Origin of the sequence: Actinospica durhamensis (assembly GCF_018139695.1) — a bacterium.
GTDB lineage: Bacteria > Actinomycetota > Actinomycetes > Streptomycetales > Catenulisporaceae > Actinospica > Actinospica durhamensis.
On record NZ_JAGSOG010000024.1, the window covers coordinates 1 to 56,474 of the forward strand.

The 56,474-nt window shown below is 72.0% G+C and carries 41 protein-coding genes; 22 read left to right on the forward strand and 19 right to left on the reverse strand.

The window, feature by feature from the left end:
- The first annotated feature begins 181 nt into the window (after positions 1 to 181).
- Positions 182 to 1,360: an adenylyltransferase/sulfurtransferase MoeZ gene (gene moeZ / locus KDL01_RS07855; protein WP_212527697.1), complete on the forward strand. Its 1,179-nt coding sequence runs from the start codon at positions 182 to 184 to the stop codon at positions 1,358 to 1,360.
- A 98-nt stretch (positions 1,361 to 1,458) separates the two neighbouring features.
- On the opposite strand, the gene KDL01_RS07860 is transcribed toward moeZ, so the two are convergent.
- Together KDL01_RS07860 and KDL01_RS07865 are read right to left on the reverse strand one after the other, a co-directional pair.
- Positions 1,459 to 2,019, reverse strand: coding sequence for a hypothetical protein (locus tag KDL01_RS07860; protein ID WP_212527698.1), 561 nt, complete (start codon positions 2,017 to 2,019; stop codon positions 1,459 to 1,461).
- 189 nt (positions 2,020 to 2,208) lie between these two features.
- Positions 2,209 to 4,713 (reverse strand): lysylphosphatidylglycerol synthase transmembrane domain-containing protein, encoded by a 2,505-nt coding sequence (locus KDL01_RS07865; protein WP_212527699.1) that lies wholly within the window; start codon positions 4,711 to 4,713, stop codon positions 2,209 to 2,211.
- A gap of 175 nt (positions 4,714 to 4,888) precedes the next feature.
- Here KDL01_RS07865 and KDL01_RS07870 point away from each other — a divergent pair, with 175 nt between their 5' ends.
- The 6 genes from KDL01_RS07870 to nudC all read left to right on the forward strand — a co-directional run bounded on the left by KDL01_RS07870 (position 4,889) and on the right by nudC (position 15,846).
- Positions 4,889 to 5,212, forward strand: a complete 324-nt coding sequence (locus KDL01_RS07870; RefSeq protein ID WP_212527700.1) for an MGMT family protein — start codon at positions 4,889 to 4,891, stop codon at positions 5,210 to 5,212.
- 131 nt (positions 5,213 to 5,343) lie between these two features.
- Positions 5,344 to 8,616, forward strand: a complete 3,273-nt coding sequence (locus KDL01_RS07875; RefSeq protein ID WP_212527701.1) for an ATP-dependent helicase — start codon at positions 5,344 to 5,346, stop codon at positions 8,614 to 8,616.
- Complete coding sequence (locus KDL01_RS07880; RefSeq protein ID WP_246576117.1) at positions 8,613 to 11,864, forward strand: ATP-dependent helicase; 3,252 nt, start codon at positions 8,613 to 8,615, stop codon at positions 11,862 to 11,864. Before KDL01_RS07875 ends, KDL01_RS07880 begins: the two co-directional genes overlap by 4 nt.
- Before the next feature lie 126 nt (positions 11,865 to 11,990).
- Positions 11,991 to 13,202, forward strand: a complete 1,212-nt coding sequence (locus KDL01_RS07885) for a pyridoxal phosphate-dependent aminotransferase (protein ID WP_212527702.1) — start codon at positions 11,991 to 11,993, stop codon at positions 13,200 to 13,202.
- A gap of 86 nt (positions 13,203 to 13,288) precedes the next feature.
- Complete coding sequence (locus tag KDL01_RS07890; protein WP_212527703.1) at positions 13,289 to 14,701, forward strand: dipeptidase; 1,413 nt, start codon at positions 13,289 to 13,291, stop codon at positions 14,699 to 14,701.
- Positions 14,702 to 14,883: 182 nt separating this feature from the next.
- Positions 14,884 to 15,846, forward strand: a complete 963-nt coding sequence (gene nudC, locus KDL01_RS07895; RefSeq protein ID WP_212527704.1) for an NAD(+) diphosphatase — start codon at positions 14,884 to 14,886, stop codon at positions 15,844 to 15,846.
- 97 nt (positions 15,847 to 15,943) lie between these two features.
- On the opposite strand, the gene KDL01_RS07900 is transcribed toward nudC, so the two are convergent.
- The 3 genes from KDL01_RS07900 to KDL01_RS07910 form a co-directional block, all read right to left on the reverse strand.
- Positions 15,944 to 17,041: an ABC transporter ATP-binding protein gene (locus KDL01_RS07900; protein ID WP_212527705.1), complete on the reverse strand. Its 1,098-nt coding sequence runs from the start codon at positions 17,039 to 17,041 to the stop codon at positions 15,944 to 15,946.
- Positions 17,042 to 17,272: 231 nt separating this feature from the next.
- A complete protein-coding gene (locus KDL01_RS07905; protein WP_212527706.1) occupies positions 17,273 to 18,574 on the reverse strand; it encodes an MFS transporter in 1,302 nt (433 codons plus the stop codon).
- A gap of 124 nt (positions 18,575 to 18,698) precedes the next feature.
- On the reverse strand, positions 18,699 to 18,950 hold the full coding sequence (locus KDL01_RS07910) for a mycoredoxin (protein ID WP_212527707.1): 252 nt from the start codon (positions 18,948 to 18,950) through the stop codon (positions 18,699 to 18,701).
- Between the two features lie 112 nt (positions 18,951 to 19,062).
- Here KDL01_RS07910 and KDL01_RS07915 point away from each other — a divergent pair, with 112 nt between their 5' ends.
- The gene (locus KDL01_RS07915; RefSeq protein WP_212527708.1) at positions 19,063 to 21,333 is read left to right on the forward strand and encodes an ATP-dependent DNA helicase UvrD2; all 2,271 of its coding nucleotides are present in this window, start codon (positions 19,063 to 19,065) and stop codon (positions 21,331 to 21,333) included.
- Positions 21,334 to 21,351: 18 nt separating this feature from the next.
- Here KDL01_RS07915 and KDL01_RS07920 read toward each other — a convergent pair whose 3' ends face one another.
- The 4 genes from KDL01_RS07920 to KDL01_RS07935 all read right to left on the reverse strand — a co-directional run bounded on the left by KDL01_RS07920 (position 21,352) and on the right by KDL01_RS07935 (position 25,493).
- The gene (locus KDL01_RS07920) at positions 21,352 to 22,566 is read right to left on the reverse strand and encodes a hypothetical protein (RefSeq protein WP_212527709.1); all 1,215 of its coding nucleotides are present in this window, start codon (positions 22,564 to 22,566) and stop codon (positions 21,352 to 21,354) included.
- A 10-nt stretch (positions 22,567 to 22,576) separates the two neighbouring features.
- Entirely contained in the window at positions 22,577 to 23,602 is a 1,026-nt protein-coding gene (locus tag KDL01_RS07925) for a hypothetical protein (RefSeq protein WP_212527710.1), read from the reverse strand.
- Positions 23,603 to 23,612: 10 nt separating this feature from the next.
- Positions 23,613 to 24,680, reverse strand: a complete 1,068-nt coding sequence (locus tag KDL01_RS07930; RefSeq protein WP_212527711.1) for a hypothetical protein — start codon at positions 24,678 to 24,680, stop codon at positions 23,613 to 23,615.
- A gap of 84 nt (positions 24,681 to 24,764) precedes the next feature.
- Positions 24,765 to 25,493, reverse strand: coding sequence for a hypothetical protein (locus KDL01_RS07935; RefSeq protein ID WP_212527712.1), 729 nt, complete (start codon positions 25,491 to 25,493; stop codon positions 24,765 to 24,767).
- Between the two features lie 411 nt (positions 25,494 to 25,904).
- On the opposite strand from KDL01_RS07935, the gene KDL01_RS07940 reads away from it, so the two are divergent.
- The 3 genes from KDL01_RS07940 (at position 25,905) to KDL01_RS07950 (ending at position 27,048) form a co-directional block, all read left to right on the forward strand.
- Positions 25,905 to 26,273, forward strand: a complete 369-nt coding sequence (locus KDL01_RS07940) for a hypothetical protein (protein WP_212527713.1) — start codon at positions 25,905 to 25,907, stop codon at positions 26,271 to 26,273.
- 134 nt (positions 26,274 to 26,407) lie between these two features.
- Entirely contained in the window at positions 26,408 to 26,767 is a 360-nt protein-coding gene (locus KDL01_RS07945) for a WhiB family transcriptional regulator (protein ID WP_438801951.1), read from the forward strand.
- Between the two features lie 59 nt (positions 26,768 to 26,826).
- Complete coding sequence (locus tag KDL01_RS07950) at positions 26,827 to 27,048, forward strand: hypothetical protein (protein ID WP_212527714.1); 222 nt, start codon at positions 26,827 to 26,829, stop codon at positions 27,046 to 27,048.
- 132 nt (positions 27,049 to 27,180) lie between these two features.
- Here the strand turns inward: KDL01_RS07950 and KDL01_RS07955 are convergent, their stop codons facing one another.
- The 3 genes from KDL01_RS07955 to KDL01_RS07965 all read right to left on the reverse strand — a co-directional run bounded on the left by KDL01_RS07955 (position 27,181) and on the right by KDL01_RS07965 (position 29,884).
- The gene (locus KDL01_RS07955; protein ID WP_212527715.1) at positions 27,181 to 28,536 is read right to left on the reverse strand and encodes an ABC1 kinase family protein; all 1,356 of its coding nucleotides are present in this window, start codon (positions 28,534 to 28,536) and stop codon (positions 27,181 to 27,183) included.
- A gap of 5 nt (positions 28,537 to 28,541) precedes the next feature.
- Positions 28,542 to 29,618: a TOMM precursor leader peptide-binding protein gene (locus tag KDL01_RS07960; protein ID WP_212527716.1), complete on the reverse strand. Its 1,077-nt coding sequence runs from the start codon at positions 29,616 to 29,618 to the stop codon at positions 28,542 to 28,544.
- Between the two features lie 107 nt (positions 29,619 to 29,725).
- A complete protein-coding gene (locus KDL01_RS07965; protein ID WP_169739932.1) occupies positions 29,726 to 29,884 on the reverse strand; it encodes a DUF5679 domain-containing protein in 159 nt (52 codons plus the stop codon).
- Between the two features lie 730 nt (positions 29,885 to 30,614).
- On the opposite strand from KDL01_RS07965, the gene KDL01_RS07970 reads away from it, so the two are divergent.
- Positions 30,615 to 31,316, forward strand: coding sequence for a M48 metallopeptidase family protein (locus KDL01_RS07970; protein ID WP_212527717.1), 702 nt, complete (start codon positions 30,615 to 30,617; stop codon positions 31,314 to 31,316).
- 289 nt (positions 31,317 to 31,605) lie between these two features.
- Here the strand turns inward: KDL01_RS07970 and KDL01_RS07975 are convergent, their stop codons facing one another.
- The 4 genes from KDL01_RS07975 to KDL01_RS07990 form a co-directional block, all read right to left on the reverse strand.
- Positions 31,606 to 34,251: a CHAT domain-containing protein gene (locus KDL01_RS07975; RefSeq protein WP_212527718.1), complete on the reverse strand. Its 2,646-nt coding sequence runs from the start codon at positions 34,249 to 34,251 to the stop codon at positions 31,606 to 31,608.
- Between the two features lie 12 nt (positions 34,252 to 34,263).
- Positions 34,264 to 34,737 (reverse strand): hypothetical protein, encoded by a 474-nt coding sequence (locus KDL01_RS07980; RefSeq protein ID WP_212527719.1) that lies wholly within the window; start codon positions 34,735 to 34,737, stop codon positions 34,264 to 34,266.
- A 39-nt stretch (positions 34,738 to 34,776) separates the two neighbouring features.
- Complete coding sequence (locus KDL01_RS07985; protein WP_212527720.1) at positions 34,777 to 35,349, reverse strand: RNA polymerase sigma factor; 573 nt, start codon at positions 35,347 to 35,349, stop codon at positions 34,777 to 34,779.
- 82 nt (positions 35,350 to 35,431) lie between these two features.
- Complete coding sequence (locus KDL01_RS07990; RefSeq protein ID WP_212527721.1) at positions 35,432 to 36,553, reverse strand: S8 family peptidase; 1,122 nt, start codon at positions 36,551 to 36,553, stop codon at positions 35,432 to 35,434.
- Between the two features lie 525 nt (positions 36,554 to 37,078).
- Between KDL01_RS07990 and efeU the strand changes: the two genes are divergently transcribed.
- Positions 37,079 to 39,187 (forward strand): iron uptake transporter permease EfeU, encoded by a 2,109-nt coding sequence (gene efeU / locus KDL01_RS07995; protein WP_212527722.1) that lies wholly within the window; start codon positions 37,079 to 37,081, stop codon positions 39,185 to 39,187.
- 206 nt (positions 39,188 to 39,393) lie between these two features.
- Positions 39,394 to 40,656: an iron uptake transporter deferrochelatase/peroxidase subunit gene (gene efeB, locus KDL01_RS08000; RefSeq protein WP_438801952.1), complete on the forward strand. Its 1,263-nt coding sequence runs from the start codon at positions 39,394 to 39,396 to the stop codon at positions 40,654 to 40,656.
- Between the two features lie 86 nt (positions 40,657 to 40,742).
- Here efeB and KDL01_RS08005 read toward each other — a convergent pair whose 3' ends face one another.
- Together KDL01_RS08005 and sepH are read right to left on the reverse strand one after the other, a co-directional pair.
- On the reverse strand, positions 40,743 to 42,380 hold the full coding sequence (locus tag KDL01_RS08005) for a phospholipase C (protein ID WP_307846168.1): 1,638 nt from the start codon (positions 42,378 to 42,380) through the stop codon (positions 40,743 to 40,745).
- Between the two features lie 322 nt (positions 42,381 to 42,702).
- Positions 42,703 to 43,731, reverse strand: a complete 1,029-nt coding sequence (sepH, locus tag KDL01_RS08010; RefSeq protein ID WP_212527724.1) for a septation protein SepH — start codon at positions 43,729 to 43,731, stop codon at positions 42,703 to 42,705.
- Between the two features lie 383 nt (positions 43,732 to 44,114).
- Between sepH and KDL01_RS08015 the strand changes: the two genes are divergently transcribed.
- Positions 44,115 to 44,783 carry a trimeric intracellular cation channel family protein gene (locus KDL01_RS08015; protein ID WP_212527725.1) on the forward strand — a complete coding sequence of 223 codons (669 nt, stop codon included), beginning with the start codon at positions 44,115 to 44,117 and terminating at the stop codon, positions 44,781 to 44,783.
- A gap of 182 nt (positions 44,784 to 44,965) precedes the next feature.
- On the opposite strand, the gene KDL01_RS08020 is transcribed toward KDL01_RS08015, so the two are convergent.
- Positions 44,966 to 45,703, reverse strand: a complete 738-nt coding sequence (locus KDL01_RS08020) for an LCIB family protein (protein ID WP_212527726.1) — start codon at positions 45,701 to 45,703, stop codon at positions 44,966 to 44,968.
- A 226-nt stretch (positions 45,704 to 45,929) separates the two neighbouring features.
- Between KDL01_RS08020 and acnA the strand changes: the two genes are divergently transcribed.
- The 7 genes from acnA to KDL01_RS08055 all read left to right on the forward strand — a co-directional run.
- Positions 45,930 to 48,644, forward strand: a complete 2,715-nt coding sequence (acnA, locus tag KDL01_RS08025) for an aconitate hydratase AcnA (protein WP_212527727.1) — start codon at positions 45,930 to 45,932, stop codon at positions 48,642 to 48,644.
- A gap of 281 nt (positions 48,645 to 48,925) precedes the next feature.
- Positions 48,926 to 50,245, forward strand: a complete 1,320-nt coding sequence (locus KDL01_RS08030) for a DUF1800 domain-containing protein (RefSeq protein ID WP_212527728.1) — start codon at positions 48,926 to 48,928, stop codon at positions 50,243 to 50,245.
- A 34-nt stretch (positions 50,246 to 50,279) separates the two neighbouring features.
- On the forward strand, positions 50,280 to 51,482 hold the full coding sequence (locus KDL01_RS08035; protein ID WP_212527729.1) for a DUF1501 domain-containing protein: 1,203 nt from the start codon (positions 50,280 to 50,282) through the stop codon (positions 51,480 to 51,482).
- 429 nt (positions 51,483 to 51,911) lie between these two features.
- Positions 51,912 to 53,030, forward strand: a complete 1,119-nt coding sequence (locus tag KDL01_RS08040; RefSeq protein ID WP_246576118.1) for a sugar ABC transporter substrate-binding protein — start codon at positions 51,912 to 51,914, stop codon at positions 53,028 to 53,030.
- 141 nt (positions 53,031 to 53,171) lie between these two features.
- The gene (locus KDL01_RS08045) at positions 53,172 to 53,984 is read left to right on the forward strand and encodes an ATP-binding cassette domain-containing protein (RefSeq protein ID WP_368861532.1); all 813 of its coding nucleotides are present in this window, start codon (positions 53,172 to 53,174) and stop codon (positions 53,982 to 53,984) included.
- On the forward strand, positions 53,981 to 55,288 hold the full coding sequence (locus tag KDL01_RS08050; RefSeq protein ID WP_212527731.1) for a sugar ABC transporter permease: 1,308 nt from the start codon (positions 53,981 to 53,983) through the stop codon (positions 55,286 to 55,288). The genes KDL01_RS08045 and KDL01_RS08050 overlap by 4 nt, the downstream gene beginning before the upstream one ends.
- Positions 55,289 to 55,353: 65 nt before the next feature.
- Positions 55,354 to 56,474: ROK family protein (locus KDL01_RS08055; RefSeq protein ID WP_212527732.1), on the forward strand; the 1,121-nt coding region annotated here is incomplete at its 3' end.

Here is a 56,474-nt window from a genome sequence, read left to right on the forward strand (position 1 = left end):
CCCCCGGCCCGAGCCCGGCGCGCGCGGAGCCCGCCGGCCCCCCGCGGGCAGGACGGGCCCGCCTTCCAGCACCTGGAATCGGGCGCGGGAATAGCACCCGCCGTGGCATGGTTGCCGCAATACACCGAATACCTGTCCGAAGTACCGAGTGAGGGGACGTCCGGCTGTGTCCGCACCGCCCGTGAAGCTACCGCCGCTGGTTGAACCGGCCGATGGGCTCTCCGTCGAAGAAGTCCGCCGCTATTCGCGCCACCTGATCATCCCCGACGTCGCGATGGACGGGCAGAAGCGCCTGAAGAACGCGAAGGTGCTGTGCGTGGGCGCCGGCGGTCTCGGCTCCCCGGCGCTGATGTACCTGGCCGCGGCCGGGGTCGGCACGCTCGGCATCGTCGAGTTCGACACCGTCGACGAGTCCAACCTGCAGCGTCAGATCATCCACGGCCAGTCGGACGTGGGCCGGTCCAAGGCCGAGTCCGCCCGCGACTCCGTGCGCGAGATCAACCCGCTGGTGAACGTCGTGCTGCACGAGGAGCGGCTCGACTCCTCCAACGTGATGGAGCTGTTCGCGCAGTACGACCTGATCGTGGACGGCACCGACAACTTCGCCACCCGCTACCTGGTCAACGACGCCTGCGTGCTGCTGAACAAGCCGTACGTGTGGGGTTCGATCTACCGCTTCGACGGCCAGGCCTCGGTGTTCTGGTCCGAGTACGGGCCCTGCTACCGCTGCCTCTACCCGGAGCCTCCGCCCCCCGGCATGGTCCCGTCCTGCGCCGAGGGCGGCGTCCTCGGCGTGCTGTGCGCCTCCATCGGCTCGATCCAGGTCACCGAGGCGATCAAGGTGCTCACCGGGGTCGGCGAGTCGCTGGTCGGCCGGCTGATGATCTACGACGCCCTGGAGATGAGCTACCGCACGGTCAAGGTCCGCAAGGACCCGGAGTGCGCGGTGTGCGGCAAGAACCCGACGGTCACCGAGCTGATCGACTACGAGGCGTTCTGCGGCGCGGTCTCCGAGGAGGCGCAGGAGGCGGTCAAGGACTCGACCATCACCCCGCGCACGCTCAAGGCGTGGATCGACGAGGGCCAGACCCTCGAGATCATCGACGTGCGCGAGCCGGCCGAGTACGAGATCGTCAACATCGAGCAGGCCACGCTCATCCCGAAGAACGAGTTCCTGATGGGCGACGCGCTCACCAAGCTGCCGCAGGACAAGAAGATCGTGCTGCACTGCAAGTCGGGCGTGCGCTCGGCCGAGGTGCTCGCGCTGGTCAAGGCGGCCGGGTTCACCGACGCCGTGCACCTCGGCGGCGGCATCGTCTCCTGGGTCAACCAGATCGAGCCGAGCAAGCCGATCTACTGATCCCGCGCGTACCCCGCGGTGCGTCAAGGCCCGCGGCACGACCCTCCCGTCGTGCCGCGGGCCTTTCCGCATGCGCGGAGCCGTTGCCCGCGGACCCGTTACGTGTGGATCAGCAGACAGGCGGTCTGCCCGGCGTAGTCGGAGTGCGCGCACATGCTGTCGTCGTTGGGGAAGTTGCGCCCGCCGGAGCCGAACTTGTAGTCCACGAAGTCGATCGCGGCGGGGATCAGGCCATTGAGGGTGTCGTCGGTGTCGTACACGATGACCCAGCCGGCGTCGAGGGTGTCGGCCCAGCCCTGCACCTCGGTGACGTTCAGGCCGCTGCCGAACACCTCGATGCAGACGTCGAACAGGCCCAGGTCCCAGCTGTGGCAGCCGGTGCCGGTGTCCGGGTGGATCACCGCCGCGCCGGTGGCGGCGTCGGTGCCGACGGTGTAGGTGCGCGACCAGGACCCGGAGGCCTTGGTCAGGTCGAGCACGGTCGTGGTGGTGGTCGCGGCCGTGCCCTCGGCGGGGTGCGCGTGGACGGGCGCGGAGACGGCGTGCGCCGCCGAGGCGGCGGTGGCCGCGGGGGCGGTGGCGGCGGACGCGGCCGAGGCCGCGCCCATGGACAGGGCCGCCGCGGCGACAGCCGCGCAGCACACACGGAGGATACGCATGATTCCGGTTCTCCCCTAGGTCGGATTCGTGGGTCGAATTCGCCTTGCCCCAGTCACGCTAGGCAACCGCCGGAACGGGTCAAGCCAATGGCGTAAAGCCGTCTGTCCCACCGTCCGAATGAGCCGGGTTTCGAGCCGGGCGCACGCCCCGGCGCCCACCGTCCACCCAGCTCAGAGCGCTGAGGACGGCTAAAGTAGACCCTTGCGTTGCAGGTGGGTGAAAGTAAGGTAGCCGGGGATGCAGGGCAGATAGGTGCGCAGCATCCGGTAGACCAGCACCGAGGTCACCGCGGTCTCGTTGTCCACGCCCACCAGCCGCAGCGCGCCGGTCATCGCGATCTCCACCGTGCCCACGCCCGAGGGCACCGGGATGAAGGAGCCCGCGGTCTGCGCGGTCAGGAACACCACCGCCGCGGTGGCGTAGCTGATCTCGTGCGGGGACTTGGACGCGGGCGTCATCGCGTGCACCGAGGCCCACAGGCACAGCGCGTTGAACAGCGAGAGCGCCACCGTGCCGCCGAGCGCGATGGTCAGCTTGCGCGGGTTCTGTGCCACGTCGAGCAGCCGCGGGAGCGAGCCCTCGAAGAACGGGGCGAGCCGGCGCCTGGCGAAGTGGCGCAGCGCCGGGACCGCCATCGTCACCATGATCAGGATCGCGATGGCCAGCAGGATCGCGATGACCAGCGTGGAGGAGTCGGACTTGCCCACGTTCTGGCCCGCGATGAAGCTGAAGATCGCGATCAGCGCGATGTGGATGACGAAGGCCACGGCCTGGGACGCGCCGACCGCGCTGACCGCCGCGCCGGTCGGGATGCCGCGCTTCTGCATGTAGCGGGTGTTGAGCGCCACCCCGCCCACCGCGGCCGGGGCGACCAGGGAGACGAAGCCGGCGGCCACCTGCACCAGCAGGTTGTGCACCACCGGCAGCTTCTCCGGGATGAAGCCGGTCAGCACCATCGCGGCGGCCACGTACGTCAGCGCCGAGGCGAGCACCGCCACCAGCAGCCACCAGGGTGAGGCCTCGCTGAACAGCTGCCACAGGTTCTTGCCGCTCTGCGAGCTGGCCGAGGAGAGCTGGAAGAGCAGCACGTAGACGGCGAAGCAGCCGGCCGCCACCGTGAACAGCGTCCGCGGGCTCAGCCGCTCGAGCTTGACCGGCTCCAGGTTCTCCGCGTGCGGGCGCCGCTCCAGGATCTGTTCGCGCAGCCGCTGGAGCAGGTGCTTGGACTTGCGCATGGCGTTGCGGGTGGAGCGGGTGAGCACGACCGGCTGGAGCATTGGCAGCGCCGAGCCGATCCGCTCGTCCCCGAGCACCTGCGCCCCGGTCGCGACCGTGCGCTCCGGGCCCGCCTTGAGCGCGAGCGCGGTCATGGTGTCGGTGATGTCGAGCAGCTGCTGCAGGTCCGCCGCGGCGATCTCGCCGTTGCGCAGCTCGGTCAGCCAGATCTGGCCGTGCTGGTCCACCTGGATCGAGTCCAGGGCCAGGCGGCGGTGCGCCATCTGGGCCCGGCCGAGCGCGGCCACCGTCTCCCAGACCCGGACCAGCAGCGCGTCGGTCACCTTCTCCTTGGGCAGCTGGTCCAGCGGGCAGGCCTGCACCCGCTCGTACGCCAGCAGCGCCGCGTCCGCGTTCAGTTCGCGCACCGCCACCAGCCGCGGGGTGTTGATGCCCGCGTCGCGCAGCGCGTAGGAGATCAGCGCCTCCTGGTCCACGGTGCGCCGCAGCGAGTACAGATTGCGCCGCTGTGCCGGGCCGCGCAGCCGGATGCGCCGGTAGATCCGGTAGAGCAGGCCCACCGCCTGCCGGTCCCGGTCCAGCACGGTCACGTCCAGGAAGGTGCCGTCCTTGCAGCGCACCTCGTAGCGCCGTACGTCGTCGTGCTCGCCCTGCCAGCGGCAGGCCACCGGCACCGCCCCGGTCTCGCGCAGCGCCCGCACCACGACCTGGCCGGTGGGCCGCTCGTTGACCACGCCCCAGGCGTAGCGCCAGGCGAAGGCCACGGCCCGGCCGAGCAGGAAGGTCACGATCAGCCCGACCAGCGCGCTGTCCCCGCTCATCAGGGTGGCGACGGCGTAGATCCAGATGCACACCCAGGTGAAGGTGCGCAGGGTCGGGCGGTCGTTGAAGCCCAGGACGGTCAGGAACGCGATCAGGGTGGCGAGATAGATGTGCAGCGGCGAGGTGGTGCCGGAGTTCACGTGCCGGGTGAGCTCGGTCAGCAGCCAGTTCGGCGCGTACGAGGAGCGGATCCACACGTTGAGCAGGAAGGTCACGCCGTAGGCGAGCGCGGCCGCGATCACCGCGTCGGCCACCCGCCGGCTGTCGCGCCGGGCGAGCCGCTCGACCGCGAGGCCGACCGGGATCACCGCGGTGGTGATGTTGGTGATGACCGTGATGCCGCCGAGCAGGAACGGCGGCGCGAGCTGCACCCCGTTGTGGATGTCGGACTCGAGGCCGGAGGTGGTCTGCACCCCGACCTTGCCCAGGAACAGCATCACGACCATGAGCAGGCCCTCGAACAGCAGCCGCATCAGGTCGGGCTGCCGCCGTATCCGGCGCGGCTCCGGTGGTTCGTCCACCGTCACCGCGTCGCCGCCCGTCTTGTGCGACCCTCCCCCCGGCCGTGGGCCTGGGGCGGAGTCCGTGACGGCCGAGGCCGCAGCCGAAGCCGCGTCCCGCTCCTCGGTGTCCATGACGTCCACTGTGTCCTTTTCGGGTTTTACCATGACGGCGGCCGCGCGCCGTCGCTCCATAGTCGCCTACACGCTCGCTACTGTGCAGCCCGGGGTACACCCGGGGATTACCGCGCTCCGGGCTCCATCGTGCCCGCCCCTGTCCGCCCCTTCATCCACCCAGAGGTTGAAAACCATGACCGGTTCCACCTCCCGGCCGCACGTCGCGCCGTACGTCGAGCGCGTGCTCGCCCTGGTCCGGCGCATCCCGCCCGCCAAGGTCATGACGTACGGCGACATCGCCGAGTTCCTCGAACAGGGCACCGCGCGCCAGGTGGGCGCGGCCATGTCCGGGTACGGCTCGACGGTGCCGTGGTGGCGCGTGGTCAACGCCTCAGGACGCTTGCCCGAGAACCTCCGGGGCGAGGCCGCAGCGCACTACCTCGCCGAGGGTACCCCCTTCGACCTTGTCGGGGAGCGGGTTCGACTCCCCCGGTGCCGCTGGGACGGGTCGGCATAAGCTCAGATATCGGACATTCGATCTCTCAAACCAAGGTAACGGTGCAAGTCGCGGAAAATTGCGCGCCTGTCGGTGGCGTGTGCTGTCATGGTGACCTGACCCGTCGCCCGTGACCGCCCCGAGGACCCCCGTTGCCGCAGACCGCCGCCTACACCCTGGTCGCGCCGCCGAGCGCGTCCGGGCGGGCGCCGCTGCTCGACCCGGCGCAGCGGCGGGTGGTCGAGCACCGGGGCGGGCCGCTGCTGGTGCTGGCCGGCCCGGGCACCGGCAAGACCACCACGCTGGTGGAGGCGGTGCTCGCGCGGCTGTCCGGGCCGCGGGCGGTGCGCCCCGAGCAGATCCTGGTGCTCACCTTCAGCCGGGCCGCGGCCGCCGAGCTGCGCGACCGGATAGCGGGCCGGCTCGGCGAGACCACGGGCGTGCCCGGCGCGACCACGTTCCACTCCTTCTGCTTCGCCCTGCTCGGCCGGTACCGCGATCCGGCGCTGCAGGCCGAGCCGCTGCGGCTGTTGTCCGGTCCCGAGCAGGACGTGGTGATCCGCGAGCTGGTGCGCGGCACCGTGGACGCGGCGGTGGGCTGGGACGGCCCGCGCGCCGCGGCCGACTCCGCCCGCTGGCCGGCCTCGCTGCGCGCGGCGCTGGGCACCCGCGGCTTCGCCGAGGAGTTGCGCGCGGTGCTGCTGCGGGCCCGTGAACAGGGCGTGGGCCCGGACCGGCTGCGCGCGTTCGCCGAGCACGCGGACCGGGACGACTGGCGGGCCGCGGCCCGCTTCTACCGCGAGTATCTGGACGTGGCCGACGCCCGCGGCGTGCTGGACTACGCCGAACTGGTGCATCGCGCGGTACTGCTGGCCGAGAGCGAGCCGGTGCGCGAAGAGCTGCGTTCGGCCTACCGCGTGGTCTTCGTGGACGAATACCAGGACACCGATCCGGCGCAGGTCAGGCTGCTGCGGGCGCTCGCCGGCGGGGGCGGCGAGCTGGTCGTGGTGGGGGATCCGGACCAGTCCGTCTACGGATTCCGCGGTGCGGACCTCGGCGGCATCCTGGAGTTCCCCGACACCTTCCGCACCCGTGCGGGCCGGCCGGCCGGCATCGTCGTGCTCGACACCAGCCGCCGGGCCGGGCCGACGCTGCTGGCCGCGTCCCGCCGGCTCACCCGCCGGATGACGATCGGCCGGCTGCCCGCCGAGTCCGTGCGCGCGCACCGGGAGCTGCGCGCGGCGCCCGAGGCACCCGAGCGCGGCGAGGTGCGCGCGATCACGTATCCGGCCGCGTCGCTCGAGCAGTCCGCCGTCGCCGACCTGCTCCGCCGCGCCCACCTCGAGGACGGCGTGGCCTGGGAGGAGATGGCCGTGCTCGCCCGCACCGGCGCCCAGCTGATCGGGCTGCGCCGGGCGCTGGCGATCGGGAACGTGCCGGTGCAGACGCACGCCGGGGACGTCCCGCTGGCCCGGGAGCCCGCGGTGGCGACGCTGCTGCTCGCGCTGCGCTGCGCCGCCGAGCCGGCCGCGCTCACCCCCGAGCACGCCCGCGCCCTGCTGACCGGACCGCTGGCCGGGCTCGACAGCGGCGACCTGCGCCGGCTCGGCCGGGTGCTGCGGGCCGAGGAGGCCGCGGCCGCGGTGCGCGAGGACGGGACCGCGGCCGCCCTGCCGCGCCCGGCCGAGCAGCTGATCCGCGAGGCCGTCGCCGATCCGGCCGTGCTGGCCGCGCTCGACCCGGCGGTGGGCGGCGCGGCGCGCGACCTGGCCCTGCTGCTGCGGGCCGCCGCGGACGTGCTGGCCCGCGGCGGGGTGGTCGAGGACGCGCTGTGGATCCTGTGGCACGGCACCGAGGCGGCGCCCTCGCGCTGGCCCGGCCGGCTGCGCCGGGCGGTGGACCGCGGCGGCGCGGGCGGACGGCTGGCCGACCGGGACCTCGACGCGGTGATGGCGCTGTTCGCGCAGGCGGCCCGGGCCCAGGAGCGCACCGGGCACGCCGGCATCACCGACTTCATCAGCGGTCTGCAGGCGCAGGACATAGCGGCCGACACGCTGGCCGAGCGGGCCGAGCGCGGCGGCGCGGTGCATCTGATGACGGCTCACGCGGCCAAGGGCCTGCAGTGGCGGCTGGTCGTGGTGGCCGGCGTGCAGGAGGGCCTGTGGCCGGACCTGCGCCGCCGCGGCTCGCTGCTCGACGCCGACCGGATCGGCCCGGACGGGCTGACCGAGCCGCTGACCACCGCGGCGTTGCTGGCCGAGGAGCGCCGGCTGTTCTACGTCGCGGTCACCCGCGCCAGGGAACGGCTCGTGGTCACCGCGGTGCAGGGCGAGGGCGAGGAGGGCGAGACCCCGTCCCGGTTCCTGCGCGAGCTCGTCGGCCCCGAGGCGGTGGAGGCCGGCGGCGTGGTGCGCCACCGGCCGCTGAACCTCTCCGCGCTGCTGGCCGAACTGCGCCGGGCCGCCACCGCGCCGCCCGGCACGATCAGCGAGGAGCTGCGCCAGGCCGCCGTGCTGCGGCTGGCCAGGCTGGCCGCGGCCGAGAACGCGGACGGCGCCCCGCTCGCGCCCGCCGCCGACCCCGGCCGCTGGTGGGGGCTCTACGCGCGCACCGACAACCCCACCCCGGTGGTGCGCCCCGACCTGCCGGTCCCGCTCTCGGCCAGCGCGGTCGAGGCGCTCGAGGCCTGCCCGCTGCGCTGGTTCCTGGAGCGGCAGGCCTCCGCGCAGGAGGCCTCCACCCAGGCGCAGGGCTTCGGCCTGGTCTTCCACGCGCTGGCCGAGGAGGTCGCCACCGGCACCGCCCCGGCGGACGTGGACGTGTTGATGGACCGGCTGGACCGGGTCTGGGACCGGCTGCCTTTCGAGGCCCGCTGGCAGTCCGAGCAGGAGCGCCGGGCCGCGCGCCGCGCCATCGAGCGCTTCCTGGTCTGGCACGAGGGCCGCCAGGACGGGCGCAAGCCGGTCTCGGCCGAGCAGGGCTTCGACACCACGATCCGGGTCGGCGGCGCGGACGTGCGGCTGCACGGGTTCATCGACCGGATCGAGGCGGACGCCGACGGGCGGGTGCACCTGGTCGACTTCAAGACCGGCCGCAGCGCCAAGACCCCGGGCGAGGCCGAGCACAGCGCTCAGCTGGCGGTGTATCAGATGGCCGCAGAGGCGGCCGGGATGGGCGAGGTCGCCGGGGCCGAGCTGGTCTATCCGCGCGAGGAGAGCGCCGGGGACGCCCCGGTCGTGCGCCGTCAGCAGGCGCTGGCCGAGCAGCAGGACCCGGGCTGGGCGCCGAAGCTGCTGGCCGAGGTGGCCGGGACGGTGCTGACCGAGCGCTTCCACGCGGGCGGCGACCAGCAGAAGTCCTGCCTGCACTGCTCCCTGCGCCGCGCCTGCCCGCGCCAGCCCGAGGGCCGGGAGTTGCCGCTTTGAGCCCGGCGCTGCACCGGCCGGACGACCTGCGCGACCTGCTCGGCATCCCGTACACCGAGGAACAGATCGAGGCGATCACCGCGCCGCTCGACCCCGGGGTGATCGTGGCCGGCGCGGGTTCCGGCAAGACCGCCGTGATGGCCGCGCGGGTGGTCTGGCTGGTGGGCACCGGCGCGGTCGGCCCGGCCGAGGTGCTTGGCCTGACCTTCACCAACAAGGCGGCCGGGGAGCTGCGCGAGCGCGTGGCCGCGGGCCTGGCCCGGCTCAGTGGAGACGCGGGGCCGTTCGATCCCGAGGCGTACCCGTCCGACGACGCCGAGGACGAGGGCGAGCCGGTGATCGCCACGTACCACGCGTACGCCGACGCCCTGATCAAGGAGCACGGCCTGCGCCTCGGCCTGGAACCCTCGGCCCGGCTGCTCGCCGACGCCAACCGCTACACCCTGGCCGCGCGCGCGGTGCGCCATGCCGAGGGTCCGTTCGACTTCCTGCGCGGCTCGGTGGCCAATCTGGCCCGGAAGGTGATCGACCTCGACGCGGAGCTGGCCGAGCACGTGGTCGAGCCGGACCGGCTGCGCGGATGGACCGCCGCGTTCACGGCCCGGGCCGAGTCCGAGGGCCTGCGCGAGGGCGGCCGGGCGCCGCGCGGGTACGCCGACTACTGGCGCATCGCCCGGGTCGCGCTGGAGCGGGCCGAGCTGCTCGGCCTGGTGGAGGACTACCGCGCGCTCAAACGGCACGGGGACTTCGTCGACTTCGGCGACCAGATGGCGCTGGGCACCCGGCTGGCCGAGCAGGTGCCGCAGGTCGGGCAGATCGAGCGGGAGAAGTACCGGGTGGTGCTGCTCGACGAGTATCAGGACACGTCGGTGGCACAGCGGCGGATGCTGGCCGGGCTGTTCGGCGGCGGCCACGCGGTCACCGCGGTGGGCGACCCGTGCCAGTCCATCTACGGCTGGCGCGGTGCCTCTCCCTCCAACATCGACCTGTTCCCCGAGCACTTCCCGCGCCGCAGCGGGGCCCCGGCCGCGCAGTACGCGCTGTCCGAGAACCGGCGCAGCGGCAGCCGCCTGCTCGCCTTCGCCAACGAGCGCTCCGGCGGCCTGCGCGAACTGCACTCCGCCGTACGGGAGCTGCGGGCCAGCGCGGACAAACAGGGCCGCGGCCGCGCGGAGGCGGCGTTCCTGGAGACCCAGCCGGAGGAGCTGGCCTGGCTCGGCGAGCGGATCCAGGGCCTGTACGACCAGGTGCGCGGGGACTGGTCCGCGATCGCGGTGCTGGTGCGGGCCGGGAACCAGATCCCGGACATCTACGCCGAGCTGCACGGGCGCGGCGTACCGGTCGAGGTGGTGGGGCTCTCCGGACTGCTGCACCTGCCGGAGATCGCCGACCTGGTCGCCGTGCTCGACGTGCTCGACGACCCGACCGCCAACGCGTCGCTGGTGCGGCTGCTGACCGGCCCGCGCTGGCGCATCGGCCCGCGCGACCTGGCCCTGCTCGGCCGCCGGGCCCGCGACCTGGTGCGCGATCCCGGCGAGGAGCGCCGGGCCGGGCTGGACGAGGCGGTGCTCGGCGCCGATCCGACCGACGTGGTCTCGCTCGCCGACGCGCTGGCCGACCCGGGCGGGCAGCTGCCGTTCAGCCAGGCCGCGCTGGCCAGGTTCGAACGCTGCGCCGTCGAGATCAGGAGGCTGCGACGCTCGCTGGCCGAGCCGGTGGTCGACGTGCTGCACCGGATCCTGCAGGAGACCGGGCTCGAGGTGGAGATCGCGGCCAGCTCGGCGGCTTACCGCCAGCGCTGCGCCGAGACCGTGGGCGCGTTCCTGGCCGTGGCCGGCGGATTCACCGACCTGGAGGGCGAGTCCTCGGTCACCGCCTTCCGCGCGTTCCTCAAGGCGGCCGCGGCGCACGAGCGCGGCCTGGACGTGGACCTGCCCCCGGCCGAGCAGAAGACCGTCAAGATCCTGACGATGCACAAGGCCAAGGGCCTGGAGTGGGAGGTGGTCGCGCTCCCGCACCAGAACGCCGCCCCGGTGCGCACCGACAAGTACACGGCCAACGCCGGCAAGCTCCCGCACGAGCTGCGCGGCGACGGCGACTGGCTGCCGGAGCTCGGCCCCGAGCCGAACACCGCCGCGGCCAAGCGCTTCGACCTGCTCATGCGCGAGCACGCCGGCTACGAGGACCAGCGGGTCGAGTACGTCGCGCTCACCCGGGCCAAGTCGCTGCTGCTGGTCTCCGGCCACGGCTGGGGCAAGACCCAGCGCAAGCCGCGCGAGGCCAACGAGACCCTCGCCGAGCTGCGCGAACGCCTGCTGGCCGACATCGAGTTCGGCCGGGTCGAGACCTGGGCCGCGCCACCCGAGGAGGGCGCGGCCAATCCGCTGCGCGAGGCCCAGGCCGAGGCCGAGTGGCCGGCCCCGCCCGATTCGGCCGCCCGCGCCGCCCGGCTCGGCGCCGCGGCCGCCGTCAGGGGCCTGATGCGGCTGCCGGAGCAGGCCCGGCCCGCGGACGAGCCGATCGAGGACCCGCGCCAGCGGCGCGTCGTCGAGGGCTGGGACACCGACCTCGACGCACTGCTCGAGGAACTGCGCCGGGCCCAGGAGGTGCGCCGGGAGGTGCGGATGCCCGCGTCCCTTTCCGCCACCCGGCTGCTCGAGTACGTCAGGGACCGCGACGCGTTCGCCGAGCGGCTGTTTCGCCCCATGCCCCGCCCGCCGGTGCCCCAGGCCCGCCGCGGCACCGAGTTCCACGCCTGGGTGGAGGACCGCTTCGGCCAGCTCTCCCTGTTCGACGAGGCCGAGCTCGACCTGTTCGGCGACGAGGACGTGCGACCGGACCCGGCGTTCGGCGAGGACCTCGACGAGCTCAAGGCGTCGTTCCTGCGCACCGAGTACGCCGAGCGCCCGCCGCTTCGGGTCGAGGCCCCGTTCCAGCTCGTGCTCGGCGGCCGGATCGTGCGCGGCCGGATCGACGCCGTCTACCGGCTCGACCCCGAGCGCCCCTTCGGCCGCCGCCGCACCAAGCACCCGCTCGACTACGAGGTGGTCGACTGGAAGACCGGCCACGGCCACGGCGCCGACCCGCTCCAGCTCGCGATCTACCGCCTGGCCTGGGCCGAGCTGGCCGGCGTCCCGATCGAGCGGGTCAGCGCCGCGTTCCTCTACGTGCGCACCGGCGAGGTGGCCCGCCCCCGCTCGCTGCCCGGCCGCGCGGCGCTGGAGAAGATCCTGCGCGCTGCGCCGTGACCGCCTGAGCACGCACGGGTGCCCGCCCGTCCCCAACGGTGGAATCCCGCTGCGGGAAAAGCCGGATACCTGGTAGAAACGACGCACAAGCCGGACGAGATCACCGTCACGAGCGAAGGGTGCCCGATGGAGTTCAAGCAGTCGCGAAAGCTGTCCGAGGTCCAGTACGACCTGCGCGGCCCGGTGCTTGTGCGAGCTAAGGAGCTCGAGGCCCAGGGGCACTCGATCCTCAAGCTGAACATCGGCAACCCGGCCCCGTTCGGCTTCGAGTCGCCGGACGAGCTGATCCGCGACATCATCCGGAACCTGCCGGGATCGCACGGGTACGGCGACTCCAAGGGGCTGCCCTCGGCGCGGCGGGCGGTGGCGCAGTCCTACCAGACCCGCGGCCTGCCGATCGTGGACATCGAGGACGTCTATATCGGCAACGGCGTCTCCGAGCTGATCGCGATGGTGCTCAACGGGCTGCTCGACCAAGGCGACGAGGTGCTGGTGCCCGCGCCGGACTACCCGCTGTGGACCGGGGCGACCGCGCTGGCCGGGGGCCGGCCGGTGCACTACCGCTGTGACGAGCAGGCCGGCTGGGCGCCGGACCTGGCCGACATAGAGGCCAAGGTGAGCGACCGCACCAAGGCGATCGTCATCATCAACCCGAACAACCCGACCGGCGCGGTCTACTCGCCCGAGGTCGTCGACGCGCTGGTGGAGATCGCCCGGCGCAACCAGCTGATGGTCCTGTCGGACGAGATCTACGACCGGATCCTGTACGACGCCGCGACCCACCGGCCCACCGCCCTGTCCTGCCCGGACCTGGTCTGCATCACCTTCAACGGCCTGTCCAAGATCTACCGCTCGGCCGGCTACCGGATGGGCTGGATGGTCATCAGCGGCCCCAAGGAGCACGCCCGCGACTTCCTCGAGGGCCTCGAGGTGCTGGCCAACCTGCGCCTGGGCCCGAACGTGCCGGTGCAGCACGCGATCCAGGCCGCGCTCGGCGGCTTCCAGTCGATCGACCAGCTGGTCGAGCCCGGCGGCCGCCTCTACGAGCAGCGCGAGCTGACCTGGCGCATGCTCAACGAGATCCCCGGCGTCTCGTGCACCCGGCCGATGGGCGCGATCTACGCCTTCCCGCGTCTGGACCCCAAGGTCTACCGGATCGAGAACGACGAGCGCTTCGTGATGGACCTGCTCAACGCGGAGAAGACGCTGGTCATGCACGGCACCGCGTTCAACTGGCCGGAGCCGGACCACTTCCGCATCGTCACCCTGCCGCGGGTGGACGACCTCGAGGCGGCCATAGAGGGCCTGGCCAGGTTCCTGTCCACCTACCGGCAGTAGCCGCACGTCAACGCGCGCCTGCCGCGGCCCCGTCCGCCGTGCCCGGTAGCACGGTGGCCGGGGCCGCACCCGTTACGCTGTGGCCCATGGCTCAGATCCGGGAATATGTAACGGACAACGCGGGCGAGTTCTTCGAGGACCTGAAGGATTGGCTGCGCATCCCGTCCATCTCCAGCGACCCCGACCGGGTCGCGGACGTACGCGCCAGCGCCGAGTGGCTGGCCGCGAAGCTTCGCGCCGACGGCTTCCCCGTCGTCGAGGTCTGGGAGACCGGCGGCGGCGCCGGGCTGCCCAGCGTCTTCGCCGAGTGGCCCTCCGGCGACCCGGACGCGCCCACCGTGGCCGTCTACGGACACCACGACGTACAGCCGGTCACCCCGCTCGAACTGTGGCAGACCGGCCCGTTCGAGCCGACCGAGCGCGACGGGCGGATCTACGCGCGCGGCGCCGCGGACGACAAGGGCCAGATCTTCTTCCACACCCTTGGCCTGAAGGCGCACCTGGCCGCCACCGGCCGCACCGCCCCCGCGGTCAACCTCAAGCTGATCGTGGAGGGCGAGGAGGAGAGCGGCTCGCCGCACTTCGCCGCCCTGCTGCGCGAGCACGCCGACCGGCTGGCCTGCGACGTGGTCGTGGTCTCGGACACCGGCATGTGGGCCAAGGACACCCCGACCTCGTGCACCGGCATGCGGGGCCTGATCGCGGCCGAGGTGGACTTCACCGGCCCGCACGGGGACGTGCACTCCGGCTCGTTCGGCGGCGCGATCCCGAACCCGATCACCGAGCTGGTGCGGGTGCTCGCGCAGCTGCACGACGCCGAGCGCAAGGTGACCCTCGCGGGCTTCTACGACGGCATCGTGGAGCTGTCGGAGACCGACCGCGAGCTGATCGCCAAGCTGCCGTTCGACGAGCAGGAGTGGCTCGGCAACGCCAAGTCCACCGCGGCCGTGGGCGAGGCCGGCTACTCCACCCTGGAGCGGGTCTGGGCCCGGCCGACCGCCGAGATCAACGGGATCTACGGCGGCCACACCGGCCCCGGCGGGAAGACGATCGTGCCCTCCGAGGCGCACGCGAAGCTCTCGTTCCGGCTGGTGGCCGGGCAGGAGCCGACCGAGGTGGCCAAGGCCTTCGAGATGTGGATCGCCGAGCGGGTGCCGGCCGGGATCACCGCGGCGGTGCGCTTCGAGGGCGAGGGCGTGCGCCCCTGCCTGACCCCGCTTGACCACCCGGCGCTGCAGTCGGTCAGCCGGGCGCTGGGCCGCGCGTTCGCCGAGGACCCGGCCACGCCGCGGGAGATCCTCTACACCCGCGAGGGCGGTTCGGGCCCCGAGGCCGACCTGCAGGACGTGCTCGGCGCGCCGGTGGTGTTCCTCGGCATCTCGCTGCCGGACGACGGCTGGCACGGGCCGAACGAGAAGGTCGACATGGACCTGCTGCTCAAGGGCGCGGAGGCGGCCGCCCACCTGTGGGCCGACCTGGCCGAGCACGGCCTGGGCTGAGTCCGCACCCGGGCCGGGCGGTCCGCGCATCCGAACCGCCCGGCCCGGGCACAATCCGGCGTGTCGGGAACAAACCGGCGTCGCCGGTAGTTGTCTCGTCGGGCCCAAGATCGTGATGGGTGCGGGCCCGGGATGGGCGAGACGTGAACAATGGACGCATGACAAGACCAGGGGGAGGCGGCATGGCGGATCCGCGCGATGTGCTGACCGGGCCGTTGGGCCGGCTGGCGTTGGCCCGGTCCAGTGTGGACCGGCAGGCAGAGCTGCGGCTCGACGAACCGGCCCTGGCCGCGGCCTGGTCGAACCCGGACACGCAGGTGCTCGTGGTGAGCGAGGGCCGGGCACTGGTGGTCGACGAGCTCGACCCCGCCGGCGACGAGGGCCCGCTGGCCCGGCTGGTGCTGCTGCCCTCGCTGGACGCGCCGGAGGGCGAGCGCTTCTTCCTCGGCCGGGACGAGCGCGGCGTGGCCTATTTCGCCGTGCCCGCCGAGGCTCTGCCGGGCCGTCAGGACGGCGACGCGCGCCCGGGCTCGCTGCGCGAGGTCGGCCTGCTGCTCTCCGATCGCGACGCCGGCCTGCTCACCCACGCCGTGGCGCTGGAGTACTGGCACCGCAGTCACCGCTTCTGCTCGCGCTGCGGCCACCGCACCCAGCCGGCCGCGGCCGGCCACGTGCGCCGCTGTGCCCAGTGCGGCACCGAGCACTACCCGCGCACCGACCCCGCGGTGATCATGGCGGTGACGGACCGGGAGGACCGGCTGCTGCTCGGCCGCCAGTCGGCCTGGGACCCGCACCGCTTCTCCGTGCTGGCCGGCTTCGTCGAGCCGGGCGAGTCGCTCGAGGCGGCCGTCGCCCGCGAGGTGCACGAGGAGGCGGGGCTGACCGTCACCGAGGTCGAGTACCTCGGCAGCCAGCCCTGGCCGTTCCCGTGCAGCCTGATGCTGGGCTTCCGCGCGGTGGTCGACGACCCGGAGGCGGTGCGCGCGGACGGGGACGAGCTGCAGGAGGTGCGCTGGTTCAGCCGCGCCGAGCTCGCCGCGGCCATCGCGGCCGGCGAGGTGGTGCCCTCGGGCCGGATCTCCATCGCCCGCTCGCTGATCGAGCACTGGTTCGGCGCGGACTGGGTGACCCCGCCCGGAGAGTGAGCACGCGCCGGATTTTCGTCGCGGGGCGCTGCGGCGGACACCGGCCCACGGGTGTCCGACGGCGCGCCCCGCGACGGGATCCGGGGCCGACGCGGGGTCAGCGGGTGGCGTAGAGCCTGCGGCCGGTGGTCGGCTCGAAGTAGTGGATCTCGCTCGGGTCCACCGAGATGCCCACCGCCGTGCCCGGATTCGGGGCCCGGCCGGGTTCGCAGCGTACGATCACGTCGCGGCGGCGGTCGCCCAGGCCCGCGTTGCAGTGCGCGTAGGTGACGTAGCCCAGGTTCTCCACCTGCTCCACGTGCGCGAACAGGCCCTTGCCGGGCGGGGCCAGCCTGACCTTGTCCGGGCGGAAGCCCACCGTGACCTCGGGTCCGGCCAGCTCGGAGACCATCCGCCGGCCGATCGGCAGCTCCACCACGTCCACGTCGCCGAGCAGCGCCCAGTCGTGCTCGACCCGGGCCGAGAGCAGGTTCATCGGCGGGGAGCCGACGAAGCCGGCCACGTAGGCGTTCGACGGGTTGTCATACAGCACCCGCGGGGAGTCGCACTGGAGCAGGATGCCGTCGCGCAGCACCGCGATCCGATCGCCCATGGTCATGGCCTCGGTCTGATCGTGCGTCACGTACAGCATCGTGGTGCCCAGACGCCGCTGCAGGTTCGAGATCTGCCCGCGCACCTCGGCCCGCAGCTTGGCGTCGAGCGCGCCGAGCGGCTCGTCCATCAGGTAGACCTGCGGCTCGCGCATCATGGCCCGGCCCATCGCGACGCGCTGCTGCTCGCCGCCGGAGAGCGTGCGCGGGAGGCGTTCGAGGGTCGGGGTGAGGTCGAGCTGCGCGGCCATCCGGCGGACCCGGCGGGCCACGGCGGAGTGCGGGGCGCCGGTCAGGGTGAGCCGGAACCCGAGGTTCTCGGCCACGGTCATCTGCGGGTAGAGCGCGTAACTCTGGAAGACCATGGCGATGTCGCGCTCGCCCGGTTCCAGATCGGTCACGTCTCTGCCGTCGATGTGTATCGAGCCCGATTCCACCGTCTCGAGCCCGGCGAGCATCCGCAGCGCCGTGGTCTTACCGCTGCCGCTGGCTCCGAGCAGCACCATGAACTCGCCCGATTCCACGGACAGGTTCAGCTTGTCCACGGCGGGCTTGCGGTTGCCCGGATAACGGTGGGAAGCCTCCACGTATTCGACACTGGCCACGAGTTTCCATCCCATTGCCCACAAGCGGTACGTACGACGATGTGCGTGGTGCGTGTGCGGTGCTTTGGTGCTGGTGGTTCCAGGCGTGCGCGGGTCATCGCGCGAGGTGCCGGTGTCAGGCCGCGACTTCTGAAGGGTTCGGACATTGAGGTGCGACCTGGCGTGAGCACAGAGTTAAGCACACTGGACGGCTCTACGTCTTGCCCTGTCCACGGAGAGTTCCGCGAGCGGTCAGGCCGTCACGTCTACCGGGGTCGGCAGGGTACTGACGTGCACGGCGCGTTCGACGTGTTCGAGGCGCCGCAGACATCCGCGACGCTGCATGCCGCAGGCCCCGAGCACGACGGTGCCGAGCGCGAGCCAGCCGACCGGCCCGGTGGTCAGGACGGCGCCGGTCAGCACCAGCGGGCCGAGGCTCTTCTGCGTGGACTGCGACATTCCGGCCACGCCGAGGTAGGCCGCGCGGGCCGAACTCGGGGCGAGGGAGACGGCCAGTTCCCAGGAGCTGACCGAGCGCATGAGTTCGGCGAGCGTCACCAGCAGCGCCGCCGCGATCAGCAGTAGCGAACTGAGCCAGGGCCCGCAGAACGGTGCCAGCGCGAGCGTGCCGCAGCAGGCGAGCAGTGCCACGCCGTAGCGCCGGACCGCGGTGGTCGCCTCGCGCGGCCCGCGGGTGGCGGCCGAGACGCGCATCTGCAGTACGACCACGAGCACGGTGTTGACGATCAGGAAGACGGGGACGAGCGCGTGCGGCGCGGACGTGCGGGTGAGCAGCCACAGCGGCAGGCCGACGTTGAGGATCGAGTCGTCGAGGGACATGAAGACGTCGAGGAAGACGAATCGGAGATAGCCGCGGTCCCGCCAGGGCGAGGTGGCGGCCGGGGCTTCGAGCCCTGAGGCGCCGGCGCTCGCGCGCTTGGCGGCCGCGGGCACGACCGAGGCGGGGATCCGGCGCACCTGCACGGCGGCGGCGACGAAGGAGAGCGCGTCGAGGAGGATCAGCACGCGATAGGCGTCACGGGTGCCGACGGTCAGGGCGAGCGCGGCGATGCCGGCGCCGAGCGCGTACGCGGCGTTGGCGACACTGCGGAACAGGCCCTGGTAGGTGGCCCGGTCGGGCCCGGCGACCTCGGCGGCGAAGAGCATCTCGAGCATCCGCGCGGCCCGGTCGCCGAAGAGCGTGACCGCGACGGCCGGGAGCAGCACGGCGAAGGAGGTGCTGGAGAGGATGACCAGCAGCGCGCACAGCCGCAGCAGGTGGGCGCCGATCAGCACCGTGCGCGCGGGGATGTGCGCGGCCAGCCGTCCGGCGACCGGCGATCCGAACACGCCGACCGCGGCGGCGAGGCCGAGCATCACCCCGACGCGCTGGGCGTCGAGACCGGCCTCGACGGTGAAGTAGAGCACCGCGGCCGAGTTCCACACGCCGGAGCCGGTGCGGTCGATGAACTGCGCGGTGAGCATGCGCCGCGCGACCGTGCCCCCGGGCGGGTTGCGCAGTTGCGTCCACAGCCCGTCGCGCGTGCGGCTCATGCGCCCGCCTCCCCTAAAGTCTCTTGATGTCGAGATGAATGCCCGGGGCAGAAGTCTGCCGGGTATTCATCTCGACATCAAGAGACTTTAGGTCGAGAAACTTTGCCGGGCGACCGCCCGGTGCTCAGGCCGCGGCGGCCTTGACCTGCGCCAGCGACGGGTTGGTCATGACCGACTGCTTGCCGCCCGCGCCGACCACCACGACCGTCGGGACGGTCTGGTTGCCACCGTTGACGCTCATCACGTAGTCGGCCGCCTCGGGCTTCTGCTCGATGTCGATCTCGGCGAACTCGATGCCCTCGCGGCTGAGCTGGCTCTTGAGCCGCTTGCAGTAGCCGCACCAAGGGGTCGAGTACATGGTGATCTGGGCCGTCATCTTCGGGACACACTCCTCGCCGGGTCGGGAAAGCCGCAGGATACAACGGCGTGTGTGGCGCGATTCTTCCCGTACGCCCACGACTGTCGGACCCGCCTGGAAGAATCGGGGCATGACTGATCCCGACGAGCTGCTGTCCGGACTGGACCGTGAGCAGCGCGAGGTCGCGCGCGCGCTGCACGGTCCGGTCTGCGTACTCGCGGGCGCCGGGACCGGCAAGACCAGGGCGATCACCCACCGCATCGCGTACGGGGTGGCCGCGGGGGTCTACCAGCCCTCCCAGGTGCTCGCCGTCACCTTCACCGCCCGCGCGGCGGGGGAGATGCGCGGGCGGCTGCGCGGCCTCGGGGCCGGCGCGGTGCAGGCGCGCACGTTCCACTCCGCCGCGCTGCGGCAGCTGCAGTACTTCTGGCCGCAGACGGTCGGCGGCCCGCCGCCGCGGATCGCCGAGTCCAAGATCCCGCTGGTGGCCGAGGCCGCCTCGGCCTGCCGGATCAAGACCGACCGCACCGCGCTGCGCGACCTGGCCTCCGAGATCGAGTGGTGCAAGTCCACCCAGACCGCGCCGGACGACTACGCCGCCGCGGTGGCCAAGGCGCAGCGGGTGCCGCCGCGCGAGCCGACCGAGGTCAGCCGGGTCTACGCGGCCTACGAACAGCACAAGCGGGAACGCGGCTTCATCGACTTCGAGGACGTGCTGCTGCTGACCATCGGCGTGCTCGAGTCCCGGCCGGAGATCGTCGACCGGGTGCGCTCGCAGTACCGGCACTTCGTGGTGGACGAGTACCAGGACGTCAACCCGCTCCAGCAGCGGCTGCTCGAGCAGTGGCTCGGCCAGCGCGAGTCGCTGTGCGTGGTGGGCGACGCAAGCCAGACCATCTACTCCTTCACCGGCGCGAGCCCCGAGTACCTGTTGGGCTTCCCGGAGCGCCACGCCGACGCGACCGTGATCCGGCTGGTGCGCGACTACCGCTCCACCCCGCAGGTGGTGGGCGTGGCCAACGCGCTGCTCGGCGCGATCCCGCAGGACACCCCGTCCGGGCGCCGCGCGGCGCGGGCCAGGCTCGAGCTGGTGGCCCAGCGCCCGCCCGGCCCGGCCGTGCGCTACACCGAGTTCCCGGACGAGGCGGCCGAGGCCGAGGGCGTGGCCGAGAGCATCAAGGGGCTGATCGATTCCGGGGTGCGCCCGGCCGAGATCGCGGTGCTGTTCCGGATCAACGCGCAGTCCGAGGTCTACGAGCAGGCGCTGGCCGACCGCGGCCTGCCCTACGTGGTGCGCGGGATCGAGCGCTTCTTCGACCGGCCCGAGGTGCGCCAGTCGGTGCTGTTCATGCGCGGCGCCGCGCGCGGATCCGAGGGCGCGGAGTCGACCGGGGTGCAGCTCGGCGCGGGCGCCGACGGGGAGTCGGGCGGCCTGGCCGCGGCCGTGCGGGCGGTGCTCTCCGGCAACGGCTGGACGCCCACCGCTCCGGCCGGCTCCGGCCGGGCCCGCGAGGTCTGGGAGTCGCTGGCCGCGCTGGCCGCCCTGGCCGAGGAGTACCAGAACACGCATCCGCGGGCGGGCCTGCCCGAGTTCGTGCACGAACTCGAGGAGCGGGCCGCGCTGCAGCACGCGCCCGTGGTCGACGGCGTCACGCTCGCCTCGCTGCACTCGGCCAAGGGCCTCGAGTGGGACGCGGTGCACCTGGTCGGCCTGACGGAGGGTCTGCTCCCGATCACCTACGCGGAGACGGACGAGCAGGTCGAGGAGGAGCGCCGGCTGCTGTACGTCGGGGTCACCCGGGCCCGCGAGCACCTGGCGCTGTCCTGGGCGCTGGCCCGCGCACCGGGCGGCCGGGCCTCGCGTCGGCCCTCCCGGTTCCTCGACGCGGTCAAGGAGGCGCAGCAGGCGCGGGCCGAGAGCGCCGGCGGCGGAGTGCTGCGGCGCGGTTCCGGCCGGCCCGGGCAGGAGCAGGTCAAGTCCAAGCGCTCGGGCCCGGTGCGCTGCCGGGTGTGCGGCAAGGCCCTGATCGAGGCGGTGGACCGCAAGCTCGGACGCTGCGCCGACTGTCCGTCAGACCTGGACCAGGCCCTCTACCAGCGGCTGCGCGAGTGGCGGGCGGAGCAGGCCACGGCCCAGTCGCTGCCCGCCTACTGCGTCTTCACCGACGCCACTCTCACCGCGATCGCCGAGGGCAGGCCGGCCGACCGCGGCGCGCTGGCCCGGATCCCCGGGGTGGGCACGGCCAAGCTCGACCGATACGCCGCCGAGGTGCTGACCATCCTCGGATCCCCGAGCGGCTCGAGCAGCCCGAGCGGCGATACGGGCGGCGATGCGGGCGAGGAGTCGCAGCTGCCGCCCGAATCCGAGGAGCCCGCGCAGGACGACACGCAGGACCGATAGCCCGAGCCGCGCGCCCGCTCAGCCGAGGCCGCAGGCCTTGGAGATGAGCGGCTGCACGGACGAGGTGTAACTCTGCATCGACACGAGCCGGCCGTCGAGCAGGAACATCAGGTTGAACAGGATGTTCTCGTCCGCCGGGGTGCTCGAACCGGGGCAGTGCGTGATCTGCACCTGGAAGCCGAGCGTGACCTTGCCGCCGGGCGTCACCGTGCCGGAGACCGGCGCGGTGGCGCTGAGCGTGTCCGGCAGCACGAGGCCGGGCGCCTCCGGGATCGTGCTGAACTCGGCGTCCGCGTGGTAGTCCAGCGCGACGTCGGCGACCGAGGTCGCGGTCAGGCTCACCGTGATGACGTGCGTGGCCGGGTCGGCCGTGGCCCGCGGGCCCGCGACGTTCGCGACGTTCTCGCCCTGCTGCGTGCAGATCCGGGCGGCCGTGGTGTTCAGGCCGGTCTCCGGATAGATCGTCTCATCGCCGACCCGGCCGCCCGCGGCGCGGGCGCGTACCACCAGAGCGCCCAGGTGCACCCGTGTGCTCTGCGGCGCGGTGCCGCCGAAGTCGAACTGGCTGCCGCCGGTGCCGGTCTGGGATCCGTCGCCGCCGGGGGAGACCACGGACAGGCCGCCGAGCTGGCCCGGGCCGGTGATCTGGAAGCCGCCGCTCGGCGAGGTCTGATTCGGTTCGGCCGTGAGCACCAGGAGCGCGGAGTCCAGTTCGGTGGTGCAGTCCGCCGTCACCACGCCGGCCAGTTCCCCGGTGCCCCCGGGCGGGACGGCCGCGTTCCCGACCGGCTTGAACGCGGTGACCCCGGCCAGCCCCGCCTCGGTCAGCTCGCCGTCCATCAGGGTGACGGTGTCCGGGCCCTTGTTCACCACCGGCACCAGCACCTGCTCGGTCGGATGCGCGTGCCAGGTCGTGACGAAGGCCAGCTGGGTCAGGTTCGGGATGAACGGCGCCGCGGAGGCCGCGGTGAGCTTGAGCGTGTCCGCCACCCGCACGTCGGTCTGGTGCCGGTGGTACGCGGTGCTCCCGGCGGCGCCGAGCGAGCCGAGCATCAAGGCGAGCGAGAGGACCGAGGCCAGCAGCCGGCCGCGCGCGGCGTGCGGGGGCAGCCGGCGCGGATCGCGCCCGCCCTGCACCCCGTCCTCGCCGGCCGACTCCTCGAGCCAGTCGATCGCGTCCCCGTCCTCGTCCAGGTCGAGGAATTCCACTCCGTCGTCGAACTGTGCGGTCACGGCGGGGCGCCTAGCGGATCCGGCCGCAGGCCGCGGCGAGGAGCGTGGACAGGTCGAAGGAATCCGCGCGCAGCAGCACCGGCTTACCGGCGTCCAGCGCGGTGAGTTGAAGATCCACGTCCGCGTTCTCCTCGAGCAGGGCGATCGGGCAGTGCGTCACCGGAACGACGAAACCCCCGGACAGTGTGCCGCCGGGTGCGAGCGCCCCGCTCACGCTCCCGACCGGGTCCGGTCCTCCCAGCTTAGCCCCCTGAGACAGTGCTGCCGAGGGCGCGTAGCGCAAGGTCAAGGTGTACTGCAGCGGAGTGTCGGCGAGCGAACGAGCCGTCAGCGCGAGCGTGAACGTGTGGTGCGCCGGGTCGGCGGACTGGGGGAAGCTCGCGGACACCACCGCCTCGCCCTGCCGCAGGCAGATCTGGTCGCGCACGGACTCGCCGCCGGCGTTCAGCCCGATCGGCGTGGTGCCGACCCGGCTGTTCGCGAGCCTGGCCCGGACCAGCAGCGTCGTCACCGGCGGCGACGGCGATGTGGTCGCGGGCGTCTGACGGCAGTCCACCCACACGGTGCCGACCAGCCGGGCGATCTGACCGGGGCTCAGCCGCCCGGAGCCGCCGGGGGACAGGCTGCCCGCGGTCACGCCCGGGCCGCGCAGCACGTCGCCCGGCAGCAGGGTGACCGCGTCAGGGCCCAGATTGACCAGGTCGACCTCGGCGGTCGCGCTCGGCTCCGCGCTCCAGCTGCCGACGGGGCCGAGTGACGCGGCGTCGGGCAGGCTCACCGGGTCGCCGATCGTCTCCTGACGCAGGATCAGCGCGGCTGCGGCCCGATCGGCGGCCAGGTCCCGCCGATACGCGCCGACCCCCGCGAGGGCCGTCGCGCCCACACACAGCCCGAGCACGAGGACGAACGCGGCCGGCCGCCGCCACCGCTCGCCCGAGTACGCGCCTATCCACGCGTCGAATCGGATGCCGAACGGTCCCCGAGGCCCGTCCGCGCGTGACTCGAGGAACTCGGCTTCCTCCTGCGGCTCGTCCATCGCGCCGCCCTCAGTCGGGCAGTCCGCACGCCGCGGCCACCAGGGAGCTGAGGTCCACGGTGTACTGGCGGGTCGAGGCGAAGCTGGCGTCCACCGAGAGCTGCGTGAACAGCTCCACCTTCCAACCCTGATCCGGTATCGGCCCCGTCGCCGGGCAGCGGGCGACGTGCACGGTGTAGGACGCCGTCAGCCGCCGGCCCGGGGCGAGCTGAGCCGTGTCGCTCTCGTCGCCGCTGTAGATCGGCGCGTCGAGCACGATGCCGGGCAGCGAGGGCGAGACGTCACTGCCCATGAAGGTCCCGGCCGGGTAGACGTTGTAGTACTCCTGCCCGGAGCCCAAGGTCAGCGGAACGTCGGCCTGCGAGGTGACGGACATGCTCAGGGTGAAGGTGTGCGCCCGGGCGTCCGTGCTCGCGGCCGGGGTCCACGCGGCCATCTTCGGCGCCTCGGCCTGGCAGGCCTGTTCGGCCAGCGTGCCCTCGGTCGCGGAGTGGCTGAGCTCCAGCGAGGTCAGGCCCACCGAGCCGCTCGCCGTGCGCGCCCGGACGGTGAGGGTGAGCAGCGCGTTCGGGTCGTCCTCGTTGCACTGCGCCACGGCCACGCCCTCGAGCCGGCCGGTCTGGCCCGGCTGCAGCGTCGCGGTGCCCACCGGGTCGAGCCGGGCCACGCCGTCGATCTGGCTCAGGCTCGCCAGCGTGTCGCCGGGCAGCAGCGTCACCGGGTCGGGGCCGCGGTTGACCAGCGTGATCTGCACGTCGGTGTCCGGCCGCCAGGTCCACGAGGTCCCGACGCCGAGGACCGCGATCGTGGGCAGGCTCACCCCGGCCGCGCCGGCCGGCTGGGTCAGCACCAGCGCGCTCGCGGCCAGCTCGAGCGCCTGGTCGTGCCGGTAGACCCGGTCGGCCGTGCCCACCCCCGCCGCCAGCAGCGCGGCCAGCGTCAGCAGCGAGACCGCGGCCCGGTGCCGGGTCGTCAGGGTCAGCCGCGACGGCGCCGCTCCGAGCGGATCCTCCTCCAGCCAGTCGACCTCCTCGCCCTCGTCGGGCTCGAGGAACTCGACCGGCTCCGTCCCGGACAACCCACCCACCTCCACGCCGGATTCGATCAGGTCACTGACATTGTGCCCGACGGCGGGCGCGATGACACGGAGCCCGGGCGGGCCTCAGCCCTCGCCGAGCGCGAGGCAGATGCGGTCGCGCACCGAGCCGCCGGCCGAGCCGAGGGAGACCGTGCCCACGCCCAGCCCGCCGCCGGACGTACGTGCGCTGATCATCAGGCTGGTCTCGGCCACCGCGTCGCGCTCCGGCCGGCCGGCGGCGCAGTCGGCGGTCACGAACCCGCGCAGCACGGTGGACTGACCCGGCGCGAGCACGAGCGCCGAGCTCCCGCCGAGGCTCGAACCGCTCAGGCCCACCCCGAGCAGGACCGCGCCCGGCAGCAGCGTGACCGGACCCGGGCTGCGGTTGACCAGCGCGACCGCGACCGCGGCACGGGGCTCGCCAGGCTGCTGCGTCGCCGAGCCCGTGCCCGTCGCGTACCGCGCACCCTTCACGCCCTCGACGAGGCCGGGCAGGCTCACCCCGCCGTGCGCCGGGGCCGCCAGGACCAGGGTGTCGGTCGAGGCCTCGGCCACCGTCTGGGCCGTCAGATCCCGGTGGTAGACACGGTTCGCGCCGAGTGCCGTGGCCGCGAGCACCGCGCCGACCAGCAGCAGCGAGGCCAGGCGGTTGCGCGTGGTCGGCGCGGGCAGGGCGGAACCCCGGGAGGCGAGTTCGGCCTCGTCCTCGAGCCACTCGACCCCATCGACCTCGTACTCGTCGGACTCGGGCCGCTCCTCGAGGCACAGCAGGTCCTCGGGTTCCTCGGCCGCGCCCGTTTCACGCCTGCTCATCGCTCACCCACCCCTGGTATTCACCTCTTGGGTCGACCTCGGCGAGATCGTCGGGATGACGATAGGACTGGCGTGTACCGGAGTCCAGGGGGCGCTTTACCGGATCGTGTCCGGCGCGGGCCCAGGAAAATCGCGTGCAGGGGGTGACATGACCCAGTGCCCATGACAGGATGGTCACCGTACCTGAAGGGAAACCGTGGGTACTGGTGTGGGGAGCATCCAAACCGCGGATGCGCAAAGCAAACCGGGGGCTTTCCACAACACCGCAGGTCAAAAATCGTTTGCGAGTCTGCAGGACGAGGTTCTAGCCTCTGACTCGCAACCGCGGGACGGGTCGGTCCCGCGAAACAGCGTCGATTCCGGTTCGCCCCCGGAACCGGCCTAGTGAAGACAGGAGGCGAGAGAAATCAAATGCTGACGCGTAATCAGGTCACTGATGAGCAGGCCGCGATCCTCGCCGCCTGCCCGCGCCCGCGCGCCTTCGCGCCCTCGGCTCTCGTCATGGCACCCGTCTCATTCCGGTCGGTCGCTGCCGCCCCGTCCGTCGCCGCCGTTCCGGCCGGCTTCGGTTCCGTGGCCGCAGTGCGTCCGGTGGCGAGCGAGCGTCTGGCGGGCGGCAAGGGCGGATGGCACCGGCAGATGACCGGATTCGGACTCGGAATCGCCACCGCCGCCCAGGCCGGCATCGGAGCCCCCACCCGCACCATCGAGCAGGACCCGCAGGACCAGTACTACCTGACCAGCCGTCGGGAAACCCGTACCTGGAGACCACCGCACTGACACCACGTCAGCGCAGTAGCCCTCCAGGCCGCGGAACCCGATAACCGGGATCCGCGGCCTCATTCGTTCCCCGGCACATGCCGGAGATCGGGCAAGGCGCGGGCCAACGACACGACAAGGACACCGACACCGTGATGATCGAGCGCCCCGACCAGGAGCAGACCGAGCGCACGACCAGCCCCGCCGTAGTCCCGAGCCCTCAGAAGGAGCCAGCGATGCAGCTGACCGTCTTCGAACCCACCTCCGCCCTCGACGACCTGCCCTGCCGCAGCGTCGAGCCCGAGCTCTTCTTCGCCGAGTCCCCGGCCGACGTCGAGCTCGCCAAGGCGGTTTGTACCGACTGCCCCGTCCGCGACGCATGCCTCCAGGGCGCCCTCGAGCGCAAGGAGCCGTGGGGCGTGTGGGGCGGTGAACTGTTCGTCCAGGGCGTGATCGTCGCCCGCAAGCGGCCGCGCGGCCGTCCGCGCAAGGTCGACGTCGCCGTCGTGGCCTGAGCCACACCCGACGCATCCTCCCCCGTCCCTACTTCGAGATACAGGAAACCGAGAGACCGATGTCCCAGACGCTGATCCTTCCGAATCGCGGCGCCCGCGCCGAACGCCGAGACCTCATCGAACCCACCGCAGGGAGCTCCCTCACCATGCACTACCAGCCGCACTACGCGAACATCGCCAAGGACATGCACCAAGAGCGGTTACGACAAGCGGAGGCTCAACGCCTCAGGCGCGCGGCGCTGCGCGCGCGCCGTTCGCTGGCCGGCCGCCTGCTCGGCTAGTCGGGCGTGATCCGGCGCGGCCTGACGCCGCGCCGGGTCCCGGCGAGTACGTGAACTTCGAGCACCAACACCCCCTGCCCGGTCCCGGGCCTGGAGCGCACGCTCCGGATCCGGGCCGGGCAGGCCGGGTTTTCAGGACTCTTCGAAGCCGGGCAGGCAGGGGCCGAGCACCTCGCGCACGGCGAAGGTGGAGCCGAGCTGGCACAGGATGCCGAGCGCGCCCAGGCTCACCCGGTGGATGAGCATGTAGGCCGGCGGCAGGTTGAACCGGCGGCCCACCGAGGCGGCCGGATTGCCCCGGTTGGACAGGTGCGCGCCCTGGTCGCGCAGCCAGGCCCGGCTGTAGGTGAAGGTCTCCTCGCGCAGCGGGTCGAGCAGCGGGGCGAGGTAGTCCAGCGCCTCCTGCGGCTCCATCCGCACGCCCGGGCGCACGAAGCCCTCGGCGGCCAGGATCTCGGCCACCTTCTCCGCGTCGTCCTGCAGCGCGAACCGCACGGCGGTCCCGATGGCCGGCGGCATTCCGTCCGGCAGCCGGTTGACCGCGCCGAAGTCGAGCACGCCGAGGCGCCACGGCCCCTGCTCGCCGGCCGCGTTCTGGTCCGCGGCCGGGGACGGGGGCAGCAGCCGGAAGTTGCCCGGGTGCGGGTCGCCGTGCAGCAGTCCGACCCGCTCGGGACCGGAGTAGAGGAAGCCGAGCAGCAGCTGTCCGGCCCGGTTGCGCTGGTCCGCGCCGCCCTCGGCGATGATCTTGGAAAGCGGCGTGCCCTCGAGCCACTCGGTCACCAGCACGGTGCCCTGCTGGGCCACCACGTCGGGGATGACGATGTCCGGGTCCTTGGCGTAGCCCTCGGCGTAGCGGCGCTGGTTTTCCGCCTCGGCCGCGTAGTCGAGCTCCTCGGCCACCCGCTCCTTCAGCTCGGTGATCAGCGGCTTGATGTCCACGCCGGGCACCAGCACGGTGAACAGCCGGGAGATGCGGCCGAGCTGGTTGAGGTCGCTCACCAGCGCCTTGCCCGCGCCCGGGTACTGCACCTTGACCGCCACGTCGCGCCCGTCCGCCCACACGGCCCGGTGCACCTGGCCGATCGAGGCGGCCGCGGCCGGGGCGTCGGAGAAGGAGATGAACAGCTCGCGCCAGTCCGCGCCGAAGGACTCGGCCATCACCTTGTGCACGGTCGAGGCGGGCAGCGACGGGGCGCTCTCCTGCAGCTTGGTCAGCGCGCCGCGGTACGGCCCGGCCAGTTCCTCCGGCAGCGCGGCCTCGAACACGGACAGCGCCTGGCCGACCTTCATGGCCCCGCCCTTGAGCTCCCCGAGGACGCGGAAGAGCTGTTCGGCGGTGCGCTGCTGTACCTCGTTGGCGACGGCCGCGGCCGGGGCGCCGACCACTCGCTTACCCAGACCCAGCGTGGCGCGTCCGGCCAGCCCTATCGGCAGCGTCGCCAGCTTGGCGGTGCGAGCGACGGCATTGCGCGGCAAATCACTCATACGGCCTATTCAAGCAGGTCGATGCCGACAAGGACGCCAGGGGAGGCTCCGCAACGGCAGTTTCGGTGTGCCGCGACGGGGATGCGCCGGGCGGTCGGATCGCCGGCGCTGAAGCGCAGCACCGAGCCGAGCACCCCCGGATCGGGCCCGTCCAGGAAGGCCAGCGCGTGCAGTACTCCGTATGCCGCGGCGAGCAGGGCCAACGCGGCGTCACGGGGCGGGACGTGCCCGTTCGGCGGCGGGCCGGGCGGCTGCGCGAAGGCCCGCGCGGCGTCCGGCTCCGACTCGGCCAGCTGCTCCTCGGCGCAGCGCGCGCACGGCGTGCGGCCGGGCAGGACCAGCGGACCGACCATCGCCTCGTCTTCACCCATTCGGATCAACAGGTAGGGGATGGACTGTCCGGCCAGTTCCTCGATCAGCTCGGCCGGGTCCTGTTCGGCCGGTGCGATCACGGCCAGATCCGGCGGACGGTGGTGGTGCGAGGGCGCCGTGCGCACCGAGGGGGTGAAGGCGAGGATCGCGCGCCCGACCGCGTCCTGGCGCCGCTGGCCCACTTCCGCCGGGGCCAGCGCGCCGGGCGCGGTGTCCGCGGGCTCGACCGGGGCCGGGTCCACCGGCCGCACCACCCCGATCCCGGCCGCGGCCAGCTGCCGGGCCACCTGCGCGCCGACCAGCCCGAGTCCGTGCACGGCCACCTGCCGCTGCACCCGCCGCTCCAGCGCGCGGGCCCCGCCGCCCGGCAGCGGATGGCGCAGGCCGAGCGCCGCGACCAGCGGCCCGAGCCTGCCGCGCTCGGCCACGCCCATCCGGGCCAGCTCCGGCGTGCTCAGGGCCGCGTCGTCGAGCACCCCGTCCAGCGCGAACCGGTCGATCAGCGCGAGCGCCCGGTCGCGGGCGAGTCCGAGCCGCTCCCCGTAGCCCAGCAGCGCCTCGAGGTCGCGGGTGCCGTCACACGCCTCGAGCAGCCGGCGCAGCGGGGGTTCGAGCCGGTAGACCCGCTCCCGTCCTGAGCCAAGGCCCAGGCGCAGCCGCCCCGGATCGAGCCAGACCCGGGTGACGCCGGGCTTCAGGACCGGTCGCACCGGGGCTCAGACGCGGACGCGGGCGGGCAGGTCGACCGGGTCGAAGCCCGGGTGACCGGCCCGCCCGCGCCGAGAAAGCTGGTGCGCGAACTGCGGCATCCGACGGATCAGGCCTTGCCCAGGATCCGGTTGACCTTGGTGCCGCAGGTCGGGCAGGTGCCCTGAGCCATGCGCCGGCCCGACTCGCTGACCTTGACCTCGCCGGTGAAGTGCCGCTTCTCCTTGCACTTCACGCAGTACGCCTCACCCGTGTATGTCTCGGCCATGGTGGCCCTCCTGTGCTTCTCGCAGTTGGTGCGCCCGCTCCCCGCTCGGGGCCCGGACGAGAGTCACCATACGCGAGAGCGGAGCCTCATCCCGCATCGCGGACGTGCGGAAGCGGGCTCTCCCGCGCGTCTTGGCACGTTCGGGTGAGTTGTACGACCGCTCGGTCAGCGGAGGGCGGGTGTGCGCAAGAGCGCAGGCGGGAAGGGGTGGCGGGGGTAGACCGCGCGGGCACGTGGGAACCCGTGTGACGGGGGTGGCCGCATTGGCGGGCGAGTGTGGGCGAGTGTGGCGAAACCCACCGGAAAGCGCGATCCGCGCGCGCCGCGGGGAAAGGCACTGCCGCGTCCCGCGGGGAAATGCACTGCGGGGCCCCCAGGCGCACGTCTCGACCCGTCGGTGATCGCCCACCGCGGCGGCCGAGCTGTTTTCCGAGAGCCCCGCATTCAGCTGACGACGGTACGGCCGAGGCCCCGGCGGAGTCAATTGCGCCAGCCGAACGGCTGTGGATAACCCTGGGGATAACCTTGGGACAATCCCCCCAAGTATGTGGATCCTCCGGGCATTTCATGTGGATGCAGCGGTGGATAACCTCGTTGTGGCCGTTGTCACCTTGTGAAAGAAGAAAATCTTCGAAATCCCCCGTCCGGTGGAGTCCGGCCGCACAAGTTTTCGTAAGTCTTTGGCTCAGGCGGTGCCCCAAATCCGCTCCGAACCGCTACGTTGGGTTGCATGCCTGCCGAGTCGAACCCTGCCCGTCGCGGCGTGGATGACGCGGACGCGGTGGAGGTGCGCCGTTCCGCGCGCCGCCGCCGCACGGTGTCCGCGTACCGGCAGGGAGACCGGACCGTGGTGCTCATCCCGGCGCAGATGTCCGCGCGGGAAGAGGAGCGCTGGGTGCGGGCCATGCTCGACCGGCTCGCCTCCCGGGAGCGGCGCACCAAGCCGGGCGAGGCCGAACTCGCCCGCCGCGCCGCCGACCTGTCCGCGCGCTACCTCGGCGGCAGGGCCGTGCCGACCTCCGTGCGCTGGGTGACCAACCAGGGCGCGCGCTGGGGCTCGTGCACACCGGTGGACGCCTCGATCCGGCTCTCCGACCGGCTGCGCGGCATGCCCGACTACGTCATCGACTACGTGCTGCTGCACGAGCTCGCGCACCTGATCGAGCCCAACCACGGCGCCGGCTTCTGGGCCCTGCTGCGCGGCTTCCCCAAGCTCGAGCGCGCCCGCGGCTACCTCGACGGCTACGCCGCGGCCGCCGGCGCCACCCGCCGCGAGCCCGGCGCGCACCAGGACCCAGGTCCCGGCCCGTCCCCGGACGGCGACGAGTGCGGCGACCTCGGCGGCCTGGGCGAACTGACCGACCTGTCCCACCTCGAGCCGTCCGACTTCACCTCGATCAGCGAGGACGCGGAGCGCGGCCCGCTGCTGTAAGAGCGCTGCGGCTGCTGTGACGGCGGCCCGCCCTGCTCAACCGACCTGTCCCAGCTCCCATGTCAAGCCGTCCGACTTCACCTCGGTCGGCGAGGACGCGGAGCGCGGCCCGCTGCTGTAAGGGCGCTGCGGCTGCTGTGACGGCGGCCCGCCCTGCTCAACCGACCTGTCCCAGTTCTCACCTCGAGCCGTCCGACTTCACCTCGATCAGCGAGGACGCGGAGCGCGGCCCGCTGCTGTAAGGGCGCTGCAACTGCTGTGACGGCGGCCTGCCCTGTTCAACCAGTGCTCACCCCGCGCCGAGGCAGATGAAGGCGGGGGCGCCGGCCTTGGCCTGGGCGGCCTGGGCGTCGGCGAGGGCCTGGGCCGGGCGCAGGCCGCGGCCGAGGGCGGCGTGCACGTCGAGCATCAGGGTTCTGGTGTGCTCGTCGGCGACCGGGGCCACCGAGGCGATCAGCGTCTTGCAGCCCTGCGCCAGCAGTGCGCTGGCCACGCCCATCAGCTCGTCACCCGGCTTGATACCGGACAGCGCCGCGTCGCACGCGCTCAGGATCAGCACGCGCGGCGCCCGGCGCAGCGATTCGAGGTCGTACACGGTCAGCGGGCCGTCGGCGAGCTCGAGGTTGGAGAAGAGCGGGTTGTCCCGGCGGAAGCGGCCGTGCGCGGCCAGGTGGGCGAGGCGCGCGCCGTCCCAGGACTCGGCCACCGCCTCGGCTCCGGCCCATGCGCCCTGCAGCGCGGTCGCCTCCGGGTAGAGGCCGGCCAGCGTGCCGATCTCGGCCTGCGCGTGGGGCAGACCGGGGCCGTGGGCGAGCGCGACGTGGCCGGGGCGCTCGGGCACCTCCTCGGCGGACAGCCAGCTGCGCGCGGACGGAGCCACCGTCAGGACCCTGCTGTCCAGCGAGGGCAGCGCGGCCCAGGCCAGCGCGTGCAGCGAGCCGGTCGGCACCAGCACGAGCTCGTGCCCTGAGATGTCCCGGCCGAGGCCGCCGAGCAGCACGTGGTCGAGCCGGGTCCTGGCGTGGTCGTAGACGTCCATGGCCCCGCGCAGCAGCGCCGGCGAGCCGTGCTTCGAGGCGATCCGGACCATGGCGAACCTGAGCTGGTCCAGCTCGGTCAGCACCGCCTGGTACGAACCGATCCGGGTACGGGTGCACCGGCCGTCCGCGAGCACCACGGCGTGCAGGTCGTCCTCCAGCCGGACGTACTCCACCAGCGCCCGGCCGCCGAGCCGGTCGGCCAACTTGCGCAGGTCGAGCGGCGACTCCGGGGCCTCGTGCGTGCCCGGGGCGTGCCGGGCCAGGTCCTTGATCTCCTGCTCGAGCCGGCCCCGCTCCCGTTGCAGGGGCCTGATGTCCTTGCCGTCCAGGCCCTCCTCGCTCACCTGGCTGGTGACCGTGCGCAGCCGGCCGAGCAGCTCGGCCAGCCGGCCGGACTGGCGGGGACGGACCGGGGCGCGGCGCATCGACGCGGCCCGCCACTGCTCGGTGCGGATCAGCAGGCTGCGGGCGGAACCGCCGTCCACGCTCAGCCGCAGGCCCGCGGTGGCCAGGTCGGTGCCCAGCGAGGCCGCGCCCGCGCGCAGGTCGGTGGCGCCGAGCGTGTTCGCGTACTGAGCCAGCACGTTCAGGCCCCTGGTCATCGCGCGCCCGGCGCCGGAACGGTCCCCGCGCAGCAGCAGCCGCGCGCCCTCCGCCTCCCAAGCCAGGATCCTGACGTTCGAAAGGCCGCCGAACCGCTCCGCCGCGATCTGCGCGTACAGCCGCTCCGCCTGCGCCCGCCGGCCCAGCGCCGCGGCCGTGTGCGCCGCCTGCAGCCTGGCCCGCTGCGGGGTGATCAGCCAGCCGGCCCGCTCCAGCCGGGCGACGCAGTGGGTCAGGTCCCGCAGCAGTTCGGGGGTGCGCTCGCCCTCGGAGAACCGGGCCGCGAGCTCCATCTGCCAGGCCAGCGTGGCCCAGGCGTGCCGGCGCTGCCGGGTGAACGCCTCGCGGGCCGCGGCGGAAAGCTCGGATGCGCGAGCCGACTCGCCCGCGGCCAACGCGGCCCGCGCGCCCACCAGACGCGACTCCGCGGCGTCGTAGGCGCGGCCGGTGGATTCGTGCCCGGTGATGGCCCGCTCCGCGTTCTCCAGGGCCTCGCTGGCCAGCCCGGCCGCGAGCAGCACCTCCGCGCGGTCGGCCAGCGCGCTGTCGAGCCGGCGCCCGAGCGCCTCGGCCTGGGTCAGGGCCCTGGCTATCTGTTCCAGCGCCTCCGGGATCCGGCCGACGTGCATCAGGGCGAAGCCGAGATTCTGCTGCAGGCTGCACAGGATGACGTCGAGCCCGCCCTCCTGGGCCAGGGCGACGCCGCGGCGCAGGTCCTCGATCGCCTCGTCCGGCCGTCCCCGGTAGGCCAGCAGGGTGCCGCGCAGGTTGCGCAGCAACACCTCCCAGCGCACGTCCCCGTGCCGGCGCAGGACCGGTTCGGCCGCGCCGAAACAGGTCAGCGCCTCGGTCGGGCGGCCGATGCGGTGCAGGACGAGTCCGTGGTTCACGCGCAGGCGGGCCAGATCCAGCTCGTCGCGCGGTCCGAGCAGCGCGGCCTCCGCCAGCACCGCCTCGCGCAGGGCGGCCTGGGTCCGGCCGAGTTGGGACAGCACGGGCACGTGCGAGGTGCGGGCCTGGGCGACGCGCACCGGCAGGCGCAGCCGTCCCGCCAGCGCGGCCGACTGCCGCAGCTGTTCGCTCGCGCGCTGCGGATCGGAGAACCGCAGGCTCAGGCCCACCACCCGCAGCGCCACCACCTCCGCCTCGTCCCCGACGCCGGGCGCGAGCAGGGCCTCGGCGCGGGTGCGCGCGAGCATCACATCGGTGTGGACGAGATCGAGGAGCGATTCGGCCTCGGAAAGCCGCATCGCGCCGTCGGCAGGGGGAGCGGCCGCGGCGGACTTCGTCATTGAGTCAGCTTCTCAGATGGCGCCCCATTCAGTCACGACGCAGGTGCCGTCTGGCAGCTCACATCGCAGCCGGGCTAGTCCGGCGGGCAGCTGGGCCAGCGAGAAGCGGCCGAGCGCGTCCACGGCGGCCGAGGTGCGCACACCGTTCGCGCTCTCCAGCCACAGCTCCTGCGGGCCGGCCGGGACCACCTGGCCGACGAGCTTGCGTCCGTGCGCCAGCTCCGTCGCCTCCACCACGAAGGTGAGGTGTTCGGCCTCGAAGGTGAGCAGGCGCTGGTCCCCGGCAGCCCTGGTCGGCTGTCCCACCAGCGGATTCTCCTCGAGCAGGCGCGCGAGTTCGGCCTCGAAGTCGCGCCACAGGAACGCGTCCCTGGCGGCCTCGAGCACCCCCTCGGGCACCGGGTCGTCGTGGTCGTACAAGTCGTTCAACGCGGCGAGCAGGCGTACGTCGTCGTACTCCTCGTCGGCGTATCCGTGACCGGGCATCTCCTCGTCCCCCTCAAGCTTCCCCGTCGTTGCACGGGTTCAGGACATCTGGGCTCGCAACTTCTCCAGGCACCGGGCCCGTGTCGGCCCGATGGAGCCGATGGGCAGGCCCACCGCGGCCGACAGCTGGGCGTAACTCGCCCCGCTGTCCGCCGCCAGCACCCGCAGCAGGTTGCGGCAGCGTTCCGGCAGTTGGGCCATCGCGACGCGAAGCTGCCGGTACTCGTCGTCGACCAGGAGCCGTTCCTCGGGGCCGTCCGCGCCCTCGTCGGACCGTTCCTCGTTCTCCTCGGCCGGGATCTCCCGATTGCGTCGGTGCAGCAGGCGTATCGCCTCACGGCGAGTGGTGGTCGCCAGCCACGAGCCGAGCCGATCGGGTTCGGTGATCGAATCCAGGTTCTCCACGAGCCGCAGCCAGGCGGTCTGGCTGAGGTCCGCGGTGTCGGCGGGTGAGAGCTGGAAGCCGCGGGCCACCGACCACACCAGTCGACCGTAGCGTGCCACGAGCGAGTTCCAGGCAGTCTGGTCCCCGCGGGCGGCGGCGGCCAGCAGCTGCGCGTTGCCGGGTTGCGCGTTACCGGTCTGCGCGCTCTCCGGGCTGAATGACGGCATGTCTCACGCTCCCACGCGTCCGATCGCGTATCGGACGCGTGGGAAACACTAGCGAGATCACGCCTCGGCGTCATACCGACCGTTACCCGATCTCCACCCCGAGTTCGGGGTCGGCGCTCCGGTCCGCCGTGTTCAGCAACAGCTCGGCCGCCTCACGTGCACTGATGTCCTTCTCGTTGGCCAGCCTGGCGATCGCGCCGGCCACCTGGGGGGCGGCGAACGAGGTGCCGCTCCAGGTCGCGTATCCGGGTTCGATGTCACCCGAGCCGTTGCGGGTCGGGAACGGGCCGGCCACGTCCACCGCGGGCGCGTGGGCGTCGACCCACCAGCCGTGGTCGGAGAACGAGGCGCGCGCGCCGACCGCGACACAGTCCTTGAGCGCCGCGGGCCAGAACGGGCGGTCGGTGCCGTTGTTGCCGGCCGCGGTCACGAAGACCGTCTGCACGCCGAACCGGCGCAGCGCCTCGGCGACGACGGGGGAGGGGTGGTCGGCGTGGGCGTAGCCGCCGAGCGAGAGGTTGACGATGTCGACCCGCGCCCCGGTGGCCTTCTCCCGCTTGTGCACCCGGTGCAGGCCGTGCAGCAGGCCGAGCTCGTCGCAGACCCCGATATCGTCGAGGACGCGTTCGATCCACAGCCGCGCGTTCGGGGCCTTGTGCAGCAGCACGCCGGCCACGAAGGTGCCGTGGCCGGACTGCGCGTCGAGTTCGTAGTCGCAGCCCTCGGCGACCGGGTCGAGCTGCTCGGGCGTCACCTCGGGCCACCACTCGGTTCCGGTGAACCAGGGGTGCGGGGTGATGCCGGTGTCCAGCACCGCGACGGTGACCACGCGGCCCTCGCCGGTCGATACCGGCGCCGGGACCGAGGCGTGCGGGGCCGGGCTGTTGTAGGGGCCGCCCTCGTACTCGGGCTCGCCGCGCAGAATGTGGTTGGGGGTGGCGCTCAGATTGTGCCGTTCGCGCAGCTGGGCGGCGAATTCGGGCACGTTGACCCGCGACTCCGGGCGTAACCGGATCCGGTGCACCCCGATCTCGCCGAAGGCCTCGACGCGCTCGATGAACGCGGAGCCCGCCTGCCCGGCCGCTTCGGCCTGGTCGGCGGGAACCAGCAACTGGTCCCGGCGGTGCATGGCACCGTCGGCGTACACGAGATCTGGGTGACGGGCGATCAGCCGGTCCATCCGGGCCTTGTGGTTCGAGCGCACAACTTCCTCCCTAGGTCACGCCGGTACTAACACAGCCGTCTGTGGCACCGCGTCGGGCGAATCCCGCCCGGAGCGCAGGCCGTACCCCCGTGACGTCCTGATGTCCGGACGGGATCGCGCTTCCGGCAGACGCCGTCCGACCGCCCGGCGGCCGCAGGTCTCCCCCCACACGGCCACCGGGCGGGTACGGTGTCTCCCCCACCACGGACCCCCACCGGGCTCCCTCCCCAGGAACCTCCCGGTCTTTCCGGGTCTTTCCCCTCCAGGTCGACCGGATCGGGCTCTCCCCTTCCCGATCCGGTCATCCATAAGAGCATCGGGACGGGCCCCCTGATACATCGCGGGGAAAGTTTTTTTCGGCCCGAATTTTCGTCCCGGTATGTCCGGCTTCCCGGGGGGTGCGGGCCGGAAATTCACCGGGCGGTCGTCTGTTGTCAGACTCGAGGGTGTATGAATAAGGTAAGGCTTTCCTAAGATAACTCGCCATGCCCCCGCGCATTGAAGGACAGGAGTGATCCACCGCCCATGTGGAACACCGTGTTTCCCAGTTTCCTGATCGGCCTGCGCGAGGGCCTCGAGGGCGGACTGGTCGTCTCCATCCTGATCGCCACTCTAGTTCGGGCCGGAGCCAAGGACCGCGTCGGGGCCGTGTGGGCCGGTGTGGCCGCGGCGCTGGCGCTGAGCCTGTCCTTCGCCGCGGTGCTCACCTTCACCTCGGCCAGCCTCCCGGCCGGCGGCCAGGACGCCTTCGGCGGGGTGCTCTCGCTGCTCGCGGTGTGCTTCGTGACCACCATGGTGTTCTGGATGCGGCGCAACGCGCGGGCCATGTCCGGGGACCTCAAGGCCCGGGTGACCGAGGCGCTCGCGCGCGGCGGGCGGGTGCTGGTGCTCACGGCGTTCCTCGCGGTGGGCCGGGAGGGCCTGGAGACCTCGCTGTTCCTGTGGACCACGGCCAAGTCCGCCGGCACGGCCAAGGGCCCGGCGCTCGGCGCCTCGCTCGGCATCGTGCTCGCGGTGCTGCTGTGCTGGGGCCTGTACCGCCGGGTCCTGAAGATCAACCTGACCAAGTTCTTCACCGCCACCGGCATGGTGCTGATCGTGATCGCGGCCGGCGTGTTCGCCTACGGCCTCGGGGACCTGCAGGAGGGCAACCTCGTGCCGGGCTACGCCGCCCACGCGGTGAACCTGCACGGCATCGACGCCGGCTCCTGGTACGCCACCCTGATCGCCGGCACGCTCAACCTCACTCCGGTGATGACCTGGCTCCAGGTGAGCGGCTACGTGCTCTACCTTGTGCCCACCATGACGCTGTTCGTGATCGGGGTGCGCCGCGCCGCGGCGCCGGCGTCCGCCGCGCCCGGCCAGGACCGCCACGCCGCCGAGGAGGCCGCGGTGGCCGCCCGGCTGGCCCGCAAGGCCGAGGCCGCCTCCCAGGCCGCGTCGCCGAGCCGGCGGATGCCGCGTTGGGCCGTGTACACCTCCGTCGTGACCGTGCCCGTGGTGGCCGCCGTGGGCGCCATCTCGGTGATGGGCACCTCGAACTCCGCCTCCGCCACCGACATCGCCATCACCGAGAAGGCCTGCGGCACCGGCTGGTCCAGCCCCGCCAGCGGCTCGCAGAGCTTCGTGGTCAGGAACAACGGCGCCAACACCGCCGAGGTGTACCTGATCAACCCGACCAGCAACGCCGTCTACGGCGAGGACCCGGACGTCACCCCCGGCTCCACCGAGACGATGAACGTGAGCCTCGGCACCGGCGCGTACGTCTTCCGCTGCTCCTTCGTGGACGGCACCGTGCTCAACTCGACGACGTATCACGTCAGCGGCGCGGGCCCGGCGGCGGCGGGCGTGGCCCCGGTCACCGAGCAGGACATGGAGACCCCGGTCTACCAGTACCGCGGCTACATCCAGGACAGCCTGCCGACGCTGCTGGCCGCCGCCGAGCGCCTCGACGCCGACCTCAAGGCCGGGAACCTGGCCCAGGCCAGGACGGACTGGCTGCCGGCGCACCTGGACTACGAGCGCCTCGGCGCCGCCTACGGCACCTTCGACGACTTCGACGCGGAGATCAACGGCTCGGCCAGCGGCCTGGCCCAGGGGACCGCGACCAAGGACTGGACCGGCTTCTTCCGGATCGAGTACGGCCTGTGGCACGGGCAGTCCGCCACGGTGCTCGGCCCGCTCGGCGACACCCTCGTCACCGACATCAAGGGTCTGATCAAGGCCTTCCCGGGCCAGACCACCCCGGCCAACGACCTGCCGCTGCGCACCCACGAGATCCTGGAGAACGCGCTGCAGTTCCAGCTCACCGGGATCCAGGACTACGGCAGCGGCACCACCCTGGCCACGCTCTACGCCAACACCCAGGGCACCCAGCAGGTCCTGTCGACCATCAGCGACCTGATCCAGTCCCGCGACCCCTCGCTGCTGAGCGCGATCGACGCGGGCCTGGCCACGGTGCAGCAGGACCTCACCGCCCTGCACGCCGGACCGTGCACCGGCACCTGCGCCGTGCCGGACTCCCTCGCCTCGCTGACCACCGCGCAGCGGCAGAAGGTCGACGCCGACCTCGGCCAGCTGCTCGAAAGCCTCTCCGTCGTGCCCGATCTGCTGGAAGAACGGACCGCCGCCTGATGGACCACCAGCCGGATTCCCACTCCGAGCCCGCCCCCGAACCCGCGACCGAGAACACGGACACGCCAGTGACCACGAACGCCTCCGCCCCCGAGCCCGAGTCAGAGTCCGGGTCCGCCGCGCCCGAGTCCGCCGCCCCGGACGCGACGCCGGACGCGCCGGACGCCGCTGCGGCCGCCGGCAGCTGCCCCTACTCCGGCGCCGGGGTGGATCCCTCGGCGCTGCAGGCCGCGCTGCGCCGCCGCTCCTTCCTGCGCGGGGCCGCGGTGGGCGCCGCGGGCGTCGCCGTGGCGGGCGGCGCGGTGGCCGGGGCCACGGTCGCCTTCGCCGACGACGGGGACTCGGGCACCACCGGCTCCGGCCGCGTCCTCGCGTTCCACGGCGAGCACCAGGCCGGCATCCTGACCAAGCCGCAGAACTTCGCCACCTTCGTCTCCTTCAACGCCACCGCGCAGAACCGGGCCGACCTGGTCGAGCTGTTCCGGACGCTGACCACCCGGGCCCGCTTCCTGACCGCCGGCGGCACCCCGGCCGACCTGGGTCTGGCCCAGCCGCCCTCGGACAGCGACACGCTCGGCCCCGCGGTGCCCGCGGACGGCCTGACCATCACCGTCGGCGTCGGCTCCTCGCTCTTCGACGAGCGCTACGGCCTGGCCGGCAAGAAGCCGGTGCGGCTGACCCCGATGACGGTCTTCCCGAACGACGACATGGTCGGCTCCACCGAGCTGCACGGCGACATCTCGCTGCAGATCTGCGCCGACCATCAGGACACGGTGATGCACGCGCTGCGCGACATCGCCAAGCACACCCGCGGCGGGATGCAGGGGATGTGGAAGATCGACGGCTTCCAGTCCGTGCCGCGCCCCTCCGGCACCCAGCGCAACCAGCTCGGCTTCAAGGACGGCATCGCCAACCCGGACGTCACCGACGAGACCACGACCGACGCGCTGATCTGGGCGCACGGCGGCCTGCGCGGCGAGCAGTCCTGGGCCGACGGCGGCTCCTACCAGGTGATCCGGGTCATCCGGATGCTGGTGGAGTTCTGGGACCGGGTCTCGCTGAGCGAGCAGGAGCTGATGATCGGGCGCCGCCGCGACACCGGTGCGCCGCTGAGCGGCACGGCCGAGTTCGACACCCCCGAGTACGCGAACGACCCGATGGGCAACGTCATCCCGCTCGACGCGCACATCCGGCTGGCCAACCCGCGCACCAAGTCCAGCTACGACTCGCAGATCCTGCGCCGCGGCTACAACTACGAGCGCGGCTTCGACGTGAACGGGAACCTGAACGTGGGCCTGGCCTTCTGCTGCTACCAGCAGGACGTGCTGCGCCAGTTCGAGGCGGTGCAGACCCGGCTGATCGACGAGCCGCTGGTCGACTACATCTCGCCCACCGGCGGCGGCTACTTCTTCGCGCTGCCGGGCGTCAAGAACGCCGCGGACTACTACGGCTCTGGCATGTTCGCGTAGCGGCCGCGCCGAAAGCACTCGCCCCCCGCGCAGATCGGAGCGCGGGGGGCGAGCCTTTGAATCAGGGTAATGCGTTTACGCCGAGACTAGTCCTTGAGGACCGCGCCCGTCTTCGGGTCGAGCACCACGCGGTCGGCGTTGTGCTTGTTGAAGTCGAAGAACGAGTCCAGCGATCCGGCGTCGGCGGCCAGCGATCCGGTGATCGTGCCCGTCTTCCAGTTCTGCTCGATGAACGACAGGACCGAGGTCTGGTCGGTCACCGAGTGGTTGACGTAGTTGGACTTGGCGTAGGGCGAGATCACCAGCAGCGGGATGCGCGGGCCGTAGCCGCAGCGGTCCTGCTCGCCGGCCAGCGGCGTGCGCGCGCTCGAGCCGCACTGGCCGGTGCCGTCGAGCGCGTCCACGGCCGGGTCGGACGAGGAGTTCACGTTCGGCGGGGCCTGGTGGTCGTACCAGCCGTCGGAGTCGTCATAGGTGATGACGATCGCGGTGTCCTTCCAGTACGGCGAGGTCTCGATCGCGTTGATCTCGTTGACCAGGCCGGTCTGCTCGTCGGTCGGGTCCGAGTAGCCGGCGTGGCCGTCCTGGTACTCGGCCGCCTTCACGAAGGAGACCGACGGCAGGTTGCCGTCCTTGATCGACTGGTAGTAGTAGGACAGGTCGTACTGGTGGTTCGCGTGGCCGCTGTGGCCGACCTCGGCCTCGGAGGCCGGGGCGGTGTGGTGCACGTTGGCCGTCGAGGCGTAGTACTGGAACGGGTCGTGGTGCGCGCTGTAGTCGGCGACGGTCTCGCCGCCGATGTTGGTGTCCGTCGCGCCGCACACGGCCGGGGTGGTGGAGGTGGCGGCGGTGGTGGCACCGAAGCCGCCCTGGAACCAGCCCCAGCTGACGTTCTTCTGGTTGAGCAGGTCGCCGACGTTCTGGCCGGTCATCTCCAGCCGGTTGCCCACCTTCGAGCAGTCGTCGAAGTAGGGGTCCATGTCGGCGACGTCGGTGCCGAGTTCGCTGGAGTTCGGCGAGGCGACCACGGAGGAGTTGGCGACCGGGGTGCCGGCGGAGTTGACGACCTCACCGCCGTAGGTCTGACCCGACACCAGGTTGATCGCGCCCGGGGTGGACGGACCGTAGGTGGTGTCGTAGTTGTCGTCGCTCATCGAGTAGTTCTGCGCGTAGTTCCACAGCGCGGTGACCGTGTTGCCGTCGTAGTAGTCCATGACCAGGCCGGGCACGCCCTGGTCCGGCGACGCGCAGGTGGCCACACCGGTGTACTGCGGGAACTTGTCGGCCAGACCGTAGTCGTAGGCCTGCTGCTCCGGGGTGTCCGAGTGGTCCTGGTCGCAGGTGAGCGCCTGGGAGGAGCTCAGCCGGGTCGGGTTGGAGCCGTTCGGGTTGTCGGTCAGCAGCGAGGTCGTCAGGCCATTGACGCTCGGTGTGTTCGCCTTGGCCTTGAAGGTGGTGCCGTCCGTGTTCGCCGCGACCGGGTAGGTGCCGAAGTAGTGGTCGAACGAGACGTTCTCGTCGAAGATGACCACCACGTGCTTGATCGGGGTGGCGGTGCCGCCGGTCGCGCCGGTGAGCACCACGCTGCCGCCTGACTGCGGGGCGATCGTGCCCGGGTTCTGACTGCCGAAGCTCGGCTGCGCGACCGCGAGCGACAGGCCGAGTGCGCCCGCCGCAGCGGCGGCGGTGATCGCCGTGCGCCGCATGGTCTTGGGGTGGATCACGGGTGTTTACCCCTCCGTATGTCTCGAGTGGGCATTCGGAAATCGAAGCCTACGGATCCGTAGCCTCGTACCGGCGCAGGACACAGCGGGGAGTCCGAGACGGCTCTCAGGTGGCTCTCAGGTGAATTTCACGTGTACTGACACGGCTCGGAACGCGATGCGCGGGAAAAGAGGTGGTTACGGGGAGCGCGCGGGTGCGGCGCGCCCCCGTACGTCATAGCGACGGATGTGACACCGCGTCAACCACTGCGGCATCTGCGGCATCAGGGCACGGACAAGCCCGACGGGACCTCGGGCCCACGCCGGTGCGGCCGGTGCGCGGTCAGTCGGCCTTGCGCCGGCGGGTGCCGAAGACGATCTCGTCCCAGCTCGGCACGGTGGCACGGCGGCCGGGGGAGACCCCGTCGTTCACGGCCTGCTGGTCGGTGTCCCCGCGCAGCCGCTCCTTGTGCGGACCGACCGGGCCGAACAGCGCGTCCGAGTAGGCCGAGCCGGCCCCGGAGGCGGCGGTGCCCGCGGCCGGACGGGCGGCCGGCTGGGCCGGGGCCTGCGCGGCCGGAGCCTCGCGCTCGCGGTCGCGCTCGAGGTCCAGGTCGGTGCCCGCGGCCGCGGCGGCGGCCGGGCGGGCGGCGGTGTGCGGGCGCATCGGCAGCGGCGTCACAGAACCCTGACCGGCCGCGGGACGGCCGTGCCAGGACTGCAGCGAGGTCACCTGCGCGGAGCGGGTGCCGCCGGTGGCCGCGGCCGAGGAGCGCGCGGCGAAGGGGAAGGCGCTGTCCGGCGCGGCGTCGCTGGAGAGCAGCCGGGCCTCGTCGTCCACCGGGTGCACCAGGCGCCGCGGCGGGTCGAAGCTCCAGGTCGCCTCGTAGGGCAGGCCGCCGATCCGGAAGGACATCCGGACCGTCCAGACGCTGTCGTCCTTGCGCCACGAATCCCATTGCACCGAGTCGATATCCGGGTCGCGCAGGGAAAGCCGCTCACGCACCACGTCGCCGAGCTTGGGGCCGTGCGTCTCGCCGGAGCGGCGCACCTGCGTGTTCTGCGCCCGCTCGGCCATGAAGGCGCGCTCGGCGAGCACCGGTCCCTCGAACCGACGCACCCGTTCGAGTGGGATGCCGGCCGCGTCCGCGACCTGCTCCGCGGTCTGGCCCGCGCGGATGCGGGCCTGGATGTCGCGCGGGCGCAGCTGCGCGTCCAGCTCTATCTCGATCTGGCCCAGGCGCGCCCGATCCCCGCGCACCGCGGCGCGCAGGCGGTCGTCGATCGCGAGGAAGAACTCCTGGCCGTCGGGAGCACGCAGCACCAGACGATCACCGTCGCCGGTGACCGCCATCACTCGCAGTTCGGTCATGGGACCTCCTGTGTGGTGCCCCTGGCGGGCTTGGCCGAGCGCGCTCCTGTACTGAGTGTGACGTCGTCGCGCGGCCTGAGGGAAGAGACCACGCCCGTTCGGCGCAACGCCGTGACACGAGCGCTACCCGATCGGGCGACGTGGCCCGCGGATCGGCTGCGCGCGCAGCTGTTGCCCTTCGCCATTTGTACCTATCCCCCAGGCGGATCCGGAAACCTTTTCCGGCAGCGCCCGGTCGGGCGCTGGGTTCCACGGTATCAGTGCGCGTCGTCCTCGCGGAGGCCCAACACCGTACATCCCGGAGCGAAGTCAACACCAGTGAGCCGGTCAACGCACAACGGATAAATTGGTGTTGGGGTGAGTCGAGTTGGGATCATTGAGGTATGCGTCCCGCCCTCGCCCCGCATCTGCCGATCGTCTTCGACCTGCTCGGCGTACTCACCGCGTCCTCGGCCGGCGCGTTGACCGGTGTGCGTAAGAACCTTGATCTCGTGGGCGTGGTGGTGCTGGCCGCGGTGACCGGACTCGGCGGCGGGGTTATCCGGGACCTGATGATCGGCGCCGTTCCGGTGGCCATGCTCACGGACTGGCGCTACCTCACCGCGGCCGCGCTCGCCGCCGGCCTGGTGCTGCTCGGCCAGCATCCGCGCGTGCTCGGCCGGGATCTGCGGGTGTTCGAGTCACTGCGCGGGCGGGTGCCGCTGGGCACGGCCTATCTGGTGGCGGACTCGGCCACCCTCGGCTGCTTCGCCGTCTCCGGCACGGCCAAGGCGCTGGACTACGGCCTCGCCCTGGTGCCGGCGGCGCTGATGGGCGTGGTCACCGCGGTCGGCGGCGGCGTCGTGCGCGACGTGCTGGTCAACGAGGTGCCCACGGTGCTGCGGCGCGAGCTGTACGCCGTGCCCGCACTGGTCGGCTCACTGGTCGTGGCCGCGACCGACCGCTACGACCCGGCCGCCACGCCCATCGCGTTCCTGGCCGCCGCGCTCACGATGGGGCTGCGGATGGTCTCGGTGCGCCGGGACTGGCACGCCCGGCTGCCCCAGGCCTGACATTCGTTTCGCGATAGCCGGGGTGAAAGCCCGGCAATGCGATCCGGCGCACGGCCCGGGCATATTCGAGCCCTGTTGTGCGCCGGATCCCGCCGGAACGTTTGCGATCTTTTCCGAGATCCGTTCAGATCCGGCTCGGGTCGCGTTCCAGAGCACGTTCCAGAGTGCGTTGCAGACTCCGTTCAGAACAGCAGGTCGAGCTTCTCCGCGTCTCCGCCGGCCCGGTCGAACTGCGCGAGTCCGGGTTCGACGTACTCGGCTCCGCGCGGGCCGTGGATGTGGATTCCGGTGAACACCGCCACATCCGCGGGCACCTCGTCCTCGCGCAGCAGCTCGATCACGGCCGAGGTGTCCTGGTCGATCAGGTTCCGCGCGACCCGGGTGATGGTGAGGATGTCGGCGTTGCCGTCGGGCACCCGCGGGGCGATCCGGTCGCGCAGCCGCGACTGCTCCGGGTCGTACGGGTCCAGGTACGGGTAGTCCGAGGTGTGCACGTCGTCGCCGCGCAGTTCGTCGGCCAGGGCGAGCAGCGCGCCGCAGGTGTGCGACTTGCCGGGCACCCCGGGGCGTTGCACCCGGCCGAGTTCGCCGTCCTCGTCCACGCCGATGTGCGCGAGGCCGAAGACCAGGAAGGTGCGCCGGCCCTCGACCAGCGGGGCGTGCCCGCGGGCCGCGATGACCCCCGTACGGCCCAATGTGAACAACCCGGCGAGACCGGCCATGTTGAACGCCCCGCCCCAGGCCCGCTGCAGCTCCGCGGTCAGCGCGAAGGCGAGTTCGTCCCGGCAGGTCGCGATCATCGGCAGCGCTCCGCCGCGATGCACGCCGACCCTGGCCAGCGCGCGCTGCGAGCCGCTGACGAACTGGTTGGTGGGCAGAGCGTCCGGAAAGTGGGTGGACAGGCTCTCGGTGAAGGTCACGGCCGCGGCCTCCTGCTCTCGTGAAATCGGCGACACCTCGGTCCGCACTATGCCGTATGGCCGGGCGCGGTCCTCTGGCCGGGGGTGCGAACCTCTTCCATCATGATCGAGGCGGTGTGTTTCGGCCAGATGTCGAGCGCCGCCGCACGCCCTGGTTCGGTCCCCTGGCCTTCATGGGGTATCTTGATGTCGAGATAAGCAGTACGCCAGACAGAGGAGACCCGCGGTGTCCACCAACAGCCTCGGAGCGCGCGCCGATCTGCGCGTAGGCGATGAGACGTACGAGATCTTCCGCCTCGACGCCGTAGCCGGCGCCGAGAATCTGCCCTACTCGCTCAAGGTGCTGCTGGAGAACCTGCTGCGCACCGAGGACGGGGCCAACATCACCGAGGGCCATATCCGTGCCCTGGCGAGCTGGGATCCGCAGGCCGAGCCGGACACCGAGATCCAGTTCACGCCCGCACGAGTGATCATGCAGGACTTCACCGGTGTGCCCTGCATCGTCGACCTCGCCACCATGCGCGAGGCCGTGGTGGCCCTCGGCGGCGACGCGGCCAAGGTCAACCCGCTCGCCCCGGCCGAACTCGTGATCGACCACTCGGTCATCGCCGACGTCTTCGGCACGCCGGACTCGTTCACCAAGAACGTCGACATCGAATACGAGCGCAACCAGGAGCGCTACCGCTTCCTGCGCTGGGGCCAGACCGCCTTCGACGAGTTCAAGGTCGTCCCGCCCGGCACCGGCATCGTGCACCAGGTCAACATCGAGCACCTGGCCCGGGGCGTGATGGCCCGCGCCGGCCAGGCCTACCCGGACACCGTGGTCGGCACCGACTCGCACACCACCATGGTCAACGGCCTCGGCGTGCTCGGCTGGGGCGTCGGCGGCATCGAGGCCGAGGCCGCGCTGCTCGGCCAGCCCGTCAGCATGCTGATTCCGCGGGTGGTCGGCTTCAAGCTGACCGGCGAGCTGCCGGCCGGCGCCACCGCCACCGACCTCGTGCTCACCATCACCGAGATGCTGCGCAAGCACGGCGTGGTGGGCAAGTTCGTGGAGTTCTACGGCCAGGGCGTCACCGCCGTGCCGCTGGCCAACCGCGCCACCATCGGCAACATGTCCCCGGAGTTCGGCTCCACCTGCGCGATCTTCCCGATCGACCAGGAGACCGTGAGCTACCTGCGCCTGACCGGCCGCACCGACCAGCAGCTCGCGCTGGTCGAGGCCTACGCCAAGGAGCAGGGCCTGTGGCACGAGCCGACCCACGAGCCGAAGTACTCCGAGTACATCGAGCTCGACCTCGGCACCGTCGTGCCCTCCATCGCCGGCCCGAAGCGCCCGCAGGACCGGGTGGTGCTCTCCGGCGCCAAGTCCGCCTTCCGCAGCGCGGTGCGTGACTACGCGACCGTCGTGGACGAGGCCGGCAAGGAGTCCTTCCCGGCCTCCGACTCGCCCGCCGCGAACGGCTCGCCGCGCAGCGTCACCAAGCGCACGAAGGTCATCGCGCCCGACGGCAGTGAGTTCGAGATCGACCACGGCGCGGTCGTGATCGCCTCGATCACCTCCTGCACCAACACCTCCAACCCCTCGGTCATGCTCGGCGCCGCCCTGCTGGCCAAGAAGGCGGTGGAGAAGGGCCTGAAGGCGAAGCCGTGGGTCAAGACCACGCTCGCCCCCGGATCCAAGGTCGTCACCGACTACTACGACCGGGCCGGGCTCACCCCGTACCTGGACAAGCTGGGCTTCAACCTGGTCGGCTACGGCTGCGTCACCTGCATCGGCAACAGCGGCCCGCTGCCCGAGCACGTCTCGGCCGCGGTCAACGAGGCCGACCTCGCGGTGGTCGCGGTGCTCTCGGGCAACCGCAACTTCGAGGGCCGGATCAACCCGGACGTGAAGATGAACTACCTCGCCTCGCCGCCGCTGGTGATCGCCTACGCCATCGCCGGCTCGATGGACTTCGACTTCGAGAACGACGCGCTGGGCCAGGACACCGACGGCAACGACGTGTTCCTGCGCGACATCTGGCCCGCCCCGGCCGAGGTGCAGGAGGTCATCGGCACCGCGATCTCCTCCGAGATGTTCGCCAAGGACTACGCGGACGTGTTCGCCGGCGACGAGCGCTGGCGTTCGCTGTCGACCCCGACCGGCAACGTCTTCGAGTGGGACGCCGACTCGACCTACGTGCGCAAGCCCCCGTACTTCGAGGACATGCCGGCCACCCCGGCCCCGGTCGTGGACATCGCCGCGGCCCGGGTGCTGGCCAAGCTCGGGGACTCGGTCACCACCGACCACATCTCCCCGGCCGGCTCGATCAAGCCCGACTCGCCCGCGGGCAGCTACCTGGCCGAGCACGGCGTGGCGCGGCGCGACTTCAACTCCTACGGCTCGCGCCGGGGCAACCACGAGGTCATGATCCGCGGCACCTTCGCCAACATCCGGCTGCGCAACCAGCTGCTGGACGGGGTCGAGGGCGGGTTCACCAAGAACCTGCTGACCGGCGAGCAGAGCACGATCTACGACGCCTCCGTGGCCTACGCCGAGGCGGGCGTGCCGCTGGTCGTGCTGGCGGGCAAGGAGTACGGCTCCGGCTCCTCGCGCGACTGGGCCGCCAAGGGCACCGCGCTGCTCGGCGTCAGGGCCGTGATCGCCGAGTCCTACGAGCGGATCCACCGCAGCAACCTGATCGGCATGGGCGTGCTGCCGCTGCAGTACCCGGCCGGCCAGTCCGCCCACTCGCTCGGCCTGACCGGTGAGGAGGAGTTCTCCATCACCGGCGTCACCGCCCTGAACGAGGGCGCCACGCCGAAGACGGTCAAGGTCAAGGCGGGCGAGGTCGAGTTCGACGCGGTCGTGCGCATCGACACGCCGGGAGAGGCCGACTACTACCGCAACGGCGGCATCATGCAGTACGTGCTGCGCAACCTGCTCAAGGACGCGTAACGCGCGATTTGTGAGAACCGGCAACGCGCCCGTGCCTCCGCCGACCCAGGCGGTAGACACGGGCGCGCGCCGTTGACCCACCCGGCCTGGACTCCGCCGCCACCCGACCGTGGCGGCGGGCAGGTCCCGGGCCCCCAAGGGAAGTCATCGGCAAGGTAAGCCTTACCTAATGCTTGTATCTCCGCGTCGGGCCTGGTCTAACCTTGCCGGGCCCGGCGCGTTTTTCGTACCCTGACGAACCCCTTACCGCCCCCTTACCGCGCCGCTGGTACATCAGAACCGTGACGAGTGACGCGGACCGCGCCCTGATCGGGCATCTGTTGCGCCGCACCGGCTTCGGCGCGAGCGGTGCGGAGATCGACGCCGCGCTCCCGGCCGGGTACCAGGCGACGGTCGAGGCGCTGTTCGCCGACGCGGCCGATCCCACCGCGGACCCCGGCGTCGCGGCGACGGCCCCGCCGCAGCTGCCAGGTACCTACTCCGGCAAGCCCACCACCGAGCCGGCGTACGACCTGATCGCCTGGTGGCTGGCCCGGATGACGGCCGTGCGCCGGCCCTGGATCGAGAAGCGCACGTACTTCTGGCACGGGCACTTCGCCACCTCGATCCAGAAGGTCCGCTACGCCGGGCTGATGCTGCGCCAGAACCAGACCCTGCGCACCCTCGGCGGCGGCCCCTTCCACACCCTGATGCGGGCCGTGTTCACCGACCCGGCGATGATGCTCTGGCTCGACGCCGAGGGCAGCACGGCGAACGCGCCCAACGAGAACCTCGCCCGCGAGTCCATGGAACTGTTCAGCCTCGGCGTCGGCGACTACACCGAGACCGACGTGCGCCAGGCCGCGCTCGCGCTCACCGGCTGGCGGCTCGCGCGCGCCGACGGCACCGCCCTGTTCGCGCCCGGCGCGCACGCCCAGGGGCCTGAGACGATCCTGGGCCGCACCGCGTCCTACGACCTCGACTCGTTCACGGACCTGTTGCTCGCCCAGCCGGCCAACGCCGCGTTCCTCGCCGCCCGGCACTGGCTCCGCTTCGGCTCCGACGCCGCGATCCCGGCCTCCACCCGGCAGAACCTGATCGCCGCGTACCGCTCGAGCGCGGGCGCCGCCTCGAATGACGGCTCCGACCTGACCGCGCTGGCCCGCGCCCTGTTCACCGACCCCGCGTTCACCGGCCCCGCCACTCGCTACGCCCTGGTCAAGCAGCCGGTCGAATACGTCGTCGGCGTGCTCAGGGCCCTGCGCGTCAGCCCGCCCTCCGACGGCACCGCCGCGGACTCCCGGCTGCTGCGCCAGGTTCTCAACGGCCTGGGACAGGTCCCGTTCTCCCCGCCGAACGTGGGCGGCTGGCCGTCCGGACAGCTCTGGCTCACCACGGCCGCCGCCCAGGCCCGGATCGATCTCGCGCACTGGGCCGCGACGACCGGCGACATCTCCGCGGTCGCCGACGCCGCGCCCTCCGCGCGCATCGAGGCGGCCGCCCACCTCCTCGGCCTCGACGCGTTCTCCGCGCGCACCACGGCCGCCCTGTCCGACGTCGTCGGCGCCCCGCCCGACCTGGTCGAGCTCGCCCTGCTCAGCCCCGAGTACCTGGTCAACTGAAGCCCTGATCCGAGCCAGCCCCGAGGAGACGCCGATGGACGCACTGACCCGTCGCAGGTTCCTGCTCGCCTCCGGCGTCACCGGCGCCGGTGCGCTCGCGGCCGGTGCGGGCGCGCTCGCCTGGCACGACCTGCGCCACGCGGCCGCCGTCGCGCCGCTGCCCGCCGGCAGCGGGATCCTGGTGCTGGTGACCCTCTACGGCGGCAACGACGGGCTCAACACCGTCGTCCCGGCCGCCGACTCCGCCTACCAGTCCGCCCGCCCCGGCCTGGCCTACACCGAGTCCGAGGTGCTCGACCTCGGCGACGGCCTCGGCCTGAACCCGTCCATGACCGGCCTGCACGGGCTCTGGCAGCAGGGCCGGCTCGCCATCGTGCGCGGCGTCGGGTATCCGAACCCGAACCACAGCCACTTCGTCTCCATGGACATCTGGCAGACCGCTTCCCCGGCCGATCCGCAGACCTCGGGCTGGCTCGGCCGCTGGCTCGACGCGCAGCCGGACGACGAACTGCGCGCGCTGCGGGCCGTGTCCGTCGGCGCCACCCTCCCGCCGCTGCTCGCCGGAACCCGCACCGCCGGATCCACCCTGCCGCTCGGCCGGTTCCGGCTCCCGAAGGGCCACCTGGGCACCGGACTGCGCGCGCTGGGCCGGGAATCGAGCCAGGACTGCCCCTACGCCGCGTACGCCGCCCGCGACACCTCCGATCTGTTCACCGTCGCGGGTGCCCTCGGCGGAGTGACGGCCACCGCGGCCACCGGCTCGGGCGGCCTCGCGGCGCAGCTCGACATTGTTGCCTCCTGCATCGAATCGTCCGTGCCCACGCGGGTTTACGCCGTCAGCCTCGGCGGATTCGACACCCACGCGGCCGAGAAAAGCACGCAGAGTGCGCTCCTCGGTGAATTCAGCGACGCGGTTTCTTCGTTCTGGCAACGAATCGACGCCACGCCGCGAGCATCAGATGTCGTACTGGCCGCGTACACCGAGTTCGGACGCCGGGTGGCCGCGAACGCGAACGAGGGCACGGATCACGGCACCGCAGGTCCGATGTTCGTGCTCGGAGGCGGGGTGCGCGGGGGATTCCTGGGCGAACAACCCTCGCTTACCGACCTGGACCAGGGCGATCTGAAGCACACCGTCGATTTCCGGTCGGTCTACGCGTCGCTGCTCACCTCGGTCCTGGGCGCCGATCCGGGGCAGGCGCTGGGCGCGGGCTACCCGTTGCTGCCGCTGCGGTGAACGGCTCCGCACGGCGCCGGACCGCCTAACGGTTTGGTCACGGAAATGTGCGGGTTCTGATCTCCGCGCAGCACCGCTCGACACCGGCTCGCGGCGCCCGGGTTTGTTGTGGCCCCCGACATGAACTTCTCGTCACCGCCGGTCATCGCGGGTGTCACCCGTTCGCCACCGCATTCGACCTGGGTGTGACCGGACAACGTTGTCATTCCACGCATTGTAGAACTCGATCTTCGAACCATGATCAACGTTTCCCGCTCGTTACCGGGGACCCCCGGCGTTCGCGAACGAGCCCTTCCCAAAGGGGTCGACGCGCAATACGTTGCGGGTCGCAACATTCCGCGGCGTCGCCGCGAAAGCCCTCGCTCCATCCCGCTCCACTCCGCACCGGGCGCATCGCCGCGCCGGTATCCGAGAAAGGGAATCAGCGCAATGATGCGCAAGCGAATCCTCGCCGCCGTGGCCGTCGCCACGATGGCCACCACCGCGCTGGCCGGTTGTTCGAGCTCGAAGTCGTCCGGATCGCCCACTTCCACGGCCGCCGCGACGAACAACAAGGTCGGCATCCTGCTTCCGGACACCTCCTCCTCGCCACGGTGGGTCTCGGCCGACCCGAACGAGCTGCAGAAGGAGTGCAACGTCTACAAGCTGCAGTGTGAGGTCCTCAACGCCAACGGCCAGGACAACACGCAGGAGCAGCAGGCCCAGCAGCTGATCAGCTGGGGCGCCGGCGTCATCCTCGAGGTCGACCTCGACGCCGCCTCCGGCGCCGAGATCGAGAAGCTGGCCAAGTCCAAGGGCGTCGTGCCGATCGACTACGACCGGCTGACCCAGGGCGGCGGCGCCGCCTACTACGTGTCCTTCGACAACGTCCAGGTGGGCAAGGACCAGGGCACCGCCCTGACCCAGTGCTCGCAGGTGGCCGGCAAGAGCTCGGTGGACTACACCGAGATCGACGGTGCCCCCACCGACAACAACGCCACCCTGTTCGCCCAGGGCTACAACAGCGTGCTCAGCACCCAGTCCGGCTGGACCAAGCTCGACGAGCAGACCGGCCAGTGGAGCGCCGCGACCGCCGCGACCGTCTTCGCCCAGCAGCTGGGCAAGTACGGCAGCAAGATCGGCGCCGTGATGGTGGCCAACGACACGATGGCGCAGTCGGTCATCAACATCCTGAAGCAGCAGGGCCTGGCGGGCCAGGTGGCGGTGTCCGGGCAGGACGCCACCCCGGGCGGCCTGGACAACATCATGGCCGGCACCCAGTGCTTCTCGATCTACAAGCCGGTTGCCGGTGAGGCCGACGTCGCGATCAAGTTGGCCTCGGAGATCCTGGCCGGCCAGAAGCCGTCCGCGCCGACCACGGTGACCGACCCGTCCGACGGCTCCAAGGTCCCCGCGTTCCTCGCCACCCCGATCGTGATCACCAAGGCCAACGTGGCCAAGCCGGTCACCGACGGCTATGAGACCGCCGCCTCGGTCTGTGGCGCCTCGGCCGCGATCGCGAAGCTCTGCAACGCCAACGGTATCGCCTACACCTACACCGGTAGCTGATCCGCGTACCGACTGACTGATACAGAGTTCTGATCTTCCCGCTCCCGGCAGGCTCCCGCCTGGGCCCGCCGGGAGCGGGAATCACCCTGACAGCGGTACGCCGCGACATCCAGCTATACCAAGGAGTTGACCGACGTGAGCGTGGACGCAGTTCCCGGTCGCGCTGCCGAGCCGATCCTGCGGCTGCGCGGCATCGAAAAGTCCTTCGGCCCGGTGCACGTACTACGAAGCGTGGACTTCACCGCCTATCCGGGCGAGGTGACCGCGCTCGTCGGAGACAACGGCGCGGGTAAGTCCACCCTGGTCAAGTGCATCGGTGGCACCTACTCGATCGACAGCGGCGAGTATCTGTACAAGGGCCAGCAGGTGCACGTGCACACGCCCCGCGCCGCCTCGGCACTCGGCATCGAGATCGTCTACCAGGACCTCGCCCTGTGCGAGAACCTCGACATCGTCCAGAACATGTTCCTCGGCCGCGAGGAGGTGGACGGCCGCCGCGCCCTGGACGAGAACAAGATGGAGCGCATGGCGAGCCAGACCCTGGCCTCGCTGTCCGTGCGTACGGTCAAGTCGGTACGCCAGAAGGTGGCGAGCCTGTCCGGCGGTCAGCGCCAGACTGTGGCGATCGCCAAGGCCGTGCTGTGGAACTCGGAGCTCGTCATCCTCGACGAGCCCACCGCCGCGCTCGGCGTGGCGCAGACCGCGCAGGTGCTCGACCTGGTCCGGCGCCTGGCCGACCAGGGCCTCGCGGTCATCCTGATCTCGCACAACATGAACGACGTGCTCCAGGTCGCCGACAACATCGCGGTGCTCTACCTGGGCCAGATGGCCGCACAGGTCCAGCGGAGCGAGGTCAACCACACCCAGATCGTCGAGCTGATCACCGCGGGCCGCTCCGGCGACCTCGGTCTGACCGGCTCCGCGGTCGGCGTCGGAAACGGAGCCACGGCATGAGCAGCGATTCCCTCACCCAGCCCCGGGCCGACCACAGCCGGCCGCAGAACCCGGGCGGCGGTGCGCGCGACTACGCGCTCGACTACATACGCCGGGTACGCGGCGGCGAGATGGGCTCGATCCCGGGCATCATCGGCCTCGTCGTACTCGCGATCTTCTTCTCCATTCTCAAGGGCGGCTTCCTCGATGCGTACAACGTCGAGAACATGGTCGTCTACGGCGCACCCACCATCGTCATGGCGATGGGCCTGATCTTCGTCCTGCTGCTCGGCGAGATCGACCTGTCCGCGGGCACCGCCGGCGGCGTGTGCGCGGTGCTCGCCGCGGTGGAGATGGTCCGCCACCAGATGAACTGGGTGCTCGCGGTCCTGCTCGCCGCCCTGCTGGGCGCGATCATCGGCATGATCATCGGCTGGCTGCGGGCGAGGGTCGGCATCCCCTCCTTCGTCATCACCCTGGCCGCGTTCCTCTCCTTCCAGGGCGTGACCATCATCATGGTCGGCAACAGCGGCTCGATCCTGCTGCCGGACAGCCAGAAGACGCTGCTCGCCCTGACCAGCGCGAGCACCAACGACTACATGCCGATCTGGGCCGGCTGGGCCATGCTCGCGATCGTCGTGGTCGGATACGCCGCGGTCAAGCTGCGCGGCGTGAGCAAGCGCATGGCCGAGAACCTCGCGGTCGAGCCGTACTCGATCGCGATGGCCAAGGTGGCCGCGCTGGCGGTGCTGGGCGCCGGGTTCATCTACTACATGGGCTACAACCGCATCGTCGGCGTCGCCCGCAGCAGCTTCTACGGCACCCTGACGTCCGAGGGCGTGCCGTGGATCGTCCCGGTCGTCCTGGTCCTGCTGTTCGGCGGCACCTACCTGCTCAACCGCACCCGTTACGGCCGGCACGTGTTCGCCGTCGGCGGCAACGAGGAGGCGGCCCGCCGCGCCGGTATCCGGGTGAACGCGATCCGCACCTCCGTGTTCGTCATCTGCTCGTTCATGGCGGCCCTGTCCGGCCTGATCTCGCTGTCCGTCTCGGCCGGTGTGGCCAACAACGCGGGCGGCGGCAACACCCTGCTGCTCGCCGTGGGCGCGGCCGTCATCGGCGGCACCTCGCTGTTCGGCGGACGCGGCCGGATCATCGACGCGGTGGTCGGCGGCCTGGTCGTGGAGATCATCTCCTGGGGCATGGGCGACCTGATCACCGGCACCAACGCCCCCGGCTGGCAGGAGGTCGTCACCGGCCTCGTGCTGCTGCTCGCGGCCGGCTTCGACGCCATCTCCCGCAAGGCGGGCTCGACCCAGGGCTGAGTGGGTACCGCGCCAGGGCGGACGGATCGAACGCGTCGACCTCGACAGGAACGGATACAGGCACGATGACCGCAGCCGGAACGGCGGGGTCGACGCAGGACGAGGTGCGCCGGCACAACGTCTCGACCCTGCTGCGCTACGTCCACGTGCACGGGCCCACCTCCCGGGCCGAGCTGACCACCGTGATGCAGCTCAACCGCTCCACCATCGGAGCCCTCACGGCGGATCTGACCCAGGTCGGCCTGGTCCGGGAGCAGGTCCCGGCCAGGTCGGCCGGCTCGGGAGCGGGTCGGCCGTCGCTGGTGGTGTGTCCGCGCCCGGAGCGGGTGTACGTGTTCGCCTACGACATCGGCGTGGACTACCTGATCGCGGCGAGGGTCGGCCTGGGCGGATCGATCCTCGACCGCAGGGAACTGCATCGCCTGCGCGGTGACTACGCCCTGGAGGACGTGACCGCGCACCTGGCCAGGTTCACCGCGGAGATGCTGGGCCGGGCCGAGCCCGGCTCAGTGTGTGTCGGGGTGGGTGTGGCCATCGCGGCGCTGGTGCGCGAGAACGACGGCCAGGTCCGCTACGCCCCCAACCTCGGCTGGGTGGACGAGCCCCTGGGCACCATGCTCGCCGACATGCTCGGCGCCCACGGCGTCCGCGCCAAGATCGCCGTGGCGAACGACGCGGACCTCGGCGCCCTGGCCGAAACCGTCCGCGGAGCCGCCTCAGGCTCCGACGACGCCGTCTACCTCACCGGCGAAGTGGGCGTGGGCGCCGGCATCATCGTCGGCGGCAAACCCCTGCGCGGCGCCGGCGGCTACGGCGGCGAAATCGGCCACACCGTGGTCAATCCAGCAGGCAGGCTGTGCCGGTGCGGGGCAAGGGGCTGCTGGGAAACCGAGATCGGCGAGAAGGCCATCCTCGACGCCGCAGGCCACCCCGACGGCCCCAGGTCCACAGTATCCGCCGTGGTCGCAGCGGCAGCCGGAGGCGACCCCAGAGCCCTCGCCGCCATGCGCCACGTAGGGGAGTGGCTCGGCATCGGCGTGGGCAACGTCGTGAACATCTTCAACCCCGAAGTAGTCATCTTCGGCGGCCTGCTCCGCGACGTCTTCCCCGCCGTCGAGCAGCAACTGCGCACCACCCTGGCCACCACCGGCTTAGCCGCCCCCCGCGAACAAGTCCGCCTCGTCAC

Bases quoted from the DNA above. Each gene is read 5' to 3' on its own strand.
- KDL01_RS07860 (WP_212527698.1), bottom strand. From the start codon at position 2,019: ATGCGTATCCTCCGTGTGTGCTGCGCGGCTGTCGCCGCGGCGGCCCTG.
- KDL01_RS07865 (WP_212527699.1), bottom strand. From the start codon at position 4,713: ATGGACACCGAGGAGCGGGACGCGGCTTCGGCTGCGGCCTCGGCCGTC.
- KDL01_RS07870 (WP_212527700.1), top strand. From the start codon at position 4,889: ATGACCGGTTCCACCTCCCGGCCGCACGTCGCGCCGTACGTCGAGCGC.
- KDL01_RS07885 (WP_212527702.1), top strand. From the start codon at position 11,991: ATGGAGTTCAAGCAGTCGCGAAAGCTGTCCGAGGTCCAGTACGACCTG.
- KDL01_RS07890 (WP_212527703.1), top strand. From the start codon at position 13,289: ATGGCTCAGATCCGGGAATATGTAACGGACAACGCGGGCGAGTTCTTC.
- nudC (WP_212527704.1), top strand. From the start codon at position 14,884: ATGGCGGATCCGCGCGATGTGCTGACCGGGCCGTTGGGCCGGCTGGCG.
- KDL01_RS07905 (WP_212527706.1), bottom strand. From the start codon at position 18,574: ATGAGCCGCACGCGCGACGGGCTGTGGACGCAACTGCGCAACCCGCCC.
- KDL01_RS07910 (WP_212527707.1), bottom strand. From the start codon at position 18,950: ATGACGGCCCAGATCACCATGTACTCGACCCCTTGGTGCGGCTACTGC.
- KDL01_RS07915 (WP_212527708.1), top strand. From the start codon at position 19,063: ATGACTGATCCCGACGAGCTGCTGTCCGGACTGGACCGTGAGCAGCGC.
- KDL01_RS07925 (WP_212527710.1), bottom strand. From the start codon at position 23,602: ATGGACGAGCCGCAGGAGGAAGCCGAGTTCCTCGAGTCACGCGCGGAC.
- KDL01_RS07935 (WP_212527712.1), bottom strand. From the start codon at position 25,493: ATGAGCAGGCGTGAAACGGGCGCGGCCGAGGAACCCGAGGACCTGCTG.
- KDL01_RS07940 (WP_212527713.1), top strand. From the start codon at position 25,905: ATGCTGACGCGTAATCAGGTCACTGATGAGCAGGCCGCGATCCTCGCC.
- KDL01_RS07945 (WP_438801951.1), top strand. From the start codon at position 26,408: ATGATCGAGCGCCCCGACCAGGAGCAGACCGAGCGCACGACCAGCCCC.
- KDL01_RS07950 (WP_212527714.1), top strand. From the start codon at position 26,827: ATGTCCCAGACGCTGATCCTTCCGAATCGCGGCGCCCGCGCCGAACGC.
- KDL01_RS07955 (WP_212527715.1), bottom strand. From the start codon at position 28,536: ATGAGTGATTTGCCGCGCAATGCCGTCGCTCGCACCGCCAAGCTGGCG.
- KDL01_RS07965 (WP_169739932.1), bottom strand. From the start codon at position 29,884: ATGGCCGAGACATACACGGGTGAGGCGTACTGCGTGAAGTGCAAGGAG.
- KDL01_RS07970 (WP_212527717.1), top strand. From the start codon at position 30,615: ATGCCTGCCGAGTCGAACCCTGCCCGTCGCGGCGTGGATGACGCGGAC.
- KDL01_RS07975 (WP_212527718.1), bottom strand. From the start codon at position 34,251: ATGACGAAGTCCGCCGCGGCCGCTCCCCCTGCCGACGGCGCGATGCGG.
- KDL01_RS07980 (WP_212527719.1), bottom strand. From the start codon at position 34,737: ATGCCCGGTCACGGATACGCCGACGAGGAGTACGACGACGTACGCCTG.
- KDL01_RS07985 (WP_212527720.1), bottom strand. From the start codon at position 35,349: ATGCCGTCATTCAGCCCGGAGAGCGCGCAGACCGGTAACGCGCAACCC.
- efeU (WP_212527722.1), top strand. From the start codon at position 37,079: ATGTGGAACACCGTGTTTCCCAGTTTCCTGATCGGCCTGCGCGAGGGC.
- sepH (WP_212527724.1), bottom strand. From the start codon at position 43,731: ATGACCGAACTGCGAGTGATGGCGGTCACCGGCGACGGTGATCGTCTG.
- KDL01_RS08015 (WP_212527725.1), top strand. From the start codon at position 44,115: ATGCGTCCCGCCCTCGCCCCGCATCTGCCGATCGTCTTCGACCTGCTC.
- KDL01_RS08035 (WP_212527729.1), top strand. From the start codon at position 50,280: ATGGACGCACTGACCCGTCGCAGGTTCCTGCTCGCCTCCGGCGTCACC.
- KDL01_RS08040 (WP_246576118.1), top strand. From the start codon at position 51,912: ATGATGCGCAAGCGAATCCTCGCCGCCGTGGCCGTCGCCACGATGGCC.
- KDL01_RS08050 (WP_212527731.1), top strand. From the start codon at position 53,981: ATGAGCAGCGATTCCCTCACCCAGCCCCGGGCCGACCACAGCCGGCCG.